This is a genomic window from Microbacterium sp. ZOR0019, from assembly GCF_000800925.1.
GTDB lineage: Bacteria > Actinomycetota > Actinomycetes > Actinomycetales > Microbacteriaceae > Microbacterium > Microbacterium aurugineum.
In genome coordinates this window covers 113,289-153,674 of record NZ_JRKC01000009.1, presented here as the reverse complement: position 1 = coordinate 153,674, position 40,386 = coordinate 113,289, and the positions used below count along the sequence as shown (strand labels likewise).

Sequence of the window (40,386 nt, the reverse complement as noted above, 5' to 3'; positions counted from 1 at the left end):
CGAAGCGCCGGCCGCTCCTGCACCGGCTGCGGCTGCGGCTCCGGCTGCTCCCGCACCGGCCGCTGCTCCGGCACCCGCCGCCGCTCCCGCTGCACCGAAGCTCACGCTGCCGACCGAGAGCGACAACCTCTACGTGACGCCCCTCGTGCGCCGTCTGGCCTCGCAGCAGGGAGTCGATCTCGCCTCCGTCCAGGGAACCGGCGTGGGGGGTCGTATCCGCAAGGAAGACGTCCTCAAGGCCGCTGAGACCGCGTCCGCTGCGCCCGCCGCAGCCAGCGCTCCCGCCCCGGCGCCGCTCGAGGTCTCCCCGCTGCGCGGCACCACCCAGCCGATGTCGCGTCTGCGGAAGGTCCTCGCCAAGCGTGCGGTCGAGTCGATGCAGCAGACCGCTCAGCTGACGACGGTCGTCGAGGTCGATGTCACGGCTCTCGCCGAGTACCGCGACAGCGTCAAGGCGTCCTTCCTCGAGAAGACGGGCGACAAGCTCTCCTTCCTGCCGTTCTTCGCGCTGGCGACCGCCGAGGCCCTCCAGGCCTTCCCGATCATCAACGCCACAGTCGACGGCGAGAACATCGTGTACCCCGAAAGCGAGAACGTGTCGATCGCGGTCGACACCGAGCGCGGACTGCTCACCCCCGTGCTGCGCGACGCCGCCTCGAAGAACATCGCGCAGATCGCTCATGAGATCGCCGATCTCGCCGCCCGGACCCGCGACAACAAGCTGAAGCCCGACGAGCTCGCCGGTGGAACGTTCACGCTGACCAACACGGGTTCCCGTGGTGCCCTGTTCGACACTCCGGTGGTCTTCCTCCCGCAGTCGGCGATCCTGGGCACCGGAACGGTCGTGAAGCGCCCCGGTCTCGTGAAGGTCGGCGGTGCAGATGCCATCGCTGTCCGGTCGTACGTGTATCTCGCACTCTCCTACGACCACCGGATCATCGACGGTGCCGACGCTGCCCGCTTCCTGGGCGCCGTCAAGGCACGCCTCGAGTCGGCTCAGTTCGCCGCTCAGCTCGGCGCCTGACCCGAGAGTTCACCCTGGCTGGTCCGCGACGTCATACACGTCGCGGACCAGCCATTTCTCTTGCGTGCGGAGAAGCACCATGATGAGACGCCCTGATGTGTTCGCGGCATCCGCCTGTGCGTCCACGGCGACACGAACGACGGCGATGTCCCCGTACTCATCCACCAACTCGAATGTCGGTGTTCCGTCCGTCGCCGCGTCGAGGGCATCCAGGACCCTGGTCGCCCCCTCCGCCACGGCGTCCTCGCAGGACACGTCGCCCTGAACCCGACAGTCCGCGATGACACGGAGCAACGACGCTGCCGCCGCGGCAGGGTCGACTTCTGCGGGAGCGACCTCGTCCGGCTCCGGCGACACCCCGTCGGGGTCCGGCGACCCGGCGCGTCGACGGGGATCCTGCGTCACCTCGGAGTCCGCCCCGGCCTCGGTCGACGCTGCAGTGGAAGGCTCCGGGGAAGTCGCACCGCCCTCCACATCCGCTGCCTCCACATCCGCAGCCTCTCCGGACACGCCCCCGCTGGGCCACAACAGCCCGACGGCCAGCACCGCCGCGGCGGCCGCACCCGCGATGAGCAGAGCCCGCCGCCGCGACACATCGGCGCTCCCGGCGCCCGAGCTCTCCGTCGCTCGCCTGGGCCCGTTCCGGCGGGCGAACGCCGTCCGTTCCCGCACCGCTCCGCCGAGCACACGCACGAGGGCGCCCGCCGCCCGTACCCAGTCCGCGATGTCCTTGTCGCCCCGCGAGCGAAGGAGCTCCCTCCTCCCGCGACGACGACCACGCAGGGCCTCTGCGGATCGAGAAGCCTCCCCGCGTCGCGGTGACACGCGAAGGTCGTGCGACGTGACGGCGCGCGCGACCTCCCGCGCGCGCTCCGGAGCATGCAGCGCGCGATCGAGAGGTTGCGGAGCAGCGACTCCCAGCAACTCCTGCTCCCACTGTGCGAGCAGCTTGACCGGGAGGCGCGGCTGCTCAGCCGCCTTCTCCAGCCCTCGCCCGACGCTGTCGAGCACCCGCTTCACCACCTTGTCGGGGCTGTGCTCCTGCAGCCGCTCGAGGATGACGCCGATGCCCTCCCGCACGTCCCCTCCCTGACCGAAGACGAAGACCGGGCGTCCGCCGTCGGTCACCCACCATTCCCCGCTGCGGGCCTCCCCAGGGTCCTCCCCGACCTCGCGGAGACCGCGCAACAGGCTTATGACGAGCGTGCTGCACTCCCCGGGTGTCAGCACCGTGCCCGCAGCCGTGCGACGGACCAGGAACCCCAGCACCCGGTCCGTGCACCACGGGAGCAGTACGTCATGCCCTCCCCTCCGACGCACCACATCGAGAGGCGCAGCGACATGCTCCGCCCCGGCATGGCGCCACCCCACCCAGCCGCTGAGTGCCGCTGCGTCGACACGCACTGCCACCCCCTCCCCAGAGGTGACGAGCGCACCGGCGAACGGCCCCTCCGCGCCGTCGAGTGTCCGAACCACCCGGTGCGCCCCGGGAAGGAGCACCTCGCCCCGTCGGGCACCCGCTTCGATCTCCGCCATTGCTCCATCAGAGCGCACCGAGCGCGCTCGACGGGGTGTTCGGAGGCATTGTGAATAGACTCCGAGGGTTTCCGCGCATGTGCAGAAGAGGTGCGTGCGCCTCCGCTTCGCGCGAACGCCGACATCAGGAGGGCCGAGGACTCGGTAGGCTGGTCCTCATGGCAAAGCGTGCTTCTGAACCCGAAAAGCGTCCTGGGTTCTTCTCCCAGATCAAGTCCCTCTTCCGGTTCACCCGCGAGGCCTACTCGTGGCTTCCCTGGGCACAGCTCGCGATCCTCATCGGCGGCGTCCTCCTCGGCCTCGTCGCCGGCTATCTGATCCCGCCCTTCCAGGTCTGGACCCTCATCCTCTGGGGCATCACCGGCCTGATGCTGGGTATCCTCGGCGCGCTGTTCCTCATGACGCGCCTGTCGACGTCGGCCATGTACGCGAAGATCGACGGCATGCCCGGCGCCACCGGCCACGTGCTCAGCACCAGTCTCGGCCGCAAGTGGCAGGCCTCGGAGACACCGGTCGGCATCAACCCGAAGACGCAGGAAGCCGTCTACCGCACGATCGGCCGTGGTGGCATCGTCGTCGTGGGCGAGGGCGCGCGTGGCCGACTCACCCGCCTGGTCAACGAGGAGCGCAGCAAGGCCCAGCGCGTCGCACACGGCGTCCCGATCACGGTGATCTATGTCGGACACGGCGAAGACGAGGTCGCGATCGCCGACCTCGCGAAGACGATCAAGAAGATCCCCAAGGCGATCGACAAGGCCACCATGGCTGCCGTCATCCGCCGCGTGGAGTCCGTGTCGCAGTCGTTGTCCTCGCTGCCGATTCCCAAGGGGATCGACCCCACGAAGGTACGCTCACAGCGTCCGCGGTGATCTGACACCCGCACGAAGAACGCGGCCGTCCTCTTTCGAGGGCGGCCGCGTTCTCGCTCACTCCGAGAGCGGCTGACGTGGCAGGCGGCGAACCTTCGCGCGCCGACGGCGTCGCTCGGGAACCATCGAACGCATCTCGTCGAGCTTGCCGAAGCAGAACAGCCTGTCGTCCGCTTCCAGCACGACGTGCTTGCGGGGATTGGGAATCACGCTGACGCCGCGGTGGAGCGTGAGGACCGTGATGTCGCGCTCCCAGAGCCCTGCCTCGCCGAGAGTCTTCCCGACCAGGTCGACGGCGCCGTGCACCATGAGCTCGGCGACGCCGTAGCCCGTCGAGACGGTCAGACGCTGGCGGACATCGATCTCGGGGAAAGCGACCTGCCCGGCGATGTAGTCGATGATCGCACCGGCGACGTCGAGCTTCGTCGCGGACTCGATCCCCTGAAGCCCCGGCGAGGAGTTGACCTCCATGACCAGCGGGCCGTCGTCGCCCTCGAGCATGTCGACACCCGCCACCCGCAGACCCATGATCTGGGCGGACCGCACGGCCGCACGCTCGTAGACGGGGTCCAGTTCGATTGCCTCGACCGATCCGCCGCGGTGCACGTTCGAGCGGAACTCGTCTCCGGCCGCGGAACGACGCATCGCCGCGACCACTCGATCGCCGACCACCAGCGCCCGGATGTCGCGCCCACGGCTCTCGGAGATGAACTTCTGGATCAGGACGTTCTGCTTGGTGGAGTGGAGCGTCTCGATGATCGCCTCGGCCACCTTGACCTGCGGAGCGAGGATGACACCGATCCCCTGCGTTCCCTCCAAGAGCTTGATCACGACGGGAGCACCACCGACCCGCTCGATCGCCGGTCGCACGTCGGCGCGGTTGCGCACGAACGCGGTCGGCGGCATCGCGATGTTGTGCCGTGACAGGATCTGGTTCGCCCGCAGTTTGTCGCGGGCACTCGAGATCCCGTTGGCGGTGTTCGGCGTGTAGACGTCCATCTGCTCGAACTGCCGCACCACGGCGGTGCCGAAATACGTGATCGAGTTGCCGATGCGCGGCAGGATGGCGTCGTAGTCGCTCAGCTGGCGACCGCGGTAGTGGAGGTCGGGTTCATCGGCAGTCAGATCGATCGCGAAACGCAGGGTGTTCAACACCTTCACGTTGTGTCCGCGCTGAAGCGCCGCGGCGCGCAGTCGCTGAGTGGAGTACGCCTGCGGCGCGCGGGAGAGCACTGCGATCTTCACGGGGGATTTTTCCTGCCAGGATGTATCAGGTGAGTAGGTCTACCCCCCATTCAAACACCCTTACGGGGTGGCGAGAATGGGTGAGCCTGCCCGATCTCGGAGTGGACTGGATCAAGGCCAAGATCGACACGGGCGCGCGCACCTCGTCGTTGCACGCCTTCGACATCGTGGAGTTCGCACAGGACGGCGAGAACTGGGTCCGCTTCAAGGTCAAGCCCTGGCAGGACAGCCAGGAGGATGCCGTGGTCGTGGAGTGCCCCGTGCACGACCGTCGGGCCGTACGGAGCTCCTCAGGGCACGCGCAGGAGCGTCTCGTGGTGGAGCTGCTGATCCGTCTCGTGGACCGCGAAGTGCTCGCGGAGGTGACGCTGAGCAACCGCGACGAGATGGGGTTCCGCATGCTCATCGGACGCGAGGCCCTTCGACAGGGTTTCTCCGTCGACCCGGCGCGATCGTTCCTCGGCGGCCGCGCGCCCCGCGACGCGCGACGTCGCAACCGCGGCAAAGTCTGAGCGCTCGGCTCAGGCGCGGATCACGTCTCAGGCGCGGATGAGGATCGTCCCGATGGCCTTGTCGTGGAGGCCGCGCTGGTCGCTATCCCAGATCACCGCGGGGACGACGACGATGAGCAGCAGTGTCCGCACCACAGGACGCCACAGACCGATCCAGCCGCCGTCTCGACGCACCAGACGCATTCCGAGGATGCGGTGGCCCGGGCTGCCGCCCGCCGTCGGGATGAAGAGGATCTGAAGCACCGCGAACACGAGCATCGGCGCGAACTGGGTAAGCCCGGCCTCCGTGGGGAGCGCGAACTGGTCGTATCCGAGGAAGCCCGTCGCGATGATCGTCGCCGCGGCGTAGTCGATCAGAAGAGCGCCGATGCGCCGACCGGGGCGGGCGATGCTCCCGGTACCCGACTCCGGGAGTCCGAGTCGCTCACCGGGGTACGTGTTCACAGCATCCGTCACTCCCCCAGCCTACCGAGCCCGAAAAGTCGCCGTGACGACCTCACGCCTGTAACACGCCCGAAACAAAGCGGATACCGTAGAGAAATCCCCCGTCCGTACTCTGCAGAGTGGCCGTGAAGCCATCGATCCGCATTACAGGAGTCGTACATGTTCAAAGATTCGTCCGAAGTACTGACCTACATCAAGGAGAACGACGTCAAGTTCCTTGACATCCGCTTCACCGATCTCCCGGGTGTTCAGCAGCACTTCAACATTCCTGCATCGACGGTCGACGAGGCTTTCTTCACCGACGGCCAGCTGTTCGACGGTTCCTCGATCCGCGGCTTCGCGAGCATCCACGAGTCGGACATGCAGCTCATCCCCGACGTCACGACGGCGTACGTCGACCCGTTCCGCGAGGCGAGCACGCTCGTCATGCTCTTCGACATCTACAACCCGCGCACCGGCGAGATCTACTCCAAGGACCCGCGTCAGGTCGCCAAGAAGGCCGAGAAGTACCTGGCCTCGACCGGCATCGCCGACACCGCCTTCTTCGCCCCCGAGGCGGAGTTCTACATCTTCGACGACGTCCGCTACTCGGTCACCGCAGGCGAGAGCTTCTACAAGGTCGACTCCGAGGAGGCCGCGTGGAACACCGGCCGTGAGGAAGAGGGCGGCAACCTCGCCAACAAGACCCCGTACAAGGGCGGCTACTTCCCGGTGAGCCCGGTCGACAAGACCGCCGACCTGCGTGACGACATCACCCTCAAGCTCATCGAGTCCGGCTTCACGCTCGAGCGTTCGCACCACGAGGTGGGAACCGCCGGTCAGCAGGAGATCAACTACCGCTTCGACACGATGGTCCACGCGGCGGACGACATCCTCAAGTTCAAGTACATCGTCAAGAACACCGCCCAGGAGTGGGGCAAGGTCGCGACCTTCATGCCGAAGCCCCTCTACGGCGACAACGGCTCGGGTATGCACACGCACCAGTCGCTGTGGAACGGCGGCGAGCCGCTGTTCTACGACGAGGCCGGCTACGGTCAGCTCAGCGACATCGCGCGCTGGTACATCGGCGGCATCCTGGCACACGCGCCGGCGCTGCTCGCGTTCACCAACCCGACCCTGAACAGCTACCACCGTCTGGTCAAGGGCTTCGAGGCTCCGGTCAACCTGGTCTACTCGGCCGGCAACCGTTCCGCCGCGATCCGCATCCCGATCACGGGCTCCAACCCGAAGGCCAAGCGCATCGAGTTCCGCGCCCCTGACGCCTCGGGCAACCCCTACCTCGCCTTCGCCGCACAGCTGATGGCGGGCCTCGACGGCATCAAGAACCGCATCGAGCCGCACGAGCCCGTCGACAAGGACCTCTACGAGCTCCCGCCCGAGGAGGCCAAGGACATCCCGCAGGTCCCGAACTCCCTGCTCGACTCGCTCGACGCGCTGGCGGCCGACCACCAGTTCCTCCTCGAGGGCGGCGTGTTCACCAAGGAGCTCATCGAGACCTGGATCTCGTACAAGTACGAGAACGAGATCCTGCCGATGGCACAGCGCCCGCACCCGTTCGAGTACGAGCTGTACTTCGGGGTCTGACCACCTCGGAACGGCACGGAGAGGGCCCTACCGTCGCGACTGCGGCGGTAGGGCCCTTCGCGTCTCTGAAACCCGCTCCTCGTCGCGCCGTGGCGCGCTTGACCGCGTGGCATCCGGGTGATCAACTTGTGAGTCTGAGCGTCGACCGGGGGAACCATGCGCCGTAGAAGAATGACCGTGAAGACCGAGCTGCGCGCGCCCGCGGAAGACACCGCGACACAGCGATCGAACGCCGTCAGCGCGTATGCGCGGACGAACCCGTTCAAGTTCGGCCTGCTCGGCGCACTCGGTGTGCTCGTGGCGCTGGCGATCGGCGGCGTCATCGGTCAGCTCGCCACCGTGCTCGTGTACATCGGAGTGGCGGTGTTCCTCGCGCTCGGCCTCGACCCGATCGTCACGTTCATCGAACGGAGACTCCCCCGACCGGCAGCCGTCACGATCGTCGTAGCGGGCGTGATCCTCGCTTTCGCGGGCATCATCCTCGCCATCATCCCGCTCCTCGTCGAGCAGATCAGCAACCTGATCAAGGACGGCCCGCGGATGGTCGAGGACTTCATGGCCAGCGCCTGGTACAAGGACGTCAGCGGCCAGTTCGGCTCCACCATCACGGACGCCGTCCAGGGCGTTCTCGACTTCGTCCAGGACCCGGACAACTTCCTCGACATCGGAGGTGGTGTCTTCGCCGTCGGAGCGGGCATCGCGGGCGGGGTGACCGGCGTCACGATCGTCCTGATCCTGACCCTGTACTTCATGGCTTCGCTGCGGAGCATGAAGCACGTGGCCGCCCGCTTCGTGCCGGCCTACCAGCGCGACACCTTCAGCGGACTCCTCGAAGACGTCTCCGGCGCCGTCGGCCGCTATGTGATCGGCCAAGCGAGCCTGGCGCTCATCAACGGCATCCTGAGCCTGATCTTCCTCAGCATCATCGGCGCGCCCGTTCCTGCGCTGCTCGCCCTGATCGCCTTCATCGGGTCCCTGATCCCCTTGGTGGGAACGCTGACCGCCTCGATCATCAACTCGTTGATCTGCCTCTTCGTGTCACCCCTGACCGCCCTGATCGCGATCATCTACTACCTGGTCTATATGCAGATCGAGGCATACGTGCTCTCCCCCCGCATCATGAGCAGAGCCGTTGCGGTGCCGGGAGCGCTCGTGGTGATCGCCGCCGTGGCCGGCGGAACGCTGGGCGGTATCCTCGGCGCGCTCGTCGCGATCCCGGTCGCGGCGAGCATCATCATCATCGTGCAGAAGGTGACGTTCCCTTCGCAGGACCGGAAGATCGTTCCCCCGGCGACGTCTCACTGATCGGGCTCCACCGCCGTTCGCGGAAGCGGAGTCCCTACCGGACGAGCAGGGCGCCGGGCTCCACGCGCACCTCGAAGGCGGAAACTTCCCCCATCTCCTCGCCATCGATCTCGAACATGAGCGGCGTCGCCAACTCGACGTCGATGCGCTCGACGGGAAGGTGGCGTGTGGAATCCGTGCTGACGGCTTCGTCCGTGGCACCGAACAGACGGCGGATGCCGTTGTCCCAGACGAAGGACCGCAGGGTGTCGAGCCACTGCAGCGCCCCGTCTGCACTGACCATCAGCACATCGAGCTTGCCGTCGTCGAGCACGGCGTCCGGCAGCAGTCTGATCCCGCCCTGCACCATCCCACAGTTGCCGATCAGCATGGTGTGCCCGCGTAGGGCGACCGCCTTCTCCCCGTCGATGGCGAGAGTGATCTCCGTCATCTCGGTGCCGGCGAGGGCGCGGCCCATCGCTTCGACATAGGCGAGCCATCCAGCCTTCGACTTGAGGTCGTCGTCGGTCTCGACCAACATCTGCGCGTCGATACCGAAGCCGACCATCACGGCGAACGCATGCTCGGTTCCGTCGTACGACACCCATCCCAGGTCGATGCGACGTGCCTCGGCATCACGGATGCGTTCCAGCGCGGCGGTCACATCGTTCAGCGGGACCTCGAGGTTGCGAGCGAGAAGGTTGCCCGTCCCCTGCGGCACGATCCCGAGCGCCGTCTCCGAGCCCGCCAGCGCCTCTGCGACCGCGCGGACGGTGCCGTCGCCGCCGACCGCGATCACCAGGTCCCTGGCGTCGTCACGCGCCTCTCGAGCCATGCCGCGACCGGGGTCCTCCGGAGTCGTCTCCCACCAACGGACGTCATACGAATCGTCGAAGACGCCGGCTACCGCATCGTGCAGATCCGCCTGCTCGACCTTCGAAGGATTCCAGACGATGCCGATGCGCGCGTGAGTCATATCGTCAGCTTGGGACACGCGCCCCGATACTGCAAACTCGCGGCGCGGATTCAGCCGTAGAACAGGTCCTCGAAGGTCTTGCGTGCACGCCGTGTGACACCCAGGTAGTCCTCCTCGAGCTCGGTCGCCGACCGGTCGGGATAGCCCAGAAGGCGACCGATGGCATCCAGCTGTCGTCGATCCACCGGAAGCAGATCGCTCGTCTTGCCCGTCAGGAGGGTGATCGCCGAGCGGAGCCTGCTCGACAGTCGCCACGCCTCGCGCAGCCGCTCGGCGTCGTCTTCGGTCACGAGCCCCGCTTCGACGGCGGCATCGAGCGCGCCCAACGTCGAGGTCGTGCGCAGACCGGGAATCGCATGCGCGTGCTGGAGCTGCAGCATCTGCACCAGCCATTCGACGTCGCTGAGCGTTCCGGGGCCGAGCTTCAGATGCCGCCTGGGGTCCGCGCCCTGCGGCAATCGCTCCCCCTCGACCCTGGCCTTGATGCGCTTGATCTCGCGCGTGCTCTGGAGGTCGACCGCCTCGGGATAGCGGATCGTGTCCGCCAGCGCGGTGAACTTCTCGATCAGCTTCGTGCTCCCGGCCACGCCTCGTGCGCGCAGCAGCGCCTGCGCCTCCCACGACAACGACCAGCGACGGTAGTACTCGGTGTACGCCTCGATGGATCGAACGACGGGACCGTTGCGCCCCTCCGGACGGAGATCGGCATCGAGGTCGAGCGGGAGCCTGTGGTCGGTGACGTGCTCGCGGAGTCCGGCGACGATCTGCGTGGCGAGCTTCTGCGCGCGCTGCGGGTCGACGCCGTTCGCGTCGTACACGTAGAGGATGTCGGCATCCGAACCGAAACCGAGTTCGGCTCCCCCGAAACGCCCCATCGCGATGACGGCGAAGTCCAGATCCTCGTCCTCTGCGGGGACCACCTCGCGGAGCACGGCGCGCAGGGCGGCCTGGATGGTCGCCTCGGTGATGTCCGTGAGCGCCGTCGCCACCTCTTCGATGGTGAGCACGCCGAGGACCGCCCCCATCGCCGTACGGAGGAGCTCCCGGCGACGCAGCGCGCGCACGGCACGCAGGGCGTCGCCGATGGTCTCGTGGCGCGTCTGGATCGCCCGCGCCTCCTCATCCAACGCCGCGGCTCCGCGGGGGCGCAGCCGTCCGGAGCTGTCCAGCCACGCGACCGACTCGGGGATCCACTCCAACAGCTCACCGATGTACCGCGAGGAGGAGAGCAAGCGTGTCAGGCTCTCGGCAGCGCCGGAGGAGTCCCGCAGCATCCGGAGGAACCAGGGGGTGTCGCCGAGGCGCTCGCTGATCCGCCGGAAGGCGAGGAGGGCATAGTCGGGGTCGCTCCCGTCGGCGAACCAGCGCACCATGATGGGCATCAGATGACGCTGGATGGTGGCCTTGCGAGAGAGCCCGCTCGTGAGAGCGCCGATGTGACGGAGGGCTCCCGCGGGGTCGCGGAACCCGATCGCCGCCAGTCGGTCATGCGCCTGCGCAGCCGAGAGCGTGCGCTCCTCTTCGGGGAGCCCGGCGACCGCGCTGAGAAGCGGCCGGTAGAACAGCCGTGTGTGGATCTCCCGCACCTCACGCCGCACGCTCTCCCACCGCGACCAGACCGCGCCACCGCTCTCGGCCAATCCGGTGGCACGAGCGAGCACCCGCAGCCCCGCGGGAGTTCTGGGCATGAGGTGCGTACGACTGAGCTCACGTAGTTGGAGACGGTGCTCCATGAGCCGCAGAAGCCGGTAGTCGTCGGCGAAGGTCGCGGCGTCCGCGCGCCCGATGTAGCCACCTTCGACCAATGCGTCGAGGCTCTCGAGCGTGCCTCGCGTACGCAGGGTCTCGTCGGTGAGGCCGTGGACCAGCTGGAGCAACTGCACCGTGAACTCGATGTCACGGAGTCCACCGGCGCCGAGCTTGAGCTGATACGGCGCGTCCTCGGGGTCGATGTGCTCCATCACCCGCTCACGCATCCGCTGCACGCTTTCGACGAAGTCCTGCCGCGCCGCGCTCGACCAGATCTTCGGTTGCACGGCGGCGATGTACTCGGCACCGAGTTCTGGGTCCCCTGCGAGGGGGCGCGCCTTGAGCAGGGCCTGGAACTCCCAGCTCTTGGCCCATCGGTCGTAGTAGGCCAGATGGGAGGCGACGGAACGGACCAATGCTCCTTGCTTGCCCTCTGGGCGGAGCGCCGCGTCCACCTCCCACAGCGGCGGCTCGATTTCGATGCCGCTCAGATTGCGCATGGTCTCGCGCGCGAGCCGGGTGGCGATGTCCATCGCCTTCGCCTCGCTGACGACCTCTTCGTCTCTGGTGCCGCCGACGAAGATCACGTCCACGTCGCTGACGTAGTTCAGCTCCCTGGCACCGGCTTTACCCATACCGATGATGGCGAGGCGCGTGGCAGCGACTTCGTCCCTGGTCATCGATTCCTGAAGCCGCGTCCTGGCAACCGCGAGCGACGCTTCGAGTGCGGCGCCGGCGAGATCGGCAAGCGCAGCCGAGACTTCGGCGACGATGGTCGCGGGCGACGGGTGAGTGAGGTCGTATGCCGCGATGGCTGCGAGGCTGCGGCGGTATGCGACTCTGATCGCGACCACGGCGTCGTCATCACCCGTCTGCGCGAATCCGTCTCTCGCATCGACGGACGCCAGCAGGCGCTCGTGCATCTGCTCCGTCGTCGCGAGTGCGCTGATCGAGCCTTCAAGCACCGAGAGCTGCTCGGGGTGACGGAGGAAGAAGTCTGCGAGCCCTTCCGACGCACCGAACACGCGCCACACCTGTCGACGCGTCACCTCGTCGTCGAGCAGCGCCCGCAGGGGTGCCGCGTCCCGGCGCGCCACTCGGAGGAGCCCGCGCACGGCGGCATCGGGGTCCGCGGCATCGTCTGCTTCGAGCAGCACGCCGTGCGGTCGGTCGAGGATCTCCGCGAGTTCCGTGAGGGAAGCCGCGGCCTCGCTCAGTTCCGCGAAGCCGAGCCGGGCCAGCGCCGAGAGCGAGACGGAGTCGTCCGGACGGACCATGCGCGACTCAGAGCAGCTCGAGGTTGTTCTTCAGCTCCAGCGGGGTGACCTGCCCCCGGTACGCCTCCCACTCCTTGCGCTTGTTGAGCAGCACGTAGTTGAAGACCTGCTCGCCGAGCGTCTCGGCGACGAGCTCCGACTCCTCCATGTACTCGAGGGCGTGGTCGAGGCTCGCCGGCAGAGCCGAGTAGCCCAGCGCACGTCGCTCGGCGTCGCTGAGCGCCCACACGTTGTCCTCGGCCTCGGGCGGGAGCTCGTAGCCCTCTTCGATGCCCTTCAGCCCGGCAGCGAGCATGAGCGCGTAGGCGAGGTACGGGTTCGCCGCGGAATCGAGCGCACGGTACTCGACTCGAGACGACTGCCCCTTGTTCGGCTTGTACATGGGCACCCGCACGAGCGCGGAGCGGTTGTTGTGTCCCCAGGTGATGAAACTCGGGGCCTCGTCGCCGCCCCAGAGCCGCTTGTAGGAGTTGACGAACTGGTTCGTGACCGCGGAGATCTCGTTGGCGTGCTTCAGCAGGCCCGCGATGAAGTGGCGCCCGGTCTTGGAGAGCTGGTACTTGGCGCCCTCTTCGTAGAAGGCGTTCTGGTCGCCTTCGAAGAGCGACATGTGGGTGTGCATGCCACTCCCCGGCTGCCCGCTGAGCGGCTTCGGCATGAACGTCGCGTAGACGCCCTGCTCGATCGCCACCTCTTTGATCACGGTGCGGAAGGTCATCACGTTGTCGGCCGTCGTCAGCGCATCGGCGTACCGCAGGTCGATCTCGTTCTGTCCGGGACCGCCCTCGTGGTGGCTGAACTCGACGGAGATGCCGAGGTCTTCCAGCATGCGCACCGAACGGCGGCGGAAGTCGTGCGCCGTGCCACCGGGGACGTTGTCGAAGTAGCCGGCCGAGTCCACGGGGACGGGCCCCTCGGGCCCGAACGACGACGACTTGAGCAGGTAGAACTCGATCTCGGGGTGCGTGTAGAAGGTGAAGCCCGCGTCCGCGGCCTTCGCGAGCGTGCGCTTGAGCACATGCCGCGGGTCGGCGACGGCCGGCTGACCGTCGGGCGTCGTCAGGTCGCAGAACATGCGCGCCGTCGGATCGATCTCGCCGCGCCACGGCAGCGTCTGGAACGTGGTCGGATCAGGCTGGGCCAGCAGGTCGGACTCCTGCGTACGGGTCAGTCCTTCGATGGCGGAGCCGTCGAAGCCGATCCCCTCCGCGAACGCGCCCTCGACCTCGGCCGGGGCGATCGCCACCGACTTGAGCGTGCCGATGACGTCTGTGAACCACAGGCGCACGAACTTGACGCCGCGCTCTTCGATCGTCCGCAGGACGAAGTCCCTCTGCTTGTCCATTGCTACTCCGTGCCCTGGCCCTTTGTGTCGCCCTTGACGTCCCAGCCCTGCTCGACGGCCTCTTCCTCCGCCCAGGCGCGGGAACGCTCGCGGAGCACCTCGGGCGCGCGGCGGGCTTCCGCTTCCGTGTCGAACGGACCGATGCGATCGATGGAGGGCGAGATCATCCCGAACTCGACCTCGCCGGTCTCCGAGTTGTACCAGTACTTGTGGTCACCGTCAGTCATGGCTGCCCCTTCTTCACGTGATGTCATCGATCCTACTGGCGTGCACGGCGGTCGCTAAGCTATCCCCCATGGCAAAAGCGATCGGCGTCGACATCGGCGGCACGGGAATCAAAGCGGGAATCGTCGACCTCGAGCACGGTGTCATGGCATCCGATCGGGTGCGGGTCCCCACTCCGGCGGGCGCATCGCCGCAGGACGTGCTCGTGGCCGTGCAGACGGTCCTGAAGACCCTCGACGTGCATGAATCCACGCTTCCGCTCGGCGTGGCGTTCCCGGCGATCGTCAAGCGTGGCAAGACGCTCTCCGCCGCCAACGTGTCCAAGGAATGGATCGACTTCGACGCCGAGCGGTTCTTCCGCGACGGCCTCGGCCGCAACATCGTGTTCGTGAACGATGCGGACGCGGCCGGCGTCGCCGAGGCCCGCCACGGCGCGGCCAGGGATGTGCGTGGCTTCACCCTGCTCACGACACTCGGCACAGGCATCGGTTCCGCTTTCCTCTACGACGGCATTCTGTTGCCGAACACCGAGCTCGGACATCTCAACTTCCGCGAGTACGAGTCGGTCGAGACCTACGCCGCGACGTCGGCGCGCGAACGCGAAGGCCTCACCTGGGCCGAGTGGGCGGAGCGCCTCCAGGCGTTCTACTCGCACATCGAGTTCCTGTTCAGCCCCGACCTGTTCGTGGTCGGCGGCGGCGTGTCGAAGAACGCCGGCGACTTCCTCCCGCTGCTCGACCTGAAGACGCCGATCGTCCCGGCGATCCACCGGAACAACTCGGGCATCATCGGCGCGGCGTCTCTCGCCGGCGACTGAGCTGATCCGCTCCTGGGATACTCCCTCGCTCAGTCCATGCTGAGGTGTTGTTTCACTTTCTCCTCGGATGAGACGTCGGTGTGGTCGGAGATGAAGTCGATGTCGACGCTCTTGATCTCGCCGGTGAACGGGTAGCCGCGCCTCTCTCGATAGGAGTCGACGACCGGCGAACCCGTGTTGATTCCCACGCTCATACTCTCCACGCCGAAGCGGGCGCGGACTTGCTGCGGGAGATCGAGGTGGCCGACCTCCTTTCCGTCGATGACGAGATCGACCTCGGCCGGGCCTCCCGGCACCGGCTGGAGACTGCGGAACTCGAACCCGAGTGTGCACACGCCCGTCGGCACATCGACGTCGGATTCGACTTCGTAGCGTTCGAGGTTGAAGAAGTTGTAGTGATAGACGAGCTTGCCGTCACGGACGAACAGCACCCATCCGGCTGTGTCGCCGCCGACATGGAAGAGAACCCCTTCGGCGCCATCATCAGGGATGACGACCGGGACAGTGACGATGTGGTCGACGTTGTTGGTCTTCGGGCCGCTGCCTTCGGGGAGTCGCACGAGGCCCGGGGGGAAACTGATTTGGGTGCGGCCGAAGAAGTAGCTGGGCCGCAGTCGCACGTCCAGACGTTCGGCGAAGCGGTCATCTAGCGGCAAGACGTTGTGCTTGGCCGCCTCGACAGTGAAGAGTGTCTGCAAATCAGCGAGTTTCGTCGGATGCTCCGTTGCGAGGTCGTGCGCCTGCGAGAAGTCCTCTGCGATGTTGTAGAGCTCCCAGGTGTCGTCCTCCCACGAGAATGAGCCGGCGCCGATCCAGGGCAGCCTGCCATGCCGGCACGAAGCCATCCATCCGTTGTGATAGATGCCACGGTTGCCGTACATCTCGAAGTACTGCGTCGTGTGCCGTGACTGCTCGGGATTCGAGGTGAAGGTGTAGGCGAAGGACGTGCCGTCCATCGGCGTCTGTGGCACCCCGCCGATCATGGTCGGTTCGCTGATACCGACAGCCTCCAGGATGGTCGGCGCGACGTCGACCACGTGCGAGAACTGGAAACGCCGTTCGCCCGCGCCCAGGAGCCGTGCCGGCCAGTGCACGGCCATGCCGTTCCGCGTGCCACCGAAGTGCGACGCGATCTGCTTGGTCCACTGGAAGGGTGTGTCGCCGGCATGCGCCCACCCCACCGCCATGTGCGGAGAAGAGCCAGGAAGTCCCCATTCGTCGATGTGCGGGAGGAGATCCTCGATCTTCTCCTGATATCCGTTCAATGTGTGGATCTCATTGAACGTGCCGATCAACGTGCCTTCAGCAGACGTTCCGTTGTCACCCATGATGTAAAGGAAGAGGGTGTTGTCGAGTTCGCCCATGGCCTCGAGCTCATCGACGAGTCGTCCGACCTGGTGATCGGTTGCCGCGAGATAGTCCGCATAGTTCTCGAACTGGCGGGCGAAGAGCCGCTTCTCGTCGTCGGTGTGCTCGTCCCAACCGGGGATCTCAGCATGACGCTCCGTGAGATCCGTGCCTTCAGGGATGACTCCCATAGCGAGCTGACGCTCGTAGACCTTCCGGCGGTACTCGTCCCAGCCGAAGTCGAACTTGCCCTCGTGCCGACCCCGCCAGTCGAGTGGCGGGTGATGCGGCGCGTGCGTGGCGCCCGGCGCGAAGTAGGCGAGCACCGGACGCTCGGGAGCGATGGACTTCTGCGTCCTGATCCAGTGGATGCAATCGTCGGTGAGGTCCTCCGTGAGGTGGTATCCCTCTTCAGGCGTCCGCGGCGGCTCGACGGGCGTCGTGTTGCGAGTGAGCTGAGGATAGAACTGGTCCGTCTCCCCCGCGATGAATCCGTAGAAGTAGTCGAACCCGATGCTCGTCGGCCAGTTGTCGAACGGTCCGGCAGGGCTCGTCATGTTGTCGGGAACGTTGTGGTTCTTCCCCCACCATCCCGTGGCGTAGCCATTCTGCGACAGTATCTCGGCGATCGTTCCACAGCTCTTCGGGATGATCCCGGTGTACCCCGGGAATCCCGTCGCCTGTTCGCCGATCACACCGCTGGCCGCGGTGTGGTGGTCGCGACCGGTCAGCAACGCGGCACGCGTCGGAGCACACAGGGCCGTGGTGTGGAACTGGCAGTAGCGCAGTCCATCGTCCGCGAGTCGATCGAACGTCGGTGTCTCGATCAGGCCACCGAAGGTGCTCGCCAGCCCGTAGCCGACGTCATCCATGAGCACGATCACCACATTCGGCGCGGACTCCGGCGCGTCCTGTGGCGGAGGGAAGTCCGCCGTGGAGTCCTGCGCATACGTCTCGATATCGACATTCGGGAATCGGTACTCCGGCCGAGGGTACGAGTCGCGATCGACCTTGACTTCGAACTCAGGGGTTTCAGCGGACATCGATGGACTCCCGTCGGTCCGGCCGCGGCAGTCGCGACCTCGCACCCGTGAGCCTAGGAAGGACAGCACGACGTTCCGACGACCGCCTCACCTGACACGGGTGAGGTCCAGCCCGTGCATCGACCCCGCTCAAGCCGATTGGTGCGAATGGGCCGACCTGTACGCCGGGTTCTGTTCCGGGGTTCTTCGCCCCTTCGACGGTCATCTCTCTCGGCGACACGTTGCCGTGGCACTCTAGCGGTCTACCCGAGGACTCGGCGAGCCGCGTCAACATCCTCTGTCTGACCTTGCTCCGGACGAGGTTTACCTGGCGGGCCATGTCACCATGGCCCCCGGTGGTCTCTTACACCACCCTTTCACCCTTACCCCTTGCGGGGCGGTCTACTCTCTGTGGCACTTTCTCGCGGATTGCTCCGGGTGGGCGTTACCCACCGTCCTGCCCTGTGGAGCCCGGACGTTCCTCGGTGCGGTTTCCCGCAACGCGACCGTCCAGTCGACCCATTCGCGTAGCCAGTCTACTTTCTCCCTGCGTGCGCTCCCGCTACTTCTCGGCGGACTCGGCAACGCGCAGATCGAGGGGCACATCGATCGGGAAGGAACCGAAGAGCCGGGTCGTCGCGACGGATGCGGCCTCCCGGACGGCCTCGGCCGCGGAATCAGCATGCTCCTGCGGGACGTGCAGGAGCACCTCGTCGTGCAGGAAGAAGGCGAGGTGCGGCACCCGCGCGAACGGACCGGAGGCCGCCGCTGCCGTGAACACCTCCGGGATCTGCTGCAGGCGATGACGGATCTCGGCGAGCCAGATGAGCGACCATTCCGCGGCGGTCCCCTGCACCACGAAGTTGCGCGTGAACCGTCCCCAATCACGGGCCCTGCGCCGGGCGAGCGCCACCACCGCCGGCTCGGCATCGGCGCCCGTCGCCTCCGACTGGAGACGCATCCACTCCGTCGACGGTCGAGGCGACGATCGGCCGAGCCATGTGGACACGATTCCGCCGTCCTCGCCTGTTCGTGCCGCCGCATCGACCAAGGCCATCGCGCGCGGGTACACCTTGCGCAAACGCGGCACCAACCGCCCGCTGTCACCCGTCGTGGCGCCGTACATCGCGCCCAGCACCGCGTACTTCGCCTCCTCCCGCGTCGCGACCGCACCGGAGTCGACGACGCCGGCGTAGAGGTCGCTCCCCCGCGCCGCGAGCGCCATCGCCTCGTCCGAAGCCATCGCGGCGAGCATGCGGGGCTCCAGTTGCGCCACGTCGGCGACGACCAGGGTCCATCCGGGATCGGCCCGCACCGCGGGACGAAGGCTGCGCGGCAGCTGCAGCGCTCCCCCGCCGGCCGACGCCCATCGTCCGGTGACCACGCCCCCGGGGATGTACACCGGACGGAACCGCCCGTCATGCACCCACTCGGCGAGCCAGGCCCAGCCATTGGCGCTCAGGAGCCGGGACAACTTCTTGTACGCGAGCAGCGGTTCGACGACCGGGTGATCGTGTTCGGCGAGCTCCCACCGACTCGTGGACTCGACCTGCACCCCCACGCGGTGCAACGCGCGGAGCAGCTTCTGCTGGCTGTCGAGGTGAAGGGATGCGTCCCCCAAGAGGTCTCGCACGCGATCACCGAGCTCGACCATCCGGCTCGGCACACCTCCGGCGACGGGACGGGTGCCCAGGGTCTCGGTCAGGATCGCATCGTGCACGTCCTCATCCCAGGGCAGGCCCGCGACCCGCATCTCCTCCGCGATGAGACCGCCCGCCGACTCCGCGGCGCACAGCAGAGTGAGGCGTCCGTCCGGCGCGCCAGCGATCACCCGGCGCTGCGCACGGTATTGATCGAGCATCGAGGCGATCGGATCGTCGCCTCGCTCATCGTCGAACACATCGAACAGCGAGGGCAACGCCACGGTGGGCTCGCGACGCTCCCATTCCGGGGAGGACGGCAGCGGAGTCTCCACCGAGGACGTGTCCCGGAGGATCGCGTGGCAGAGCACCAGATCATGACTGCGCGCGATCCGCACCCCGTCGGCGAGCAGAAGCGCGTACGTCTCCACGGCCGAACGCATGATCCATCGCGGAGCGTCGGCGGCCTCGACGGACCGCACCCACGTCGCGAGATCGTCTGAGCGCAGTGGCGTGCGGCTCTGCTCTTCGTCGTCGGCATCGAGCTCGATGGCGACGTGGTCCTGCGGCCCCAGCGAGATCAGCGCGATCCGCCGTTCGACGCCCGACGCCGGCACCGTCATGAGCGGTGCGTGCGGGCACCGCTCATGCGAGCCCGGACTCCTCGGTACGAACCAGGATGCAGCCGCACTCGGGGCACGACACGACGAGGTCGTCCGCCGCACGACGGATGTCGTTCAGGTCGGTGCTGGGGAGCAGGATGCGGCAGCCTTCACACGTCCCGCGGGTGAGCAACGCCGCGCCCGCACTGTTCGCTGCGCGGCGCGAGTACTCGGCGAGCAACTGCGGCGGCACGCTCTCGGCGACAGCCGCACGGTCGCGGGCGAGCTGACTCCCCAGATCGGTCGCCGCCGCGACGTCGGCCTTCGCCTGGGCCGTGAGCGACGTGCCCTCCGCCGTCGTCGTCTCCAGCAGCGCCTGCTGCGCGGCGACGGAGGCCTCCGCCTCTTCGAGTCGTCCCATCACGTCGAGCTGCGCGTCTTCGAGATCGCTCTGCCGCTTGGCGAGGCTCGCCAGTTCGTGCTCGAGGGCCTGTGCGTCCTTCGGGTTCGTGGCCGTGGCGAGGCGCTCGGCGTCGCGGTTCCGACGCGCCGCGACGACCGCGACGTCGGATTCGAGCCGTGTGAGTTCGGTGCGCACGTCATCGCGGGCACCGGTGAGAGCGGTCAGCTCACGGAGCTGTTCCTGACGGATGGCGACGAGTTCGGTGATGCGGCCCGCCTGACTCGGCTTCGTTCGTGCACGCTCTGCCTGCGCGATGCGCCGATCCAGGTCGGCGATGTCGAGCAGGGTGCGCTGGTTCTCGGGGCTGGCGTTCACGCTCTCAAATCTAGTCGCTACAGCGACATCCGCCCATCAGCGGACGTCTCCGTCGACGTAGAGCCACTGTCGGTCCTCGCGCACGAAGCGGCTGCGCTCGTGCAAGGAACCGCGCTCCGCGCCCTGGCGCCAGAAGGCCTCGAACTCCACGACGCCCTCCCGATCGAACGGACCACCCGCCCCGCGATCCAGGACGATCAGACGCCGCCAGTGCAGCTCCGGGTCGAACTCGATGGCCTGGGGCCTCGTCGTCGGGTGCCAGGTCCGCAACAGATGCGCGGCATCGCCGAGGCGGAACGCGGTGTAGCGGGAGCGCATGAGACGCTCCGCGGTCGGGGCCGGTGCGCCTCGCAGCAACGGTGCGCAGCACCGTCCGAACACGTCACCGGAGGAGCACGGGCACCGCGACGACTCGACAGCCGAAGCGTCATCCAGCGCCGTGTCCGCGTCCTTTGTCATCCCTCCAGCGTACGCTCGGGAGAAACGCCCAGAAGGAGAATCGTGACCACTCGACCCGTCGTCCCCTCGTTCACCGCGCACAACGGCTTCGCCCTTCCGGCCATCGGCCTCGGCACCTATCGACTGAACGGCGATAGCGGAGCGGATGCCGTCGCCGGGGGCATCGGGGCGGGCTACCGGCTCATCGACACGGCTTTCAACTACGAGAATGAGGGCTCGGTCGGCAGGGGGGTCGCCGCCGCAGAGGTGGATCGCTCGGAGATCGTCGTCACGACGAAGCTCCCCGGCCGCCACCACCCGTCCGAGAGAGCGCGCGACAGCATCGAGGAGAGCCGCTCGCGCCTGGGACTCGACGTGACCGACCTGCACCTCATCCACTGGCCGAACCCCAGCCAGGACGAGTACGTCCAAGCGTGGGCCGCGCTGGTCGATGCGCAGTCCCGCGGCGTCGTGCGGCAGATCGGCGTCTCGAACTTCCTCCCGGAACATCTGGAGCGCATCGAAGCTGAGACCGGTGTCCGTCCGGTCGTCAACCAGATCGAGGTGCACCCCTACTTCCCGCAGGAGGAGCAACTCGCGTACCACCGGGAAAAGGGCATTCTCACGGAAGCGTGGAGCCCGCTGGGTCGCGCGAAGGCGCTGCTCGACGAGGCGGTGATCCGCGAGGTCGCATCGGCGCACGGGATCTCTCCCGCGCAGACCGTGCTCGCCTGGCACGTCGCACGAGGGACGGTGTCCATTCCGAAGGCGTCGTCCCTGGAGCACCAGGTCGCGAACCTCGCTGCCGCAGACATCGTACTCGACGAGGGCGAGGTCACGGCCATCACCGCGCTCGGTCGTCCGGACGGACGTCTGTTCGACGCGGATCCGCGGACTCACGAGGAGTCCTGACCCGGGTATCGCGTCAGACCCGCTGCGCGCCCAGCACACGGAGGGGCCCGCGGTGACTACGATCGGGTCGTCGCCGCGCTGAACGCCACCGATCCGCACGGGCGCTGATCCGATGCGGGGTGTCGGTCGCGCGCCGCCACCCCACTCACGGGCGCAGAGACGCCGCTGCCGCCGTCAATGCATCCGCGGACTGCCGCAGAAGCGCCAACTCGTGGTCGGAGAACGACGTGTTGCGGATCGGGACTGCTCCGGTCGCACTCACGATCGACGGCACCGAAAGGGCCACTCCGTCGAGACCGTGGAAGTCGCGCAACACCGTGCTGACGGGCATGACCGCGTGCTCGTCGTGGAGGATCGCCTCAACGATACGCGCACTCGACAGACCGATCGCGTAGTTGGTCGCTCCCTTGCCGAGGATGACCTTGTAGGCGGCGTCGCGCACATCCACGGCGATCTCCTGCAACTCCTCGAGCGTGAACCGGGGGTGTCCCGGCGTCTCCCACTCGAGGATCGGCACGGTGCCGATGGTCGCCCGCGACCACAACGGGAACTCCGTGTCACCGTGCTCGCCGACGATATGGGCATGGACGCTGGCGGTGGACACCCCTGCACGCTCAGCCAGTTTCCATCGCAGCCGGGAGGTGTCGAGCACCGTGCCCGACGCGAAGATCCGCTCCGGCGGGAGTCCGGTCTCCTCCTGAGCGATCACGGTGAGCACGTCGCACGGGTTGGTGACGATCACATACACCGCGTTCGGTGCGACGTCGAGCAGTTCGGGCATCATGCGGCGGATGATGCCCGCGTTGACCTCAGCGAGCTCGATCCGGGTCTGCCCCGGCTTCTGCTTTGCTCCCGCCGTGATCACGACGACATGCGAGCCGGCGGCGACCGAGATGTCGCTGCCACCGACGATGTCGCTCGAACCCGTGAACTGTGTTCCGTGCGCGAGGTCGAGGACCTCGGCTTCGACCTTCTCGGTGGCGATGTCGTAGAGCGCGACATGACGCGCAGATCCGCGGATCAGTGCGGCGTAGGCGACGCTGGATCCCACGCTTCCCGCGCCGACGACCGTGAGCTTCGAGTTCTCGATGATCTCCATGCGCTCAGTCTCGCAGTGCAGTGCGCCTCTCCGGCAGGGGGAAAGCCGTCGGAAATGCTCACAGCGCGGCGGCGACCGCCTGAGCGACCGTCGGATGAGCGAACTCGAAGCCCCCGCGCTCCAGAACCCGCGGCCGCACATCGGCGTCCGGAAGGAGCAGCGAGTCCGCTGCGTCGCCGAGAGCGAGGCGCAGAGCCCAGGCCGGCGCGGGGAGCCAGAACGGTCTGTGCATGCGCGCAGCGAGCTCCCGGCCGATGTCGTTCGCAGACGCGGGGGTCGGCCCCGTGAGGTTGACCGGTCCGGCGATCTTCGTGTCCAGGACGTGCCGGATCCCCCTCACCTCATCGTCGAGCGAGATCCAGGGCCAGACCTGGGTTCCGCGTCCGAGAGGACCGGAGACGCCGAAGCGGGTCAGCTGGATGAGCGGCTTGAGCACTCCGCGACGATGGATCACGGGGGCGGTGCGGAGCAGCGCGACCCTGGTGTGGTCCTCGGCGCGTCGAGCCTCGGCCTCCCAGCGCACGGTCAGATCGGCGAGAAAGGTCTCACCGGCTGCGGACTCCTCCGTGAGGACTTCGCCGGGAGCGGACCCGTAGTAGCCGACCGCGGACGCCGAGACCAGTGCCGGCGCATCCGAGCGCAGAGCACGCAGGGCCGTCGTCATGGTGCGGGTCGTCTGCAATCGCGAATCGACGAGTTCCGCGCGGTAGCGACGCGTCCAGGGCAGACGGCCGACGCTGGCGCCGCCGAGAGCGACGACCGCTTCCGCACCGGCGAGCACGTCCGGATCGAGCGGACGCTCCCCCGGTGCCCATTGCGCCTCACCCGCTCCGTGCGGTGCACGACGGACCAGAACGGTGACGTCGATCCCGTCGGCGCGCAGAGAGGAGACGAGGGCTGAACCGATCAGGCCCGAGGCCCCGCTCACGACGATGCGTCGCGCCATGTGCTGCAGCTTCCTGTCCGTCGGTCGTCGAATCGTATGGTTCACCCAGCGTACGCGCCGTCCCGGCGATGCCCCTAGCCGAGGTCAGTCGGCGCGACGGTAGTGCAGGGCTATCGCACCGCTACGGAACGGTGTCGACGAGACCAGCGTCAGGCGTCGAGTCGCGGAGAGTCCCCGCTCGTACAGCGTGGGACCGTGGCCCGCGATCCGCGGATGCACCAGGAACCGGTACTCGTCGATCAGGTCCAACCGGTCGAGTTCGGTCGCGAGCCTGCCGCTCCCCAGGAGGACCCCGTCGCGCGTCTCGTCCTTGAGCCTCTGCACTCCGGCGCGCAGATCGCCGTGGATCCGGTGGCTGTTCGTCCACGGGAAGTCCTGGCGTGTGGCGGAGACCACGTACTTGGGTGTGGCTTCCAGGGCGACAGCCCAGTCGCGCAGCGCCGGCGGGGCGTCCGTCTCTCCTCGCGCGACGGCGGGCCAGGCATCCTCCATCATCTCGTAGGTGGTGCGCCCCCAGAGCATCGCGCCGGATTCTTCGAGGAGACGGGTGTAATAGGCGTGTGTCTCGTCGTCGGCGATGCCCACTTCGTGATCGATGCAGCCGTCGAGGGTGACGTTGATGCTGAAGGTCAGGAGTCCCATGCCGGGAGCCTAGGTCCGTGGCCGCGTGACCGCCAGAGTCCGCAGGCGTGCGGTGGGCATCGCCGGGAGACGACTCACTCGCTCCCGTCGGGGTGAGCCTTGTCGATCGAACGCGAGCTCGAGGCGTACTCGCGCACGCGGTCGGTGATGTAGGAGACCACGGTTCCCGATGTGATGCCGATGATGACGATGCCGCCCAGCATCAGGAGCACGGCGAAGAACCGCCCCGCGACGGTCACGGGGTACATGTCGCCGTAGCCGACCGTCGTGAGTGTCACGAACGCCCACCACACGGCATCGCCGAAGCTGTCGATGGTCGCATCCGGCGCGGACCGTTCCACGCTCAGCGTCGAGAGAGCGAGGAAGTACACGAAGGTCACCGAGTACGCGGCGGAGTAGATGATCAGCTCGGTCCTGACCACGCTGCCGGTACGGGCATGGAAGAACGGCAGTTGACGAGTGAGGTCGACCACGCGCACGGCGCGGAACACCGGAAGCAGGACCGCGAGGAGTTCCACGGGGTGACGCACGACATAACGCCACCTGGTGCCCTTCCGAGTGAGGCATACGCGGACGATGTAGTCCGCGGCGAACACGAACCACGTCAGGATCGTCGCGTTGCCCGCGACCGCCCGCACGAGCGGCGGCAGATCGGGAGCGATGACGAAGACGGAGAAGCCGACGATGAAGATGACTCCGGCGAACACGAGCGGCACACGCGCGAAGCGATCCCAGCGATCGAAAGACGAACGTGACGAATCCATGCGCCCATCTAACACGAGGGCCGCGTACGAGGTGGGCCCTGCCGGGATCGAACCGACGACATCCACGGTGTAAACGTGGCGCTCTACCAGCTGAGCTAAAGGCCCTGGTGCCGTCAGTCTATCGGGAGGCCGATGCGCACCCGTGTCGTGGAAGAGGGATAGGCTGAATCCGGCGCGCGTTGTGCACAGCTGACAAGGCTGCCCGTGTCGCTTCCCGTTTCCTTGGCATGACCTGCCAGCTTGACGAAAGGTTCCCCCGTGACCGTGCACGACCAGGATCCGTACTCCCAGGGCCCCCTCGACAGCGATCCGGAGGAGACCGGCGAGTGGCAGCAGTCCCTCGATGAGCTGGTGGATGCCAAGGGCCACGGCCGCGGCCGCGAGATCATGCTCAGCCTGCTCAAGCGTTCCAAGGAACTGCACCTGGGCGTGCCGATGGTCCCGACGACGGACTACATCAACACGATTGCCCCGGAGAACGAGCCCGAGTTCCCGGGTGACGAAGAGGTCGAGCGCCGCTATCGGGCCTGGATCCGCTGGAACGCTGCGATCACGGTGCACCGCGCACAGCGCCCCGGCATCGGCGTCGGCGGTCACATCTCGACGTATGCCTCCTCGGCCGCCCTCTACGAGGTCGGCTTCAACCACTTCTTCAAGGGCGCCGACAACCCCGGCGGGGCCGACCAGATCTTCATCCAGGGTCATGCCTCCCCCGGCACCTACGCACGGTCGTTCCTCGAGGGACGCCTGAGCGAGGACCAGCTCGACGGTTTCCGTCAGGAGAAGTCGCACGCACCGTACGGCATCCCCTCCTACCCGCATCCGCGTCTGATGCCGGAGTACTGGCAGTTCCCGACCGTGTCGATGGGCCTCGGCCCCATCAATGCGATCTACCAGGCGATGTCGAACAAGTACCTCGAGAATCGCGGCATCAAGGACACCTCCCAGTCGCACGTCTGGGCGTTCCTCGGCGACGGTGAGATGGACGAGGTCGAGAGCCGCGGTCAGCTCCAGGTGGCAGCGAACGAGGGACTCGACAACCTGACTTTCGTCGTGAACTGCAACCTGCAGCGTCTCGACGGTCCGGTGCGCGGCAACGGCAAGATCGTCCAGGAGCTCGAGTCGTTCTTCCGCGGCGCGGGCTGGAACGTCATCAAGGTCGTCTGGGGCCGCGAGTGGGACGATCTGCTCGCCCGCGACACCGAGGGTGCGCTGCTCAACCTGATGAACGTCACCCCCGACGGCGACTACCAGACCTACAAGGCCGAGTCCGGCGCGTACATCCGCGAGCACTTCTTCGGACGCGACGAGCGTGCCGCCGCCCTCGTCAAGGACTACTCCGACGACGACATCTGGAACCTGAAGCGCGGAGGCCACGACTACCGCAAGGTCTACGCCGCGTTCAAGGCCGCGACCGAGCACAAGGGCAAGCCCACCGTCATCCTCGCGAAGACCGTCAAGGGCTACGGCCTCGGTCCGCACTTCGAGGGCCGCAACGCGACCCACCAGATGAAGAAGATGACGCTGGACAACCTCAAGACGTTCCGCGACGCGATGCACATCCCGATCACGGACGCGCAGCTCGAGGAGAACCCCTACCTGCCGCCCTACTACAACCCGGGGCCCCAGGACGAGACGATCCAGTACATGCTCGAGCGCCGTCAGGCTCTCGGCGGATTCCTCCCCGAGCGCCGGTCGACCCATGTGGGTCTCTCGTTGCCGGACGACGCCGCGTACGCGCTTCCCAAGAAGGGCTCCGGCACGCAGGAGATCGCCACGACCATGGCTTTCGTCCGTCTGCTGAAGGATCTCCTCCGCACGAAGGACTTCGGCCACCGCATCGTGCCGATCATCCCCGACGAGGCACGCACGTTCGGTATGGACGCGTACTTCCCGACCGCGAAGATCTACAACCCGAACGGCCAGCACTACACCTCGGTCGACCGCGAGCTGCTCCTCGCCTACAAGGAGAGCCCGCAGGGGCAGATCGTGCACGTCGGCATCAACGAGGCGGGCGCGGTCGCGGCATTCACGGCTGCGGGAACCTCGTACGCCACCCACGGCGAGCCGCTCATCCCGATCTACATCTTCTACTCGATGTTCGGCTTCCAGCGCACGGGCGACGCCCAGTGGGCGGCGGGCGACCAGATGGCCCGCGGGTTCATCATGGGCGCGACGGCGGGTCGCACCACCCTCACGGGTGAAGGCCTGCAACACGCCGACGGTCACTCGCACCTGCTGGCCGCCACCAACCCGGCGACGCTCTCGTACGACCCGGCCTACGGCTACGAGATCGCCCACATCGTGCGATCCGGCATCGACCGCATGTACGGCGGCGAGCACGAGGACCCGAACGTGATGTACTACATCACGCTCTACAACGAGCCCCTCGTGCAGCCGGCTGAGCCGGAGAACGTGGACGTGGACGGCATCGTGCGAGGCATCCACCGCGTGTCGGTCGGCGAGGGCGACGGCCCCCGCGCCCAGCTCTTCGCGTCGGGCGTCGGCCTGCCGTGGGCGCTCGAGGCGCAGGAACTCCTGAAGAACGACTGGGGTGTGATCGCCGATGTCTGGTCGGTCACCTCCTGGACCGAGCTGCGTCGTGACGGCCTCGCCGCCGACGAGCACAACTTCCTGCACCCCGAGGCCGAGCCGCGCACCGCGTACCTCACCGAGAAGCTGCAGGGTGCCGAGGGTCCGGTCGTCGCCGTGAGCGACTTCATGCACGCCGTGCAGGATCAGATCCGCCCGTGGGTTCCGAACCGCTTCGCCACGCTCGGCGCCGACGGCTTCGGTTTCTCCGACACCCGTGCCGCCGCACGACGGTTCTTCAAGATCGACGGACCGTCCATCGTGGTCCGGACGCTGCAGTCGCTCGCCGAAGAGGGTACGGTCGACCGTTCGCTCGCGGCACAGGCGATCCAGAAGTACAGCCTGCACGACGTGAACGCGGGAACCAGCGGCAACGCGGGCGGCGAAAGCTGAGCCCTCGGTGACAGGATCCTCTCCTTCCGGCATGGACAAGGCCGCGACGCTCACCTGGCTGCGCCGGATCTCCGGTGACATCGCCTCGGTGACGATCAAGCGCCTGGAGGACACCCTTCCGTGGTACGCCGACATGCCACCAGCCCGCCGCTCCGCGGTCGGGCTGGTGGCCCAGGCGGGCATCACGTCGTTCATCCAGTGGTACGAGGATCCGACCTCCACCCCGTGGATCGCGGCCGACATCTTCGCCGCCGCTCCCCGGGAGCTGTTGCGCAGCGTCAGCCTCCAGCAGACGCTGCAACTCATCCGCGTGACGGTGGAAGTCACCGAGGAGCGCGTCGCCGGGCGCGGGAACGACCTGCGCGAGGCGATCCTGCTCTACTCCCGCGATGTCGCGTTCGCTGCGGCCGACGTGTATGCCAGGGCCGCGGAGGCCCGAGGTCTCTGGGACGCACGTCTCGAGGCCCTCGTCGTCGACTCGATCCTCACCGGAGAGGCCGACGAAGAGCTTCCGAGCCGCATCGCGGCGCTCGGGTGGCACGGTCACGGCGAGGTCGCTGTCCTCGTCGGTACGACACCGCCGCAGTTCGACGTGGACCTGGTCCGCCGAACCGCCAGGAAGCTCGCCGTCGATGTCCTCATCGGCGTGCAGGGATCCCGTCTCGTACTCGTCCTCGGACGCGCACGCGTGGACGGTCAGGAGAACGAGGAGGAGGAACTCGGGTTCCAGGAGATCGCCTCCCGCCTCGAGCCGTCCTTCGGGCCGGGCTACGTCGTCCTCGGACCCCCCGTGGCCGCACTCGTCGATGCGAGCCAGAGCGCTCGGGCCGCCCTCGCCGGGTTCGCGGTCGCGCGTGCCTGGCGCGGTGCTCCACGCCCCGTCGAAGCCGATGATCTGCTGCCTGAGCGGGCGCTCGCCGGAGATCCGCTCGCGAAGCAGACCCTGATCGAGCGGATCTTCCGTCCCCTGCAGGCGCATTCGACCGATCTGGTCACCACGCTCTGGAGCTACCTCGACAACGGACGCTCCCTCGAGGCGACGGCGCGCGAGCTCTTCGTGCACCCCAACACCGTGCGCTATCGCCTCAAGCGCGTGAGCGAAGTCATCGGTTGGGACGCCACGGGGCCCCGCGAGGCGCTCATCCTGCAGACCGCCCTCATCCTCGGATCCATCGGCGCCGCCGAGCAGGTGCGCAAGCGGGCGCCGCTGCGACGCCCGCAGCGCTGAGTCCGTCCGCCGCCGTTCTGTACGCCACACACAAGGGTTTTTCGGAATCTTGTGATGGATCATCCACCGCTCTGCCGCAATCGTTGGCAGACTGGGTGGGTGATTGTCGTCGTATGCCCTGGTCAGGGCTCGCAGACCCCCGGTTTCCTCGCTCCTTGGCTCGAGCTCGACGGAGCGGCCGAAAGCCTCGCCGCGTACTCGGACGCCGCGGAGGTCGATCTTCGCGAACACGGCACGGTGTCCGACGCCGACACGATCCGCGACACGCGTATCGCGCAGCCGCTGATCGTCGCGGCTTCGCTGATCGCCGGTGACGCACTGGTCCAGCGAGCGGGCCGACGCGCCGACGGCATCGCCGGACACTCCGTCGGTGAGATCGCCGCTCTCGTCGGCAGCAACGTCATCGACGCCGACACCGGGATGCGCCTCGTCGGCATCCGGGGCCGCGCGATGGCCGACGCCGCAGCGCAGGAGCAGACTGGCATGAGCGCTGTGCTCGGCGGCGATGAAGAAGCCCTCCTGGCGCGACTCGCCGAACTCCACCTCTCCCCCGCGAACTACAACGGCGGCGGCCAGATCGTGGTCGCCGGCGCGCTTCCCGCTCTCGCCGCTCTCGCCGAGGAACCGCTCAAGGGAACCCGCGTGGTTCCGCTGCAGGTCGCCGGCGCGTTCCATACCCGGTACATGGCCTCCGCGGTCTCCGTCCTCCGTGACGCGGTCGCCGACGTCACCCCCGCGAATCCCGACATCACGCTCTGGACCAACCGTGACGGTTCTGCCGTCACAGATGGCACCCAGGCGCTGAGCTTCCTGGTCGACCAGGTCTCGTCGCCGGTGCGCTGGGACCTCTGCATGACATCCTTCGCAGACGCCGGCGTCACCGGTGTCATCGAGCTCGCGCCCGCCGGTGCGCTGGTCGGCCTCGCCAAGCGCGGCCTCCGAGGCGTGCCGACGGTCGCCGTGAAGACCCCCGAAGACCTCGATGCAGCCGTCGCGCTGCTGAACGGAGAAGCCGCATGAGCCCCACCCTCGCCCAGGTGACCGGACCGGCATACACGCGTATCTACTCCTACGGCGCCGCCCGCGGCGAGAACGCCGTGCCGAACGAAGATCTGATCGGCCCGATCGACTCCAGCGACGAGTGGATCCGCCAGCGCACCGGCATCATCACCCGCGTCCGCGCCGACAAGAACACGGATGCGATCGACCTCGCTGCGGCGGCGGCATCCGAAGCCATCGAGAAGTCGGGCGTGCCGGCCGATCAGGTCGACCTGGTCATCGTTGCGACCATCAGCAACCCGAAGCAGACCCCTTCCGTCTCGGCCATCGTCGCCGACCGCGTGGGCGCGAACCCCGCCGCGGCGTACGACATCAATGCCGCCTGCGCCGGCTACGCCTACGCGATCGCCCAGGCCGATGCACTGATCAAGGCCGGCGCCGCGCGCTACGCCCTGGTGATCGGCACCGAGAAGCTGTCCGACGTCGTCGACCCGTCCGATCGCAGCATCTCCTTCCTCCTCGGCGATGGTGCGGGCGCCGCGCTCCTCGGTCCGAGCGACACGCCGGGGATCGCACCCGCCGTCTGGGGTTCCGACGGCTCGAAGGCCGATGCCGTGGGCATGAATGCCACGCTCACGGACTTCCGCGACGGTGTCGCGTCCTGGCCGACACTCCGTCAGGAAGGGCAGACCGTCTTCCGCTGGGCGGTGTGGGAGATGGCCAAGGTCGCCCGAGAGGCGCTCGACAAGGCGGGTGTGGAGCCCACCGATATCGCCGCGTTCATCCCGCACCAGGCCAACATGCGCATCATCGACGAGTTCGCCAAGCAGCTGAAGCTCCCCGAGTCGACGGTGATCGCCCGCGACATCGAGACCACGGGCAACACCTCGGCCGCGTCGATCCCGCTCGCGAGCCACCGGCTGATGGCCGAGCACCCCGAGCTCTCGGGCGGGCTCGCCCTGCAGATCGGGTTCGGAGCAGGACTGGTGTTCGCCGCGCAGGTCGTCGTCCTTCCCTGAGAATGCGCTGACCTTCTCTAGACTGTTCCACGGTTCCGAATACAACCCGTAAGAAAGAGGAAGACCACATGGCTTTCACCAACGATGAGGTCCTCGCGGGCCTCGCAGAGCTCATCACCGACGAGACCGGCATCAACGCCTCCGAGGTCGCCCTGGAGAAGTCGTTCACCGACGACCTCGACATCGACTCCATCTCGATGATGACGATCGTCGTCAACGCCGAAGAGAAGTTCGGTGTCACGATCCCCGACGACGAGGTCAAGAACCTCAAGACCGTCGGCGACGCCGTCAACTTCATCGTCGCGGGCCAGGAGTAATCCCGGCAGGATGCCACCCCCGCACCTCGCGGGGAGTGGCATCCTCCGCCTTGCCCTCTCACCCGTTCGACTTCGTTTCGACAAGGAACCACACCCCATGACCAAGCGCATCGTCGTCACCGGCATCGGCGCCACCTCCGCCATCGGCGGAACGGCCCCGGAGAACTGGACGAACCTGCTGTCCGGCATGTCCGGCACCCGCACGCTCGAACACGACTGGGTCCAGCAGTACGAGCTGCCCGTCACCTTCGCCGCCGAGGCGATCGTCCGCCCGGAAGAGGTTCTCCCCCGCCATGAGGCGAAGCGCCTCGACCCGTCCTCGCAGTTCGCCCTGATCGCAGCACGCGAGGCGTGGGCGGATGCGGGCACCCCCGAGGTCGCCCCCGAGCGCCTCGGTATCGACTTCGCCACCGGCATCGGCGGACTCTGGACTCTCCTCGACGCCTGGGACACGCTGCGCGAGAAGGGACCCCGTCGGGTCATGCCGCTCACGGTCCCGATGCTCATGCCCAATGCGGCCGCTGGCAACCTCTCCCTGCAGTTCGAGGCCCGCGCCTACGCGCAGACCGTCGTCAGCGCGTGCGCCTCGAGCACCGAATCGATCATCCACGCGTACCACCATCTGCAGGACGGCCTCGCCGACGTCGTGATCGCCGGCGGTACCGAATCCGCGATCCACCCGATCACGATGGCTTCCTTCGCTTCGGCGCAGGCGCTGTCGCGTCGGAACGACGACCCGGCCCACGCTTCCCGCCCCGGCGCGATCGACCGTGACGGCTTCGTCATGGGCGAGGGCGCCGCCGCGCTGATCCTCGAGACCGAAGAGCACGCCAAGGCTCGCGGCGCCAAGATCTACGGCTACGTTCTGGGCGGCGGAGTCACCGCCGACGCGTACCACATCACCGGCAACGACCCCGAGGGCAACGGCGCAGCCCGTGCCGTCACGCAGGCGCTCGAAGAGGCCGGCATCACCGCTGATCAGGTCACGCACATCAACGCGCACGCGACGTCCACCCCGGTCGGCGACCCCAACGAGTACGTCGCGCTCAAGAAGGTCTTCGGAGACCGGATCGATGAGATCCCCGTCGCCGCCACGAAGGCCTCCACGGGACACCTGCTCGGCGGCACCGGCGCACTGGAGGCCATCTTCTCGATCCTCGCGCTCCGCGACCGTGTCGCACCCCCGACGATCAACATGACCGAGCCGGACCCCGCCGTGCCGTTCCGCCTCTCGGGCGCACCCACGGCGCTCGGCGAGGGTCCGCAGATCGCCATCAGCAACTCGTTCGGCTTCGGCGGACACAACGCGGTCCTCGTGGTCGCCAGCGCCGACTGACACCACCGTGCAGCGAGAGGCCCTCCGGGATTCCGGAGGGCCTCTCTTCACATATGCATGAGAATCCGACGGATGTCTGGCCTCCTCCTGGCGATCGGTCATGCAGGCGTGCGCGGATCATGCACGTGTCGAGCGCGCTTCGGTCCGGAAGCCGCAGGACGGATGCGGAAGACCCGGGACGGATGCGGAAGACCCGGGACGGAGGTGGATGCTTCTCAGGCTGGGCGCAGTGTTCCGAGTCGCCGCGAACGGGCCTCACGCCATCGGGTGAGATACGGGAGGAAGACGCCGATCAACGGGCCGACACCGAACGCGAAGAGCACCGTACCGACGCCCACAGGGCCTCCGAGGATGAAGCCGATCACCAGGACGCTGCCCTCGATCAGGGTGCGCACCACCCAGACGGCCCATCCGGTGCGCCGAACCAGACCGGTCATCAGCCCATCACGCGGACCGGGACCGAAGTCCGCGGCGATGTAGAGGCCGGTCGCGAAGGCCAACAGCACCAGCCCGAAGACGAACATCGGCGCCCCGATCCAGACGGAGGGAGGCTGCGGGATCAGGAGCAGCGCGAGATCAGCGCTGGGCCCGACCAGGAGCGCGTTCAACACGGTTCCGAGGCCCACACGCTGACGCAGCGGGATCCACAGCAACAGGACGACGACCGAGACGATCACGGTCATGGCGCCGTAGCCGACACCCGTCTGGCCGGCCAGTCCGAGCGCCAGGACGTCCCACGGCGCCACCCCGATGCCGCCGCGCACCATGAACCCGAGCGCGACGCCGTAGAGGAACAGGCCGAACACGAGCTGCAGGAGACGCTCGACGAGGTCCCTGCGGGAGGACGCCTGGATGGGGAGCAGCACGGCACGGAGGAGCATGATTCCGCTCTGGCTCCCGCATACAGCGCGATGCCGAGGCCACTGGCGACAAGTGGCCCGCCGATACGAGTCCAGTTTGCGCCATGCTGGACTCATGGGATCACGACTCGTCGAACAGCTCGGGGCGCACAACGTGGCCGGTGCCGCCGCGAGCGTGCTGGCCGATCGCATCCGCGCCTTGGTCCTCGACGGCCGGTTGACCGTCGGCGAACGCCTGCCCAGCGAACGCGCCCTCGCGCGGGAACTGCGTCGGTCTCGCTCGACCATCACCCGCGCCTACAGCCTGCTGGAGGATGACGGCTACGTCACCCGGCTGCACGGGGGCAGCACGCGCGTCGCCCTCCCCCACGATCACGCAGCCCCCGGCCTCGACGCTGACGACACGGCCATCGACCTCTCCATCGCCTCCATGGACTCCACCCCCGGGTTGTACGACGCCACCGTGCGGTCGCTCCCGCGGCTGGCCGCACTGCGCGGCACGAGCGGGTACTCGCTGCAAGGACTGCCGGAACTCCGAGACGCGGTCGCGCAGCGGTTCCGTGAGCGCGGAGCCCCGACATCCGCGGAGGAGATCATCATCACCTCCGGGGCGCTCAACGCGGTCAACCTGATCCTCACGGCGATCGGCCGACGGGGCGAGAGAGCTCTCGTCGAGCAACCGACCTTCCCCCACGCGCTCGAGGCTCTGCACCGCCACGGGTACCGACTGGTCCCCACGCCGGTCGACGTGGAGGGGTGGGATACACGGCACCTCAACGAGACGCTGCTCAGCACGCGTCCTCACGTCGCCTATCTGATCCCCGACTTCCACAATCCGACCGGGGCCACCCTGCCGGACGAGGACCGCCAGCGGATCGTGACGACCTCGCGCAACGTGGGTACGCATCTGATCGTCGACGAGACGACCACGGAGTTGGACATCGACCGAGGGTGGGCGCCCACGCCGATGGCCGCGAGCGGGCCCAACGTCATCACCGTCGGATCGATGTCCAAGATCGCCTGGGGAGGAATGCGGATCGGATGGATCCGTGCCGAACGCTCCGTCGTCGCGCGGCTGCTCGCGGTACGGCCTTCCTTCGAACTCGGTACCGCACTGCTGGAGCAGTGCATCGCGATCGAGCTGCTCACGGAGATGCCCGCCCTCACCTCGCACGTGGGCCGACGTCTGCGCGCAGGACGCGCCGCCGTCGAAGCCGGCGTCGCCGGGATCCCCGGCTGGCACATGCCTCGCACACCGGGTGGGCTCTCAGCCTGGGTCGACATCGGCGGTCCGCTCTCCACCGCGCTGTCACTGGCCGCGCGTGAACGGCAGCTCATCCTGCCGCCTGGCCCACGTTTCACCACCGGTGGCGTCCTGGAACGACGGTTGCGTCTGCCCATCACCCTCCCGCCCGACCGCACAGCGGAGGCGATGACGCGGTTGGCCCTGGCCTGGGAAGACGTGCGCAAGGGCACCGCATCCCGTGCCGACGAACTCGAGCACGCCGCCGTGATCTGATCCGGACGACGAGGACCCCGCCTCGTCTCCGGGGCGGGGTCCTCATCGTGCGGGGTGGGGATACGTCTTCTCAGCGTCCGGGATGATTCACCGGCATCCGATACTCACGCCTCCCCGCTCCCGGTCTCTGGAGTCGGGACTACCCGACCTTGTGAAGCCAGACGACCCTGGCGTCGTCGCTGGCGTGCCTGAAGGGCTCGAGCTCCTCGTCCCACGCGGACCCGAGGGCGATGTCGAGTTCGCGCTGCAGTTCCACCGCGCTGCCCGCGGCGATCTCCATCGCGTAGCGGATCCGGTCTTCACCGATGACGATGTTCCCGGCCGCATCGGTCTGTGCGTAGTGGATGCCGAGGTCGGGCGTGTGCAACCAGCGTCCGCCGTCGCTGCGCGGTGTCGGGTCCTCGGTGACCTCGAAGCGGAGGTGCTCCCAGCCGCGGATCGAGGTGGCGAGGGCAGCTCCGGTGCCGACCGGACCGTCCCAGTAGAACTCGGCGCGTCGCGCGCCGTTCAGCACGGGCTGCTCGGTCCAATCGAAGTTCACTGCACGCCCGATAGCACGACCCACCGCCCATTCGAGGTGCGGGCAGAGCGCGCGAGGCGCAGAGTGGATGAACACCACTCCGCGTGCGTAAGCCGTCGCCATGATCTCTCCGTTTCATCAGGTGCGTCTTCCCCAACGACCTGAACCACGAAGTGGCGAGAATATGCGGTTGTGCGCCCATTCTCGCCGAGTTCAGCCGAAATCACAAGCATGTCATTCATGACGAAGGCCCCGGTCACCGGGACCGGGGCCTTCGGACCGCAGTCGGTCCGGAGTCTGACGAGATCAGGCCTCGCTCATGGCCTGCTTCACCTGCTGGCCCTTCGCGGCATAGTAGGCCGCGCGAGCGGCGTCCTTGCGAGCCTGCTCGGCGTACCCGAACTCGAGCGTCTCCTGGTCGACCTCGTAGTTGGGCACGTCGTCGGTGCCGTGGTACTTCTCGATGTAGGCGTCGAGCTCGGGGCCCGAGGTCCACGACGTGATGAGGCAGTAGCGCGGCTCGGTGCCGTTGTGCGTCGCCGCGTGCCACAGGCGCTGCGTGTCGACGATGAGCTGCGCGCCGGCCGGGAGCGCGATGCGGTACTCGATGCTCGGGTCCGTGCGGTTCTCGCGCAGGACGAAGTAGCTGTCCTTGTCATCGGTCAGGTTGAAGAACCCGCGCACGACCCAGCCGGTGCCGTCGGGGTTCAGACGGTTGTTGTCGTCCTGGTGGAGGTTGTAGAGGCAGTCGCCGTACGGGGTCGGCTGCAGCTCGATGACGCGGCAGCGTCCGACGTTGGCGCCCGGCTCCTGCGCGCGACGCGTCAGGTTCGGGGCCTTCTCGGTCTGCGAGTCGATCCAGACGCCGTCCTTGTCGGTGCGCGGCGGCTTGTGGTTCCAGAAACCGTTGCACTCGATGTCACCGAAAGCGCTCGCGAGCGGAGCGAAGCGGGTGTCACCCGACGACTTCCAGTCGTTGTACTCGATGTCGAGCCACTCCTTGGGGTCGAGCTCCTGGTTGTAGCTGTCGAGGACGACGAATCCCTTGTCTTCGAGGGCAGCGGACTTGATGTAACCCATGATCGAGTCATGTTCCTTTCATCGGGGGCCAGCACGTTTTAACAGGCCCTGATAAGGCAAGCCTAACAGCGAAGCCTGCGCCCCCTTCGGAGGTCGGCCGTGCATAACCGAATAGACTGATCGGGGTGCCCGGCGAAGTCTCGGCACCCGTCGCTACGGGAGGACGAGACACCAGCATGAGCACCGCGACCAACGTCGAGGCGACAGCAGTCAACACGATCGAATGGCTCGCGGCGGACACGTCCACGATCGTGGTGCCGGTGTACCAGCGCCAGTACCGGTGGGACATCGGCGGCTGCGAACGGCTCCTCTCCGACATCCGTGCCGTCGCGCGCGAAGACGACGCACACCGCCACTTCCTCGGGTCGATCCTCTCCGCGCAGGACGGCGCATCGACGGAGTCCGACCTCATCCTCATCGACGGACAGCAGCGCATCACGACGCTCATGCTTCTCGTGGCGGCCCTGCACCATGCCATCCGCGACACCGACCCCGTGCTGGCGTCGTCGCTCGAGCGCGTCCTGGTCCGCTCCGATGACCCAGGACGCACGAAGCTGCGCCCCCACGACGCCTGGGCCGAGCTCTACGAATCCGTCGTGCTCGACCGTCGCGACGACGCGGATCGCGAGTCGCGCTTCGACGACAACTACGCGTTCTTCCGCAGCCAGATCCACGTGGATGAGGTCCCCCTGATCTGGCGCGGGCTGCAGCGGCTCGAGCACGTGTCGATCACTCTCGGCGCCCGAGCGAACGCGCAGCAGATCTTCGAGAGCCTGAACTCGACCGGCGAGCCTCTGCGCGATCACGAGCTCATCCACAACTACATCCTGATGGGCCTCAGCCACGCGGAACAGGTCGACGTCGAAGCCCGCTTCTGGGTGCCGATCGAGCACCACACGGGAGAGTCGATCGGCGCGTTCTGGCGGCACTACCTCGTCCTCGTGACGGGGCGTGAGGTCGCAGCGAACGGTGAGCACGGCGTGTACAGCGCCTTCCGGCAGTCCTTCCCCCGTGTCGACGTCGCGCATCTCCAGGCCGACGCCGAGGAGTGGCGACACCATGCAGAGATCTACGGCGTCCTGCTCGACCCGACGCGCGAGCCGGATCCGGAGATCGCCCGGCAGCTGCGTCAGGTCACGACCTTCGGCCGCGCCTCCGCCCCGTTGGTGATGAGCGCCTACAGCGACCACCTCCGCGGTCGCATCGACCGCGCCGAACTCATCGAGACCCTGGAGTGGCTTCAGGCGCTGTATCTCCGTCGGGCACTGGTCAACCTGCCGTCCGAACGTCTCATCGCTCGCCTCTGCCGCGCGCGCCGCGACGGCCGCGACGCACTCGCACGCGCGTTCGCCCGCATCACTCCGTCGGACGAGCGCGTGAGCGCAGTTCTGAAGTACAGCGAACTCCCCCACCCCGCCTATGTCCTGGGACGTGTGGAAGGCGTCGACGACCTCGACGCGTACGACATCGAGCACATCGTGCCGACCGTTCCGGGAGACGCCTGGTCCGGCGACGGTGAGCGCCCGTGGAGCGAATACACCGAGGACGAGCAGAACAGCCACCGGGCGCTCGCGCCGACCCTCGGCAATCTGACTCTTCTCGAGCAGCCGTTGGCGGAACGGGTGTTCGGTGCTTCCTTCCCGATCAAGCGTGTCGAGGCCTACGCCCGAAGCTCCGTGCCTGCGACGCGTGACCTCGCTGAGATCCCCTCCTGGGGCACGGCGGCCATCACCCAGCGCACCGTCGCCCTCACCTCCGAGCTGATCCGCATCTGGGCGCGCCCCGCCCTCCCGGAGATCGACGACGACGGGCTCACACCGATCCTGGACGCCGTGCGGCGTCGCGGATGGCCCACCGGATGGGAGCGCGAGTTCGACTATGTCGAGTACCGCGGTGAGCGCTGGGAGGTCCCCGACGTCAAGTACCTGTTCAACCGGGTCTTCCGTCGCGCCTGGACCGACACGAGGGAGGCAGCCCTGGCCTATTGCGCGGCACACGGCGGGCCGATCTACCAGGACATGGCCTGGAAGGGCCAGTGGGACCAGCTCGACGAGGGCCACTTCCTCTACATGGGCTGGGACTCCAACTACATGATGACCGCTGTGCAGGGCGTGCTCGAGGAGTCGGGCATCGCCTCAGAGGTCTTCGTCAAGTACTCCTACATCGGGAACGTGATGTGACCATGAGCACCACCGTCCGCCAGCTGCTCGACCTCACCATCGAGGACCACACCCTCACCGTCCCCCTGGTCTGGGACGACGCCTCCGACCCCCGCACGATCGAGGTGTTCGCCCGCGTGGTCTCCCGCGCCGGCGGAGAGTCGCTCCCGTATCTGGTCTTCCTCCAGGGAGGCCCGGGCCATGAGGCGCCGCGTCCGTTCCATTCCTCGACCGCGCCCGCGTGGCTCGACGGCGCACTCGCGCACTATCGGGTGGTGCTCCTCGACCAGCGAGGTACCGGACGCTCGACCCCGGTCGGAGATCACGACCTGGAACGCGGTACGGACGCCGTGGCGGAGCACCTCACCCACCTGCGCGCGGATGCGATCGTGCGCGACTGCGAGGCCGTGCGGGAGCACCTGGGTGCCACCACCTGGAGCGTGCTCGGACAGTCGTTCGGCGGCTTCACCACCCTCGCGTACCTCTCCACCGACGCCTCTTCGCTCGACGACGTGTTCATCACCGGTGGCCTCAGCGCCGTCGGGCGCCACCCGGACGACGTGTATGCGCTCTGCTACGACAAGATGCGCGACGCCTCGGAGCGCTACTACCGCCGCTTCCCCGAGCATCGCGACGTGATGCGGCGCCTCGTCGAACGTGCGGATGCCGGAGACATCGTCCTGCCCGATGGAGAAGTCGTCTCACGCTCGCGGCTGCGGTCGCTGGGATCCGCTCTCGGCACCGACGACGGCTGGCAGACGGTGTGGTCGATTCTGGAACGTGACCCGTCCTCAAACGCCTTCCGGTACGACCTGATGCACGCGATGCCCTTCGATGGCCGCAACCCGCTCTACTTCGCCTTTCACGAGTCGAGCTACGCCGACGGACACGCCACGCGGTGGTCGGCTGAACGCACCGAGCCCTCCGACTTCCGCGACGACCCGACGTTGTTCACGGGCGAGCACATCCGTCGCGAGTGGACCGAGACGGTGCCCGCTTTCCGGCCGTGGCGCGACGTCGCCCTCGCGCTCGCGGAGCACGAGTGGCCGAGCATCTACGACGCAGACGCGATCGCCACATCCGGAGCGACGGGCGCCGCCGCGGTCTACGTCAACGACGTCTACGTCCCGATGGAGTTCTCCCTCGAGACGGCACGCCTGCTTCCCGACGTCACGCTGTGGGTGACGAGCGAACACGAGCACAACGGACTCCGCTCCGGGCCGGTACTGTCGCGCCTGATCGACCTGGCCCACGGACGCCGTCTGCGCTGAGCGACTCCTCCCCCTC

34 protein-coding genes, 1 tRNA gene and 1 other RNA gene are annotated in these 40,386 nt (G+C 67.6%); 16 read left to right on the top strand and 20 right to left on the bottom strand.

Translation table 11 applies throughout. The features are described from left to right. Positions 1-1,024, top strand: a 1,024-nt coding sequence (locus L978_RS02990) for a 2-oxo acid dehydrogenase subunit E2 (protein WP_047520104.1), incomplete at its 5' end; no start/stop codon positions are given. A 9-nt stretch (positions 1,025-1,033) separates the two neighbouring features. On the opposite strand, the gene L978_RS02985 is transcribed toward L978_RS02990, so the two are convergent. Then, positions 1,034-2,560: a hypothetical protein gene (locus tag L978_RS02985; protein WP_047520102.1), complete on the bottom strand. Its 1,527-nt coding sequence runs from the start codon at positions 2,558-2,560 to the stop codon at positions 1,034-1,036. 158 nt (positions 2,561-2,718) lie between these two features. On the opposite strand from L978_RS02985, the gene L978_RS02980 reads away from it, so the two are divergent. Further along, the gene (locus tag L978_RS02980) at positions 2,719-3,429 is read left to right on the top strand and encodes a DUF4191 domain-containing protein (RefSeq protein WP_047520099.1); all 711 of its coding nucleotides are present in this window, start codon (positions 2,719-2,721) and stop codon (positions 3,427-3,429) included. 57 nt (positions 3,430-3,486) lie between these two features. On the opposite strand, the gene L978_RS02975 is transcribed toward L978_RS02980, so the two are convergent. After that, positions 3,487-4,674 carry a RimK family alpha-L-glutamate ligase gene (locus L978_RS02975; protein WP_047520097.1) on the bottom strand — a complete coding sequence of 396 codons (1,188 nt, stop codon included), beginning with the start codon at positions 4,672-4,674 and terminating at the stop codon, positions 3,487-3,489. 20 nt (positions 4,675-4,694) lie between these two features. Between L978_RS02975 and L978_RS02970 the strand changes: the two genes are divergently transcribed. Next, a complete protein-coding gene (locus L978_RS02970; RefSeq protein ID WP_052193283.1) occupies positions 4,695-5,186 on the top strand; it encodes an ATP-dependent zinc protease family protein in 492 nt (163 codons plus the stop codon). Between the two features lie 27 nt (positions 5,187-5,213). Here L978_RS02970 and L978_RS02965 read toward each other — a convergent pair whose 3' ends face one another. Continuing rightward, the gene (locus tag L978_RS02965) at positions 5,214-5,642 is read right to left on the bottom strand and encodes an RDD family protein (RefSeq protein WP_047520095.1); all 429 of its coding nucleotides are present in this window, start codon (positions 5,640-5,642) and stop codon (positions 5,214-5,216) included. Positions 5,643-5,789: 147 nt separating this feature from the next. Between L978_RS02965 and glnA (L978_RS02960) the strand changes: the two genes are divergently transcribed. Further along, positions 5,790-7,214 carry a type I glutamate--ammonia ligase gene (gene glnA, locus L978_RS02960; protein ID WP_047520093.1) on the top strand — a complete coding sequence of 475 codons (1,425 nt, stop codon included), beginning with the start codon at positions 5,790-5,792 and terminating at the stop codon, positions 7,212-7,214. Between the two features lie 171 nt (positions 7,215-7,385). After that, the gene (locus L978_RS02955) at positions 7,386-8,519 is read left to right on the top strand and encodes an AI-2E family transporter (protein WP_081996899.1); all 1,134 of its coding nucleotides are present in this window, start codon (positions 7,386-7,388) and stop codon (positions 8,517-8,519) included. 34 nt (positions 8,520-8,553) lie between these two features. Here L978_RS02955 and L978_RS02950 read toward each other — a convergent pair whose 3' ends face one another. The 4 genes from L978_RS02950 to L978_RS02935 are packed head-to-tail and all read right to left on the bottom strand — an operon-like array spanning position 8,554 to position 14,072. Beyond that, entirely contained in the window at positions 8,554-9,474 is a 921-nt protein-coding gene (locus tag L978_RS02950; RefSeq protein ID WP_052193282.1) for a diacylglycerol/lipid kinase family protein, read from the bottom strand. A 50-nt stretch (positions 9,475-9,524) separates the two neighbouring features. Then, on the bottom strand, positions 9,525-12,500 hold the full coding sequence (locus L978_RS02945) for a bifunctional [glutamine synthetase] adenylyltransferase/[glutamine synthetase]-adenylyl-L-tyrosine phosphorylase (protein ID WP_047520086.1): 2,976 nt from the start codon (positions 12,498-12,500) through the stop codon (positions 9,525-9,527). 7 nt (positions 12,501-12,507) lie between these two features. Next, complete coding sequence (gene glnA, locus L978_RS02940) at positions 12,508-13,845, bottom strand: type I glutamate--ammonia ligase (protein WP_047520084.1); 1,338 nt, start codon at positions 13,843-13,845, stop codon at positions 12,508-12,510. A gap of 2 nt (positions 13,846-13,847) precedes the next feature. Continuing rightward, positions 13,848-14,072, bottom strand: coding sequence for a hypothetical protein (locus L978_RS02935; protein WP_047520082.1), 225 nt, complete (start codon positions 14,070-14,072; stop codon positions 13,848-13,850). Between the two features lie 68 nt (positions 14,073-14,140). Between L978_RS02935 and ppgK the strand changes: the two genes are divergently transcribed. Next, positions 14,141-14,887 (top strand): polyphosphate--glucose phosphotransferase, encoded by a 747-nt coding sequence (gene ppgK, locus L978_RS02930; protein ID WP_047520080.1) that lies wholly within the window; start codon positions 14,141-14,143, stop codon positions 14,885-14,887. A 29-nt stretch (positions 14,888-14,916) separates the two neighbouring features. Here ppgK and L978_RS02925 read toward each other — a convergent pair whose 3' ends face one another. From L978_RS02925 to L978_RS02910, 5 genes are all read right to left on the bottom strand, one after another. Continuing rightward, positions 14,917-17,277 carry an arylsulfatase gene (locus L978_RS02925; RefSeq protein WP_047520078.1) on the bottom strand — a complete coding sequence of 787 codons (2,361 nt, stop codon included), beginning with the start codon at positions 17,275-17,277 and terminating at the stop codon, positions 14,917-14,919. A gap of 144 nt (positions 17,278-17,421) precedes the next feature. Continuing rightward, positions 17,422-17,778, bottom strand: an RNA gene (gene rnpB / locus L978_RS18210) — RNase P RNA component class A. A gap of 40 nt (positions 17,779-17,818) precedes the next feature. Continuing rightward, positions 17,819-19,519, bottom strand: coding sequence for a bifunctional 3'-5' exonuclease/DNA polymerase (locus L978_RS02920; protein ID WP_047520076.1), 1,701 nt, complete (start codon positions 19,517-19,519; stop codon positions 17,819-17,821). Positions 19,520-19,541: 22 nt separating this feature from the next. After that, positions 19,542-20,276 (bottom strand): zinc ribbon domain-containing protein, encoded by a 735-nt coding sequence (locus tag L978_RS02915; RefSeq protein WP_047520074.1) that lies wholly within the window; start codon positions 20,274-20,276, stop codon positions 19,542-19,544. Between the two features lie 36 nt (positions 20,277-20,312). Beyond that, positions 20,313-20,735 carry a YchJ family protein gene (locus L978_RS02910; protein ID WP_052193287.1) on the bottom strand — a complete coding sequence of 141 codons (423 nt, stop codon included), beginning with the start codon at positions 20,733-20,735 and terminating at the stop codon, positions 20,313-20,315. Between the two features lie 42 nt (positions 20,736-20,777). Here L978_RS02910 and L978_RS02905 point away from each other — a divergent pair, with 42 nt between their 5' ends. Beyond that, a complete protein-coding gene (locus L978_RS02905) occupies positions 20,778-21,626 on the top strand; it encodes an aldo/keto reductase (protein ID WP_081996898.1) in 849 nt (282 codons plus the stop codon). 145 nt (positions 21,627-21,771) lie between these two features. On the opposite strand, the gene L978_RS02900 is transcribed toward L978_RS02905, so the two are convergent. The 5 genes from L978_RS02900 to L978_RS02880 form a co-directional block, all read right to left on the bottom strand. Continuing rightward, positions 21,772-22,725 (bottom strand): L-lactate dehydrogenase, encoded by a 954-nt coding sequence (locus L978_RS02900; protein WP_047520072.1) that lies wholly within the window; start codon positions 22,723-22,725, stop codon positions 21,772-21,774. A 58-nt stretch (positions 22,726-22,783) separates the two neighbouring features. Continuing rightward, positions 22,784-23,671 carry a TIGR01777 family oxidoreductase gene (locus L978_RS02895; protein ID WP_047520070.1) on the bottom strand — a complete coding sequence of 296 codons (888 nt, stop codon included), beginning with the start codon at positions 23,669-23,671 and terminating at the stop codon, positions 22,784-22,786. An 84-nt stretch (positions 23,672-23,755) separates the two neighbouring features. Next, complete coding sequence (locus L978_RS02890; RefSeq protein ID WP_047520068.1) at positions 23,756-24,313, bottom strand: dihydrofolate reductase family protein; 558 nt, start codon at positions 24,311-24,313, stop codon at positions 23,756-23,758. A 74-nt stretch (positions 24,314-24,387) separates the two neighbouring features. After that, positions 24,388-25,077, bottom strand: coding sequence for a potassium channel family protein (locus tag L978_RS02885; protein WP_052193281.1), 690 nt, complete (start codon positions 25,075-25,077; stop codon positions 24,388-24,390). A gap of 32 nt (positions 25,078-25,109) precedes the next feature. Then, positions 25,110-25,182, bottom strand: a tRNA-Val gene (locus tag L978_RS02880). A gap of 153 nt (positions 25,183-25,335) precedes the next feature. Between L978_RS02880 and aceE the strand changes: the two genes are divergently transcribed. The 6 genes from aceE (at position 25,336) to L978_RS02850 (ending at position 32,961) form a co-directional block, all read left to right on the top strand. Then, positions 25,336-28,062, top strand: coding sequence for a pyruvate dehydrogenase (acetyl-transferring), homodimeric type (gene aceE, locus L978_RS02875; protein ID WP_047520066.1), 2,727 nt, complete (start codon positions 25,336-25,338; stop codon positions 28,060-28,062). 31 nt (positions 28,063-28,093) lie between these two features. Further along, positions 28,094-29,290 carry a PucR family transcriptional regulator gene (locus L978_RS02870; RefSeq protein WP_047520064.1) on the top strand — a complete coding sequence of 399 codons (1,197 nt, stop codon included), beginning with the start codon at positions 28,094-28,096 and terminating at the stop codon, positions 29,288-29,290. A gap of 99 nt (positions 29,291-29,389) precedes the next feature. After that, positions 29,390-30,310, top strand: a complete 921-nt coding sequence (locus L978_RS02865; RefSeq protein ID WP_047520062.1) for an ACP S-malonyltransferase — start codon at positions 29,390-29,392, stop codon at positions 30,308-30,310. Continuing rightward, complete coding sequence (locus L978_RS02860) at positions 30,307-31,308, top strand: beta-ketoacyl-ACP synthase III (protein ID WP_047520059.1); 1,002 nt, start codon at positions 30,307-30,309, stop codon at positions 31,306-31,308. The genes L978_RS02865 and L978_RS02860 overlap by 4 nt, the downstream gene beginning before the upstream one ends. Before the next feature lie 68 nt (positions 31,309-31,376). Further along, on the top strand, positions 31,377-31,625 hold the full coding sequence (locus L978_RS02855) for an acyl carrier protein (RefSeq protein WP_017202249.1): 249 nt from the start codon (positions 31,377-31,379) through the stop codon (positions 31,623-31,625). A 97-nt stretch (positions 31,626-31,722) separates the two neighbouring features. Further along, on the top strand, positions 31,723-32,961 hold the full coding sequence (locus L978_RS02850) for a beta-ketoacyl-[acyl-carrier-protein] synthase family protein (RefSeq protein ID WP_047520057.1): 1,239 nt from the start codon (positions 31,723-31,725) through the stop codon (positions 32,959-32,961). 215 nt (positions 32,962-33,176) lie between these two features. Here the strand turns inward: L978_RS02850 and yczE are convergent, their stop codons facing one another. Continuing rightward, positions 33,177-33,842: a membrane protein YczE gene (yczE, locus tag L978_RS02845; protein WP_052193280.1), complete on the bottom strand. Its 666-nt coding sequence runs from the start codon at positions 33,840-33,842 to the stop codon at positions 33,177-33,179. A 94-nt stretch (positions 33,843-33,936) separates the two neighbouring features. Between yczE and yczR the strand changes: the two genes are divergently transcribed. Then, positions 33,937-35,340: a MocR-like transcription factor YczR gene (gene yczR, locus L978_RS02840; RefSeq protein ID WP_047520055.1), complete on the top strand. Its 1,404-nt coding sequence runs from the start codon at positions 33,937-33,939 to the stop codon at positions 35,338-35,340. A 139-nt stretch (positions 35,341-35,479) separates the two neighbouring features. Here yczR and L978_RS02835 read toward each other — a convergent pair whose 3' ends face one another. Both L978_RS02835 and L978_RS02830 read right to left on the bottom strand, forming a co-directional pair. Next, positions 35,480-35,983 carry a DUF3145 domain-containing protein gene (locus tag L978_RS02835; protein ID WP_028501717.1) on the bottom strand — a complete coding sequence of 168 codons (504 nt, stop codon included), beginning with the start codon at positions 35,981-35,983 and terminating at the stop codon, positions 35,480-35,482. 183 nt (positions 35,984-36,166) lie between these two features. Continuing rightward, positions 36,167-36,940, bottom strand: a complete 774-nt coding sequence (locus tag L978_RS02830; RefSeq protein WP_047520053.1) for a hypothetical protein — start codon at positions 36,938-36,940, stop codon at positions 36,167-36,169. Positions 36,941-37,116: 176 nt separating this feature from the next. Between L978_RS02830 and L978_RS02825 the strand changes: the two genes are divergently transcribed. Together L978_RS02825 and L978_RS02820 are read left to right on the top strand one after the other, a co-directional pair. After that, the gene (locus L978_RS02825) at positions 37,117-39,120 is read left to right on the top strand and encodes a DUF262 domain-containing protein (protein ID WP_047520051.1); all 2,004 of its coding nucleotides are present in this window, start codon (positions 37,117-37,119) and stop codon (positions 39,118-39,120) included. A gap of 2 nt (positions 39,121-39,122) precedes the next feature. Then, positions 39,123-40,370: an alpha/beta fold hydrolase gene (locus tag L978_RS02820; RefSeq protein ID WP_047520049.1), complete on the top strand. Its 1,248-nt coding sequence runs from the start codon at positions 39,123-39,125 to the stop codon at positions 40,368-40,370. Positions 40,371-40,386: the final 16 nt, after the last annotated feature.

Bases quoted from the DNA above. Each gene is read 5' to 3' on its own strand.
- L978_RS02985 (WP_047520102.1), bottom strand. From the start codon at position 2,560: ATGGCGGAGATCGAAGCGGGTGCCCGACGGGGCGAGGTGCTCCTTCCC.
- L978_RS02980 (WP_047520099.1), top strand. From the start codon at position 2,719: ATGGCAAAGCGTGCTTCTGAACCCGAAAAGCGTCCTGGGTTCTTCTCC.
- L978_RS02970 (WP_052193283.1), top strand. From the start codon at position 4,695: ATGTATCAGGTGAGTAGGTCTACCCCCCATTCAAACACCCTTACGGGG.
- glnA (WP_047520093.1), top strand. From the start codon at position 5,790: ATGTTCAAAGATTCGTCCGAAGTACTGACCTACATCAAGGAGAACGAC.
- L978_RS02955 (WP_081996899.1), top strand. From the start codon at position 7,386: ATGACCGTGAAGACCGAGCTGCGCGCGCCCGCGGAAGACACCGCGACA.
- L978_RS02950 (WP_052193282.1), bottom strand. From the start codon at position 9,474: ATGACTCACGCGCGCATCGGCATCGTCTGGAATCCTTCGAAGGTCGAG.
- L978_RS02945 (WP_047520086.1), bottom strand. From the start codon at position 12,500: ATGGTCCGTCCGGACGACTCCGTCTCGCTCTCGGCGCTGGCCCGGCTC.
- glnA (WP_047520084.1), bottom strand. From the start codon at position 13,845: ATGGACAAGCAGAGGGACTTCGTCCTGCGGACGATCGAAGAGCGCGGC.
- L978_RS02935 (WP_047520082.1), bottom strand. From the start codon at position 14,072: ATGACTGACGGTGACCACAAGTACTGGTACAACTCGGAGACCGGCGAG.
- ppgK (WP_047520080.1), top strand. From the start codon at position 14,141: ATGGCAAAAGCGATCGGCGTCGACATCGGCGGCACGGGAATCAAAGCG.
- L978_RS02925 (WP_047520078.1), bottom strand. From the start codon at position 17,277: ATGTCCGCTGAAACCCCTGAGTTCGAAGTCAAGGTCGATCGCGACTCG.
- L978_RS02920 (WP_047520076.1), bottom strand. From the start codon at position 19,519: ATGACGGTGCCGGCGTCGGGCGTCGAACGGCGGATCGCGCTGATCTCG.
- L978_RS02910 (WP_052193287.1), bottom strand. From the start codon at position 20,735: ATGACAAAGGACGCGGACACGGCGCTGGATGACGCTTCGGCTGTCGAG.
- L978_RS02900 (WP_047520072.1), bottom strand. From the start codon at position 22,725: ATGGAGATCATCGAGAACTCGAAGCTCACGGTCGTCGGCGCGGGAAGC.
- L978_RS02895 (WP_047520070.1), bottom strand. From the start codon at position 23,671: ATGGCGCGACGCATCGTCGTGAGCGGGGCCTCGGGCCTGATCGGTTCA.
- L978_RS02890 (WP_047520068.1), bottom strand. From the start codon at position 24,313: ATGGGACTCCTGACCTTCAGCATCAACGTCACCCTCGACGGCTGCATC.
- L978_RS02885 (WP_052193281.1), bottom strand. From the start codon at position 25,077: ATGGATTCGTCACGTTCGTCTTTCGATCGCTGGGATCGCTTCGCGCGT.
- L978_RS02870 (WP_047520064.1), top strand. From the start codon at position 28,094: ATGGACAAGGCCGCGACGCTCACCTGGCTGCGCCGGATCTCCGGTGAC.
- L978_RS02860 (WP_047520059.1), top strand. From the start codon at position 30,307: ATGAGCCCCACCCTCGCCCAGGTGACCGGACCGGCATACACGCGTATC.
- L978_RS02855 (WP_017202249.1), top strand. From the start codon at position 31,377: ATGGCTTTCACCAACGATGAGGTCCTCGCGGGCCTCGCAGAGCTCATC.
- L978_RS02850 (WP_047520057.1), top strand. From the start codon at position 31,723: ATGACCAAGCGCATCGTCGTCACCGGCATCGGCGCCACCTCCGCCATC.
- yczE (WP_052193280.1), bottom strand. From the start codon at position 33,842: ATGCTCCTCCGTGCCGTGCTGCTCCCCATCCAGGCGTCCTCCCGCAGG.
- yczR (WP_047520055.1), top strand. From the start codon at position 33,937: ATGGGATCACGACTCGTCGAACAGCTCGGGGCGCACAACGTGGCCGGT.
- L978_RS02835 (WP_028501717.1), bottom strand. From the start codon at position 35,983: ATGGCGACGGCTTACGCACGCGGAGTGGTGTTCATCCACTCTGCGCCT.
- L978_RS02830 (WP_047520053.1), bottom strand. From the start codon at position 36,940: ATGGGTTACATCAAGTCCGCTGCCCTCGAAGACAAGGGATTCGTCGTC.
- L978_RS02825 (WP_047520051.1), top strand. From the start codon at position 37,117: ATGAGCACCGCGACCAACGTCGAGGCGACAGCAGTCAACACGATCGAA.
- L978_RS02820 (WP_047520049.1), top strand. From the start codon at position 39,123: ATGAGCACCACCGTCCGCCAGCTGCTCGACCTCACCATCGAGGACCAC.